Annotated in this window: 42 protein-coding genes and 8 pseudogenes (1 of these 50 cut by a window edge); 25 read left to right on the top strand and 25 right to left on the bottom strand. The window is 35.7% G+C overall.

Features of this window, described 5'->3' with window-relative positions:
- Nucleotides 1–120: 120 nt before the first annotated feature.
- The 10 genes and pseudogenes from BAR153v2_RS07090 to nth form a co-directional block, all read right to left on the bottom strand.
- On the bottom strand, nt 121–504 hold the full coding sequence (locus BAR153v2_RS07090; RefSeq protein ID WP_078680882.1) for a YbaN family protein: 384 nt from the start codon (nt 502–504) through the stop codon (nt 121–123).
- Between the two features lie 393 nt (nt 505–897).
- Nucleotides 898–1,803, bottom strand: a complete 906-nt coding sequence (locus tag BAR153v2_RS07085; RefSeq protein WP_078680881.1) for a metal ABC transporter permease — start codon at nt 1,801–1,803, stop codon at nt 898–900.
- Complete coding sequence (locus BAR153v2_RS07080) at nt 1,796–2,662, bottom strand: metal ABC transporter permease (RefSeq protein ID WP_078680880.1); 867 nt, start codon at nt 2,660–2,662, stop codon at nt 1,796–1,798. The genes BAR153v2_RS07085 and BAR153v2_RS07080 overlap by 8 nt, the downstream gene beginning before the upstream one ends.
- A pseudogene (locus tag BAR153v2_RS07075) lies at nt 2,659–3,490 on the bottom strand (manganese/iron ABC transporter ATP-binding protein). The gene BAR153v2_RS07080 and the pseudogene BAR153v2_RS07075 overlap by 4 nt, the downstream one beginning before the upstream one ends.
- Nucleotides 3,487–4,395, bottom strand: a complete 909-nt coding sequence (locus BAR153v2_RS07070) for a metal ABC transporter substrate-binding protein (RefSeq protein ID WP_078680879.1) — start codon at nt 4,393–4,395, stop codon at nt 3,487–3,489. The pseudogene BAR153v2_RS07075 and the gene BAR153v2_RS07070 overlap by 4 nt, the downstream one beginning before the upstream one ends.
- A 165-nt stretch (nt 4,396–4,560) precedes the next feature.
- On the bottom strand, nt 4,561–6,975 hold the full coding sequence (gene pheT, locus BAR153v2_RS07065; RefSeq protein WP_078680878.1) for a phenylalanine--tRNA ligase subunit beta: 2,415 nt from the start codon (nt 6,973–6,975) through the stop codon (nt 4,561–4,563).
- Between the two features lie 31 nt (nt 6,976–7,006).
- On the bottom strand, nt 7,007–8,098 hold the full coding sequence (gene pheS, locus BAR153v2_RS07060) for a phenylalanine--tRNA ligase subunit alpha (RefSeq protein WP_078680877.1): 1,092 nt from the start codon (nt 8,096–8,098) through the stop codon (nt 7,007–7,009).
- Between the two features lie 91 nt (nt 8,099–8,189).
- Nucleotides 8,190–8,591, bottom strand: a complete 402-nt coding sequence (gene rplT, locus BAR153v2_RS07055; protein ID WP_078680876.1) for a 50S ribosomal protein L20 — start codon at nt 8,589–8,591, stop codon at nt 8,190–8,192.
- A gap of 30 nt (nt 8,592–8,621) precedes the next feature.
- On the bottom strand, nt 8,622–8,825 hold the full coding sequence (rpmI, locus tag BAR153v2_RS07050; protein WP_078680875.1) for a 50S ribosomal protein L35: 204 nt from the start codon (nt 8,823–8,825) through the stop codon (nt 8,622–8,624).
- A 142-nt stretch (nt 8,826–8,967) separates the two neighbouring features.
- Nucleotides 8,968–9,648 carry an endonuclease III gene (nth, locus tag BAR153v2_RS07045; RefSeq protein ID WP_078680874.1) on the bottom strand — a complete coding sequence of 227 codons (681 nt, stop codon included), beginning with the start codon at nt 9,646–9,648 and terminating at the stop codon, nt 8,968–8,970.
- Nucleotides 9,649–10,186: 538 nt separating this feature from the next.
- Here nth and BAR153v2_RS07040 point away from each other — a divergent pair.
- Nucleotides 10,187–10,437, top strand: a pseudogene (locus tag BAR153v2_RS07040) (DUF1150 family protein).
- A gap of 186 nt (nt 10,438–10,623) precedes the next feature.
- Here the strand turns inward: BAR153v2_RS07040 and BAR153v2_RS07035 are convergent.
- Nucleotides 10,624–11,211 carry a hypothetical protein gene (locus tag BAR153v2_RS07035; RefSeq protein ID WP_078680985.1) on the bottom strand — a complete coding sequence of 196 codons (588 nt, stop codon included), beginning with the start codon at nt 11,209–11,211 and terminating at the stop codon, nt 10,624–10,626.
- A 156-nt stretch (nt 11,212–11,367) separates the two neighbouring features.
- A pseudogene (locus BAR153v2_RS07030) lies at nt 11,368–12,396 on the bottom strand (DNA recombination protein RmuC).
- 193 nt (nt 12,397–12,589) lie between these two features.
- Between BAR153v2_RS07030 and def the strand changes: the two are divergent.
- The 4 genes and pseudogenes from def (at nt 12,590) to lepA (ending at nt 16,838) form a co-directional block, all read left to right on the top strand.
- A pseudogene (gene def, locus BAR153v2_RS07025) lies at nt 12,590–13,104 on the top strand (peptide deformylase).
- Nucleotides 13,105–13,118: 14 nt separating this feature from the next.
- The gene (gene fmt / locus BAR153v2_RS07020) at nt 13,119–14,048 is read left to right on the top strand and encodes a methionyl-tRNA formyltransferase (protein ID WP_078680873.1); all 930 of its coding nucleotides are present in this window, start codon (nt 13,119–13,121) and stop codon (nt 14,046–14,048) included.
- Between the two features lies 1 nt (nt 14,049).
- Entirely contained in the window at nt 14,050–14,793 is a 744-nt protein-coding gene (gene truA / locus BAR153v2_RS07015) for a tRNA pseudouridine(38-40) synthase TruA (RefSeq protein ID WP_078680872.1), read from the top strand.
- A gap of 239 nt (nt 14,794–15,032) precedes the next feature.
- Nucleotides 15,033–16,838 (top strand): translation elongation factor 4, encoded by a 1,806-nt coding sequence (lepA, locus tag BAR153v2_RS07010; protein WP_078680871.1) that lies wholly within the window; start codon nt 15,033–15,035, stop codon nt 16,836–16,838.
- Between the two features lie 58 nt (nt 16,839–16,896).
- Here the strand turns inward: lepA and dapD are convergent, their stop codons facing one another.
- Nucleotides 16,897–17,745 (bottom strand): 2,3,4,5-tetrahydropyridine-2,6-dicarboxylate N-succinyltransferase, encoded by an 849-nt coding sequence (gene dapD / locus BAR153v2_RS07005; protein ID WP_078680870.1) that lies wholly within the window; start codon nt 17,743–17,745, stop codon nt 16,897–16,899.
- Between the two features lie 895 nt (nt 17,746–18,640).
- Here dapD and BAR153v2_RS07000 point away from each other — a divergent pair.
- The 11 genes and pseudogenes from BAR153v2_RS07000 (at nt 18,641) to BAR153v2_RS06950 (ending at nt 28,597) form a co-directional block, all read left to right on the top strand.
- On the top strand, nt 18,641–18,958 hold the full coding sequence (locus BAR153v2_RS07000; protein ID WP_078680346.1) for a TrbC/VirB2 family protein: 318 nt from the start codon (nt 18,641–18,643) through the stop codon (nt 18,956–18,958).
- Nucleotides 18,959–19,267, top strand: a complete 309-nt coding sequence (locus tag BAR153v2_RS06995; RefSeq protein WP_078680347.1) for a type IV secretion system protein VirB3 — start codon at nt 18,959–18,961, stop codon at nt 19,265–19,267.
- A 17-nt stretch (nt 19,268–19,284) separates the two neighbouring features.
- The gene (locus BAR153v2_RS06990; RefSeq protein ID WP_078680348.1) at nt 19,285–21,642 is read left to right on the top strand and encodes a VirB4 family type IV secretion/conjugal transfer ATPase; all 2,358 of its coding nucleotides are present in this window, start codon (nt 19,285–19,287) and stop codon (nt 21,640–21,642) included.
- Nucleotides 21,639–22,097, top strand: a complete 459-nt coding sequence (locus BAR153v2_RS06985; RefSeq protein ID WP_198934317.1) for a type IV secretion system protein VirB5 — start codon at nt 21,639–21,641, stop codon at nt 22,095–22,097. The genes BAR153v2_RS06990 and BAR153v2_RS06985 overlap by 4 nt, the downstream gene beginning before the upstream one ends.
- A gap of 228 nt (nt 22,098–22,325) precedes the next feature.
- Complete coding sequence (locus BAR153v2_RS06980) at nt 22,326–23,321, top strand: type IV secretion system protein (protein WP_078680943.1); 996 nt, start codon at nt 22,326–22,328, stop codon at nt 23,319–23,321.
- Between the two features lie 192 nt (nt 23,322–23,513).
- Nucleotides 23,514–23,825: a conjugal transfer protein TraJ gene (locus BAR153v2_RS06975; RefSeq protein ID WP_078680350.1), complete on the top strand. Its 312-nt coding sequence runs from the start codon at nt 23,514–23,516 to the stop codon at nt 23,823–23,825.
- Entirely contained in the window at nt 23,815–24,483 is a 669-nt protein-coding gene (locus tag BAR153v2_RS06970) for a virB8 family protein (RefSeq protein WP_078680351.1), read from the top strand. The genes BAR153v2_RS06975 and BAR153v2_RS06970 overlap by 11 nt, the downstream gene beginning before the upstream one ends.
- Nucleotides 24,480–25,343 (top strand): P-type conjugative transfer protein VirB9, encoded by an 864-nt coding sequence (virB9, locus tag BAR153v2_RS06965; protein WP_078680352.1) that lies wholly within the window; start codon nt 24,480–24,482, stop codon nt 25,341–25,343. The genes BAR153v2_RS06970 and virB9 overlap by 4 nt, the downstream gene beginning before the upstream one ends.
- Complete coding sequence (virB10, locus tag BAR153v2_RS06960; protein WP_078680353.1) at nt 25,340–26,563, top strand: type IV secretion system protein VirB10; 1,224 nt, start codon at nt 25,340–25,342, stop codon at nt 26,561–26,563. The genes virB9 and virB10 overlap by 4 nt, the downstream gene beginning before the upstream one ends.
- A pseudogene (locus BAR153v2_RS06955) lies at nt 26,560–26,874 on the top strand (ATPase, T2SS/T4P/T4SS family); the annotation flags it as partial. The gene virB10 and the pseudogene BAR153v2_RS06955, both read left to right, overlap by 4 nt.
- Before the next feature lie 49 nt (nt 26,875–26,923).
- Nucleotides 26,924–28,597, top strand: coding sequence for a BID domain-containing T4SS effector (locus BAR153v2_RS06950; protein ID WP_078680354.1), 1,674 nt, complete (start codon nt 26,924–26,926; stop codon nt 28,595–28,597).
- 178 nt (nt 28,598–28,775) lie between these two features.
- Here BAR153v2_RS06950 and BAR153v2_RS06945 read toward each other — a convergent pair whose 3' ends face one another.
- The 4 genes from BAR153v2_RS06945 to dnaK form a co-directional block, all read right to left on the bottom strand.
- The gene (locus BAR153v2_RS06945; RefSeq protein WP_371325864.1) at nt 28,776–29,678 is read right to left on the bottom strand and encodes a DMT family transporter; all 903 of its coding nucleotides are present in this window, start codon (nt 29,676–29,678) and stop codon (nt 28,776–28,778) included.
- 43 nt (nt 29,679–29,721) lie between these two features.
- The gene (gene argB / locus BAR153v2_RS06940) at nt 29,722–30,627 is read right to left on the bottom strand and encodes an acetylglutamate kinase (RefSeq protein WP_078680867.1); all 906 of its coding nucleotides are present in this window, start codon (nt 30,625–30,627) and stop codon (nt 29,722–29,724) included.
- A 228-nt stretch (nt 30,628–30,855) separates the two neighbouring features.
- The gene (gene dnaJ, locus BAR153v2_RS06935) at nt 30,856–31,983 is read right to left on the bottom strand and encodes a molecular chaperone DnaJ (RefSeq protein WP_078680866.1); all 1,128 of its coding nucleotides are present in this window, start codon (nt 31,981–31,983) and stop codon (nt 30,856–30,858) included.
- 155 nt (nt 31,984–32,138) lie between these two features.
- Nucleotides 32,139–34,028: a molecular chaperone DnaK gene (gene dnaK, locus BAR153v2_RS06930; protein ID WP_078680865.1), complete on the bottom strand. Its 1,890-nt coding sequence runs from the start codon at nt 34,026–34,028 to the stop codon at nt 32,139–32,141.
- An 874-nt stretch (nt 34,029–34,902) separates the two neighbouring features.
- On the opposite strand from dnaK, the gene BAR153v2_RS06925 reads away from it, so the two are divergent.
- The 3 genes from BAR153v2_RS06925 (at nt 34,903) to BAR153v2_RS06915 (ending at nt 38,503) form a co-directional block, all read left to right on the top strand.
- Nucleotides 34,903–35,439, top strand: a complete 537-nt coding sequence (locus tag BAR153v2_RS06925; protein ID WP_244548664.1) for a copper chaperone PCu(A)C — start codon at nt 34,903–34,905, stop codon at nt 35,437–35,439.
- 529 nt (nt 35,440–35,968) lie between these two features.
- Nucleotides 35,969–36,691 carry a response regulator transcription factor gene (locus tag BAR153v2_RS06920; RefSeq protein WP_078680863.1) on the top strand — a complete coding sequence of 241 codons (723 nt, stop codon included), beginning with the start codon at nt 35,969–35,971 and terminating at the stop codon, nt 36,689–36,691.
- Nucleotides 36,692–36,730: 39 nt separating this feature from the next.
- Entirely contained in the window at nt 36,731–38,503 is a 1,773-nt protein-coding gene (locus tag BAR153v2_RS06915; RefSeq protein ID WP_078680862.1) for a sensor histidine kinase, read from the top strand.
- Between the two features lie 392 nt (nt 38,504–38,895).
- On the opposite strand, the gene grpE is transcribed toward BAR153v2_RS06915, so the two are convergent.
- Nucleotides 38,896–39,555: a nucleotide exchange factor GrpE gene (grpE, locus tag BAR153v2_RS06910; RefSeq protein WP_078680861.1), complete on the bottom strand. Its 660-nt coding sequence runs from the start codon at nt 39,553–39,555 to the stop codon at nt 38,896–38,898.
- Nucleotides 39,556–39,675: 120 nt separating this feature from the next.
- Nucleotides 39,676–40,746, bottom strand: coding sequence for a heat-inducible transcriptional repressor HrcA (gene hrcA / locus BAR153v2_RS06905; RefSeq protein WP_078680860.1), 1,071 nt, complete (start codon nt 40,744–40,746; stop codon nt 39,676–39,678).
- Nucleotides 40,747–41,265: 519 nt separating this feature from the next.
- Here hrcA and BAR153v2_RS06900 point away from each other — a divergent pair.
- Nucleotides 41,266–41,913: a non-canonical purine NTP pyrophosphatase gene (locus BAR153v2_RS06900; protein WP_078680859.1), complete on the top strand. Its 648-nt coding sequence runs from the start codon at nt 41,266–41,268 to the stop codon at nt 41,911–41,913.
- Entirely contained in the window at nt 41,910–43,109 is a 1,200-nt protein-coding gene (gene hemW, locus BAR153v2_RS06895) for a radical SAM family heme chaperone HemW (protein ID WP_078680858.1), read from the top strand. Before BAR153v2_RS06900 ends, hemW begins: the two co-directional genes overlap by 4 nt.
- Nucleotides 43,110–43,160: 51 nt before the next feature.
- Here hemW and dapE (BAR153v2_RS06890) read toward each other — a convergent pair whose 3' ends face one another.
- The 3 genes from dapE (BAR153v2_RS06890) to BAR153v2_RS06880 form a co-directional block, all read right to left on the bottom strand.
- Nucleotides 43,161–44,327: a succinyl-diaminopimelate desuccinylase gene (dapE, locus tag BAR153v2_RS06890; RefSeq protein ID WP_078680857.1), complete on the bottom strand. Its 1,167-nt coding sequence runs from the start codon at nt 44,325–44,327 to the stop codon at nt 43,161–43,163.
- A 198-nt stretch (nt 44,328–44,525) separates the two neighbouring features.
- Complete coding sequence (locus BAR153v2_RS06885; RefSeq protein ID WP_078680854.1) at nt 44,526–45,254, bottom strand: M48 family metallopeptidase; 729 nt, start codon at nt 45,252–45,254, stop codon at nt 44,526–44,528.
- Nucleotides 45,255–45,288: 34 nt separating this feature from the next.
- A complete protein-coding gene (locus tag BAR153v2_RS06880) occupies nt 45,289–46,068 on the bottom strand; it encodes a carboxylesterase (RefSeq protein WP_078680856.1) in 780 nt (259 codons plus the stop codon).
- 195 nt (nt 46,069–46,263) lie between these two features.
- On the opposite strand from BAR153v2_RS06880, the gene infC reads away from it, so the two are divergent.
- On the top strand, nt 46,264–46,782 hold the full coding sequence (gene infC, locus BAR153v2_RS06875) for a translation initiation factor IF-3 (RefSeq protein WP_078680853.1): 519 nt from the start codon (nt 46,264–46,266) through the stop codon (nt 46,780–46,782).
- Between the two features lie 199 nt (nt 46,783–46,981).
- The gene (locus BAR153v2_RS06870) at nt 46,982–48,748 is read left to right on the top strand and encodes an ABC transporter ATP-binding protein (protein WP_078680852.1); all 1,767 of its coding nucleotides are present in this window, start codon (nt 46,982–46,984) and stop codon (nt 48,746–48,748) included.
- A gap of 34 nt (nt 48,749–48,782) precedes the next feature.
- Here BAR153v2_RS06870 and BAR153v2_RS06865 read toward each other — a convergent pair whose 3' ends face one another.
- Both BAR153v2_RS06865 and BAR153v2_RS06860 read right to left on the bottom strand, forming a co-directional pair.
- Complete coding sequence (locus BAR153v2_RS06865) at nt 48,783–53,438, bottom strand: translocation/assembly module TamB domain-containing protein (RefSeq protein ID WP_078680851.1); 4,656 nt, start codon at nt 53,436–53,438, stop codon at nt 48,783–48,785.
- Nucleotides 53,438–55,405 (bottom strand): autotransporter assembly complex family protein, encoded by a 1,968-nt coding sequence (locus BAR153v2_RS06860; RefSeq protein ID WP_078680850.1) that lies wholly within the window; start codon nt 55,403–55,405, stop codon nt 53,438–53,440. The genes BAR153v2_RS06865 and BAR153v2_RS06860 overlap by 1 nt, the downstream gene beginning before the upstream one ends.
- A gap of 400 nt (nt 55,406–55,805) precedes the next feature.
- Here BAR153v2_RS06860 and BAR153v2_RS07725 point away from each other — a divergent pair.
- Nucleotides 55,806–56,546 (top strand): annotated as a pseudogene (locus tag BAR153v2_RS07725) (magnesium chelatase domain-containing protein); the annotation flags it as partial.
- 75 nt (nt 56,547–56,621) lie between these two features.
- Nucleotides 56,622–56,948, top strand: a pseudogene (locus tag BAR153v2_RS07300) (coproporphyrinogen III oxidase); the annotation flags it as partial.
- Nucleotides 56,949–56,999: 51 nt separating this feature from the next.
- On the opposite strand, the pseudogene dapE (BAR153v2_RS06845) reads toward BAR153v2_RS07300, so the two are convergent.
- Nucleotides 57,000–57,671 (bottom strand): annotated as a pseudogene (gene dapE, locus BAR153v2_RS06845) (succinyl-diaminopimelate desuccinylase); it runs 494 nt beyond the window's last position.

Raw genomic sequence — 57,671 nt, 5'->3', positions numbered from 1 at the left:
GAAAAATCTTATAAAGTGAAGTACCTCTTTGATATTCATAAATACTGAACTTTTATAAAATAAGTCAAAGAAAAACACTTCTTATTAGTAAAATTTTTCATTTCAGTCATATTTAAGAATTTAAGAAGATGGACGCGTTATAATATAAAGAGCAATCAACAATAAAATAACCGCAACTAATAAAATAAGCCATAAATCTGGGTGGATGATCACCAAAAACGATAAAAAACCACCCAGCATACTTATCACTGCAAAAATCTTGATAGATAGTGGAATAGCCTTTTTTTCCTCCCATTGTTTAATAGGAGAACCAAAAATTTTGTGATTACACAACCAGTGGTGAAAACGTGGTGATGAACGAGAAAAACACCATGAAGCAACTAATAAAAAGGGCACTGTAGGCATAATAGGTAGAATGATACCGATAAAACCTAATACAATCATTACCCATCCTAATATAGAATAGCAAATACGGAGAGGACGAGATATCTTAAAATCTTTCATTCATTATTTGTCGCTGTTTTTTCTTGCTTAGATACTATTGTGCAAAATATTTTTACTATGAAAATTTAATACATCATCATCTTTCTACACAATAAATCAATCAATACATTCTCAGTAGTAATTGTTTTCAAAAACCAAGAATAATCTATACAATATGATGACAATTTTAAAGTTTTCAAACAATAAAAATTAATTCTTTTAGAGAATTCCAAAATGAAAAGGCTGCATGATAAATCAATGCAGCCTTATAATTACGAATGCAGTGTTGGGAGGAGGAATACTGCACTCATTCACTAGACATTAGGAGGAAAATGATCTAGCTTCCCCTTATTTAATGAAAACACACACTAGAAACAATATACAAAAATGCATAGCTGCTATGCGTGAGCTCCATTACATTTCTTGAACTGTATTCTCACGAAAGGAAGTTGATATAAAAATAACAATAAAAATGAGTGTTAAAATTAATACAATTGTAGCCGCAGAATCAGAACCAATAAATAAGCTAAGATAAATTCCAAAAAAACTCGAACATACTGCAATAAATACAGCAATTAACAGCATAGAAAAAAAATGCTTAGTGATAAGATAAGCAATAGCACCTGGTGCGATTAACAGAGAAATAACTAAGATAATTCCAACTGCCTGCAAAGCAGAAACAATTGTCAGAGAAATCATTGTTAAAAAAGTATAATGGAGCACCGATATTTGTAATCCTATTGCACGTCCTTGAATTGAATCAAAAATGTACAACATAAAATCACGCCATTTTATACCCAAAATTGTTGTAACAATAACAGAAATTATTGTTGTTTGCGTAATATCAAGCCAATTAACGCCTAAAAGATTACCAAATAAAATATGATTTAAATCCAAATCGCTATATATTGCTGTTGCTAAAACAAGCCCTAAACCAAACATAGATGAAAAAACAACACCCATAACAGTATCCTGTTTAATACGACTGTTATTCCCTAAGAAACCCGTTACAATGGCACAAATCATACCTGCTAAAAAAGCACCACAAGCAATCAAAGTCATTGTGACATTAGCAGGACGTACATCATGAAACCAAAGAAACGGCATAGAAGACAAAAATGTCATCACCCATGGGGTCGCCATATAGCCAACAACTACCCCAGGAAAAACTGCGTGAGAAATTGCATCTCCTAAAAGGCCCCATCCCTTTAAAATAAGAAAACAAGAAAGCAAAGCCATTGGAACAGTCAAAATAATGGTAATGATCATACCTTTAATCATAAAAGAGAACTGAAAAGGAAGCAGCAATTGATCAATCATATCCACCCCACCTTTTTGCCGCTCTCACACGTAAGCGTGTAGCAATGTAACCATATTTAGGAGCAAAAATAAAGGCGACTATAAATAAAAACGTTTGAAAAAGCACAACAACACCACCGGTTTGTGCATTCAAAAAATAACTCATATAGACACCCAAGATACTTGTAAGGGTTCCAATCATAACTGCAATAATTAAAAGATTTACAAAACGATCACTTAAAAGATAAGCCGTTGCTCCCGGTGTAATCACAAGACAAATCACTAAAAAAGCTCCTACTGTCTGCATAGCTGCAACAGTACAAGCAGCAAGAAGTGTAAAAAAGAGAATTTTTAATAGCGTAACATTTAATCCAATAGCATGCGCATAACTCTCATCAAATAAAAAAACCAATAAATCTTTCCATTTCATACACAATATAAAAAGGGTAACAAAACCAATACAAGCTAACTGCATAATATCTGATGAACTAACTGCTAAAATATTTCCCAGAACAATCGTATCAATATTAACAGACATTGGCCTCAGCGATTTCAGAAATAATCCAAAGGCAAAAAAGAAAGAAAAAATTAAACCAATGATTGTATCTTCTTTTAGTTTTGTTTTATAATTTAAAAACAACATTGCCGCAGCAGCAAGCCCGCCAGAGAAAAATGCTCCAAATGAAAAAGGTAATCCCAAAAGATAAGCCCCAGCAACTCCAGGCACAATCGAATGGGAAAGAGCATCACCAATCAATGACCAACCTTTTAACATTAAAAAAGCAGAGAGAAAGGCACAAACACAGCCAATCAACCCCGAAACCCACATTGCATTAATCATATATTGGTAGGTAAAAGGCTCAAGCAACCAACCAATCATAAAATATGCTCCAGTTTTTGATTGCAATCATGAAATACAACCTCATCATCATGTGTACAAACATCATTTTTTTTTTGCACATTGAGAATCAACATAATGATAACGTAGAGAACCACCAAAAATTTGTTCAAGATTTTTTTGTTTAAACACCACTTCTGTTAATCCAGAAGCGACAACCGTTCCCTTGATTAAAATCGTACGATCACAAAATTCAGCAACGGAATTTAAATTGTGAGTAGAAACTAATATGACAGCGCCTTCTTGACGCAGATCTTGCAACAAAGCGATAATTTTATCCTCTGTCTTGACATCAATTCCTGTAAAGGGCTCATCTAGTAAAATAACTTTTGCTTTCTGTGCAAGAGCACGTGCTAAAAAAACGCGTTTTTTTTGGCCACCAGACAGTTCACCAATCTGGCGTTTAGCAAACGGCAACATATCGACGCGCTCTAATGCAGCACGAACAGCTTCATGATCTTGTGCTCGAGCATAACGAAAAAAATTCATATGGCCATACCGTCCCATCAAAACAACATCTTCAACGAGAACAGGAAAATTCCAATCAATATCCTCATTTTGAGGAACATATGCAATAAGGTTTTGTTTTAAAGCCTTTTTAACTGATAAACCCAAAATGCAAATTTTACCCTTTGAAATTTTTACAAATCCCATAATAGCTTTAAATAATGTAGACTTTCCTGATCCGTTAATCCCAATCAATGCAGAAATAGAACCTACAGGACTTTCAAAACTCGCTTCTCGCAAAGCTGTATGACCATTACAATAAGTCACAGTTACATCTTGGGCAGATATTCCACATTCAATCATTGCCCCTTTACCTCATCTGACAAAGCTTTAGTAATACGGGCACTTGTAATACGTAATAAATCAATATAAGTAGGAACCTCACCATCTTTATCACTTAGTGAATCTACATAAAGAACACCCCCATATTTAGCACCTGTTTCCTTTGCCACCTGCTTAGCAGGTGCAGCAGAAACAGTGCTTTCAGAAAAAACAACTGGAATATTATATTTCCGAACCATATCGATGATATGCTTAATCTGCTGTGGTGTCCCTTGCTGGTCAGCATTAATAGGCCACAAATAAAGCTCTTTCAAACCGAAATCACGAGCTAAATAACTAAATGCACCTTCACTTGTTACAAGCCAGCGTTTATCTTCTGGTATTGCTTGCAACTCAGCTTTAATTGGATCAATGCTCAAACGAATCTTTTGTTTATAAACTTCAGCATTTTTATTATAAATAGCTGCATTTTCAGGATCATATTTTACAAAAGCATCACGAATATTATCAACATAAATCAAGGCCGCGATTGGCGACATCCACGCATGAGGATTCGGTTTACCACTAAAAGGCCCCTCTCCAATTTTAATAGTCACAATACCTTCTGAAACGATTGCACTTGGAACATCTTTGAGATTTTGAAAAAATTTTTCAAACCAAAGCTCTAACCCCAAACCATTCCATAAGATAAGATTAGCTCCTTGAGCACGCATAAGATCGCGTGGTGTAGGCTGATATTCATGAATTTCAGCACCTGGTTTGGTAATTGATTCAACATCGGCAACATCACCAGCAACGTTACGAGCCATATCAGCAATGATAGTGAAAGTTGTGACAGCTTTAAATTTACCAGCACTCAAAACTGTACCGGGAATGAAAAGAATTATACCCAAAAAACACGTGATAAAAAACGCTCTCAGTTGCATTGACTTTCTCTCTATTGCGAATGATTTGCATTATCATATACACATAACAGTTAATTCCTAACTTTGCAATAATTTTAAAATAACGACTTTTCTAGTTATCTTTAAGAAAGGATATATTGAAATATTTCCATATCCAAGAAAACAAAAACTAGCTTTATATAATAATTAATAACGCAAATACGCACCGGTTTTTTTAGTGACATTCTCAATTATTTTTAAAGATAGTTTTTTAAGATCCTCGTCAGTCAAAGTCCGTTCAATAGGCTGGATAGTAACTTCAATTGCAACAGATTTCTTATCTTGACCAAGACTTGGATCTTCAAAAAGATCAAAAACCTGTACTGAATAAATAAATTTTTTATCCACTCCACTCGCAGCACGAATAATAAGAGAAGATGTAACTTCTTTATCAACAACAAATGCGAAATCACGTCGCACCATTTGAAAAGATGATAAATTTAAAGGAGGGCGGATCTTAGTGGCTTTTTTTTTGGTTTCTGGAATGCGATCAAGGAAAATTTCAAAACCGCATATAGGACCACTTACACCTAACTTTTCCAGAGTACTAGGATGAAAAATACCAAAAAAGCCAAGAATAACCTTCGGTCCAAGTTTAATAACACCTGAACAACCAGGATGATACCAATTAGCTGCTCCAACTTCAATTTGCACTTTACTACTATCCATACCACATGCTTCTAAAACAGCAAATGCATCCGCTTTAGCATCAAAAACATCCACTGCCTTTGCATTTCCAGTCCAAAAGCGCCCAGCTCCTTCAAATTTTTCCGTACCACAACGAATACCACTAGCAACATTCTGTTGCTTATCAGGTATGTCACCTCGATAAACATTGGAGACTTCAAACAAAGCCAAATCTAAAAAACCACGCTCAATATTTCGCTGTGCAGCAACAAGCAAACCAGGCAAAAGAGAAGGACGCATTACCGACATATCATAAGCAATAGGATTCACTAATTTAAGCTGTTCCTGACCATCCCCAAAAGCTAGTGCTTGCTTTTCAGAAATAAATGACCAAGTTACAGCTTCCATCATACCTCGATACGCTAAAATCCTACGAGCAGCGTATGAACAAATCTGCAAAAATGTAAACGTTTTTTGCTTAATCTCAGCAAAATTTTCCAACGGTATAGGCTGGATCTTATCTAATCCATAAATCCGCATAATTTCTTCTACTAAATCAGCCTTACCAACAATATCAGGACGCCAGGTTGGTACTTTAACCGTAACCACATTCCCTTTTCCTTCAATGACAAACCCAAGCTGTATCAAAAGAGTAAAAGCTTGCTCTGGTTCTATCTCCAAATTGGTTAAACGTTTAATTTCCGAAAATGGAAAAACGATCTCTTTGATTTCTGGCTTTTTATATCCTATGACTTGTGTCGTTGATGCTTCCCCACCACAAAGACGCAAAACTAATTCTATGGCAATCTCAAGACCCGATTCCATAAAAGCCGGATCAACACCTCGCTCAAACCTGTAACGTGCATCACTAATAAGTCCCAATGAACGCCCAGTTTGCGCAATATTCTTTGAATCCCAAAGCGCTGATTCAATAATAACACGACGTGTCTTTTCATCACAGCTGGTTCTTTCTCCACCCATAATACCAGCAATAGCAATAACACCTTCTTCATCTGCAATAACACAATTTTCAAAACTTAAACTGTAAACTTTACCATTTAATGCTTGAAATTGTTCACCCTCACGACCACGACGTACGACCAATGCCCCTTTCAGCTTATCCGCATCAAAAGCATGAAGGGGACGACCAAGATCAAAACTAATATAATTTGTTACATCAACCAGCACATTCATTGATCGCAAACCAATAGCATTTAAACGCTGTTGCATCCATTGTGGCGACATACCATTTTGTATATTGCGAACTTCACACCAAGAAAAACCTAGGCATAATGATAAGTCTTGCGGATAACCCAAAGAAACTTGAACTAACGTTTCAAAAGAAGAAGATAATTGTGGCAAAGATAATTTTTTTAATTTTCCAATTCCAGTTGCAGCTAAATCACGCGCAATTCCTCTAACACCTGTACAATCAGAACGATTAGGCGTTAAACCAATATCAATCACTGGATCATCTAATCCTGCATAAGTTATAAATGACATTCCAATGGGTGCATCTTTTGAAAGTTCAATAATCCCACAATCCTCATTGGATAAGCCAAGCTCTGTTTGTGAGCACATCATACCAAAACTTTCAATACCACGAATTTTTCCTACAGATAAAGTCACATCAAGCCCAGGAACATAAGTACCCGGCAACGCAAGAACACCAACAAGTCCAGGACGTGCATTCGATGCACCACATACAACTTGAATATGCGGACCAGATCCTATATCTACTGACAAAACCTGTAATTTATCCGCATCAGGATGTTTAATAGCGGTTAAAATTTTTGCAATTACAAAACCAGTTAAACAAGAACGATCTTCAACACGATCAACTTCAAGGCCAATAGCTGTCAGTTTATCACAAATTTCATCCAAAGACGCATTTGTTTCTAAGTGATCCTTTAACCAAGACAACGTAAATTTCATTTTCAAACCTCATACGACAACTGTTATAAGATCACACATTGTTCAAACCAGAAAATAAAAGAGAGATGTCAAAACAGCGAAAACCGTAATGATTTAACCAACGAACATCAGCATCAAAAAAAGCTCGCAAATCAGGCATGCCATATTTTAACATAGCAATACGATCAATGCCCATTCCCCATGCAAAGCCTTGATATTCATCAGGGTCAAAACCAACATTCTTTAAAACATGAGGATGTACCATTCCACATCCTAAAATTTCTAACCAATCACGACCTTCACCAAATTTTACTTCCAAACCAGAACGATCACACTGAATATCCACTTCCATAGAAGGCTCAGTAAAAGGAAAGAAAGAAGGACGAAAACGCATCTTTACCGAAGGTACTTCAAAAAAAGATTTACAAAAAGTTTCATGAAGCCACATCATATGTGCAATATTAGAAACTTTATCAATTACTAATCCTTCCACCTGATGAAACATTGGTGAATGAGTTGCATCAGAATCCATACGATAAGTTTTTCCAGGAATAATGATACGTATTGGAGCTTGTTTCTTTTCCATCACACGAATTTGCACCGGTGATGTATGTGTGCGTAACAGTTTTCGATTTCCTATTTCATCAACATCAAAAAAGAAAGTATCATGCATTTCACGCGCTGGATGACCTTCAGGAAAATTTAACGCAGTAAAATTATAATAATCCGTTTCAATATCTGGCCCTTCTGCAATAGAAAAACCCATATCCATATAAATAGCTACGATTTCATCAATCACCTGCGAGATAGGATGAATACGACCCCGCTCTATGGGTGATGAACGAACAGGTAAAGTTACATCAACGGTTTCGCTAGACAGGCGTATGGTCATTTCTTGATGCTTGAGAGCATCACGCCTCTGCATCCATAACTCTAAAACGCGTTTTTTTAACGCGTTAAGTACTGGACCTACTTCACGCCGCTCATCAGCATTCATCTTGCCTAATGCTTTTAATTTTTCAGAAATGCTTCCCTTCTTCCCCAATGCCCCAATACGCACCGCCTCAAGTGCTTGTTCATCATTCGCTGTTTTCAAAGCAAAACAAATTTCTTGTTCCAAATGCTCAATATCGTTATTATTCATAATTTCTGCCTATTTCTTCAATAAAAAAACCGCACCGGTAATAACCAGCGCGGAATCCCGAATAATGAATGCCTAAAGAGAACGTAGCTGGCTACTTGACAGCGCTTTCAAAAGCATTGGGTGTTGTATCTTTCAAATATTCTAAAGCTTTCTTTGCAGAAGCCACCAAAGCAGTGAATACTGCCGGATCATAAATAGCTATATCAGAGAGAATCTTACGATCTATCTTAATACCAGCCTTTGATAGACCATCAATAAAACGCCCATAAGTCAAACCCTCTATACGAACAGCAGCATTAATTCTTTGAATCCATAAAGCACGAAAAGTACGCTTTCTGTTTTTACGATCACGATAAGCATATTGCTTCGAACGATCAACCGCTGCTTTAGCTGCACGAATAGTATTTTTACGACGACCATAAAAACCTTCAGCCTGTTTGAGAACTTTCTTGTGCTTAGCATGAGCTATAACACCTCTTTTTACACGTGCCATGAATAATCTCCTACAAAATCAAAGCAAAGCTCAAAGGCCATTTGGTAAATAACACTGAATAACTTTTTTAGCATCTGATTCAGCCAACACCATCATTCCACGTGCATCACGAATAAACTTATTAGAACGTTTAATCATACCATGCCGTTTACCTGCAGCAGCGGCTTTAATTTTACCTGTTGCAGTGACTTTGAAACGCTTTTTAGCAGATGATTTTGTCTTCATTTTGGGCATTTCTTTACTCCATACGTTATACGTTTAAATTCGATCAAGCTGACCAAAGCTCGAGTAAACATTTGAACAGCCACGGCATGCCCTGCCGGGCAGTTCTCATTACATTTTCATAAGCCAGTATACATAAAATAGCAAGTCCGTGTTAAAAAAAAATTGGAGCCCCATTGCCTTTAACTTCAACTAAAGGTGCTGGAATTGCATTCGTTTTGATTGTTGCTTTGCAAAGATCTGCAATGATACACTGTACGCATTCTACTTTACGCGCTTTACAAATATAACGTCCATGTAAAATAAGCCAATGATGTGCACACTGTAGATAACAATCTGGAATAATTTTTACTAATTTTTCTTCGACTTCTTCCGGTGTTTTTCCTGATGCGAAACCAAGACGATTTCCAAGACGAAAAATATGTGTATCCACTGCCATAGTAGGCTGTCCAAAAGCAATATTCAAAATAACATTAGCAGTTTTACGTCCTACACCAGGGAGCGTCATAAGTTCTTCACGACTATCAGGAACTTGTCCACCATATTGATCAATCAAACGACAACAAAGTGCATAAATATTATGCGCTTTTGCACGCCAAAGACCAATCGCACGGATATGATGTGCAATTCCTTCTTTTCCTAATATAATCATTTTTTCTGGTCGATCAGCAAGGCTAAACAATTTTTTTGTAACTTTGTTAACGCTAGCATCCGTAGTTTGGGCAGAAAGAACAACCGCAACCAAAAGAGTGAAAACATTGGTATAACTAAGATCACTCTTAGGTGTAGGACGCTGAATGGAAAAACGACGAAATATTTCTGCAATTTCATCCATTCCATAAATTACCTTGGTATCCTTGGTATCTTTGTACACCTTTAATGATTTAATCACTTTATACTCTGTTAGCTTTATACTCTGTTAGATCTTCTTTTTCGAAGTTTTCGTTTAATTTCGCTAAATGGTTGCTTTGTAAAATTACCAAAATGATATATATTATATTTCTTTCTTTTTAAATTTGAGATAATCAAAAAACATTACAATATATTCATAAAGTTGATTGTTTTCATTAAAGCAGTTAAAAATTGTATACATGTCTTTTGCCTGTGATTAAATTTAAGATCAGTAACCTCAATGAAAGACAATCAACTGATCATTCAGTGAAACACGAAAAGAATTAAAAATATCAGTATTTATGTTATACTATGGTCTTTAGTTCAATTTCAATATATCTTCTTTTCGCTAAGAGTAATCCATATAACAAATGCTGAGTTGAAAAATTGTCTTTTATCTATTAATCTTTAACAATCGCAATTAAAACCAACACCAATAGTAATCAAAGTAATAGAAGGTAATGCTATAAAGGATCAATATCATGAAAGAGCGTAAACAAATCTTACCGTTACAAAATACGGTCTTTTCTGATGCGCGACAAATTGCTTATCTAAAAGAAGTTTGTACAGATGATCTAGCCAAAAATTTTCCGGATCTTCCCCCATGATCCCAGGCATTACAATATGGGCTCTCTTCGGAGAAACAGGTCACCCAATTATTTTATCTGATGAACGTTCTATAGCCCTTGCAGGTGCTAATGAGCATGAACTACAAATCGTGACACTTCAATAGACTGGTTAAAAAGCCTAAATAATTCCTAAAAAACAGGCTTAAATTTGGTAAAATTGTGCTATATATTTATATCAGCAAACACCGCAAAAAATATTATTCTAAAACTTAGAAATAGGGATTAGAAGCAATTCATATCCACACTCTCAACAATCAAATAGGCTTGATAAAAAGAATCTCATAAAGCTTTTAGCGCCGTCCGCATGCTTTTAATTGCTGATTATAAAGTCTAGACAGCGCTTCTACGTGTTGTGCTTTTTTTGCAGTATCAGCAGACGAAGGGCCCTGATGACGTGCATAAGCACCATGTCCCATATGGTAATTTAAATAGAGATTATATGCATCATTTGGACTAATGTTATTACGTCGAACACTTTGGCGATGATACCAAGCAATAAAATCTGCTGTATCCGCAAAATTGGTACGCCACGCAAAAATTTTTCCTGTAGAACGAACATAATTATACCATGTGCTATCAATCGCTTGAGAATAACCATAAGCCGTCGAACGACGCTTCCATGGAATAAAACCGAAAAGTTTTGTACGTGGAGGACGTGCATTATGACGAAAACCTGATTCTACATGAATAGTTGCAAGAATAATAGGCATAGGAATTCCGTGAAGTAATTCCGCACTTTTAGCTGCCTTTCTCCAATTATTAAAAAAACTATTTTTTTGAGCTAGAATAGCACAAGCATTATTAATATGTACAGGAGGTTTTGTAGAACAACTTCCTAATAAAAATATACACCCACCTAACAAAAAAAAGCGCCATATCACTTGTTCTTCCTAATTTTAAAAATTAAATGGAACGTTATTAAAAACTTTAAATTAATTTATAAATAAAAAAAATCAATATGGTATTTTGATATCTTTCTTTTACTCCTTATCATCTAAGTGCGGGGTTTGTGACTGAGTATGTATTACTGCTGGCTACGATATAGAATCATTTTCTTTTAATTCAAAAGCTTCAATGCGATTAGCTCGCTCCATAATTTTAGAAGATGATGTCAAAATTGCTTCGATATCTCCACTCGTTTTACAAAAATGTTTCTGTAAAACGCGAACACGTATATCCATTCGTTCAAAATCTTCCATTAATCTTACCCACTTCTGATTGGATTAAATGTGCTTGTTCACGCATCCTTGGGTCTTTCATAACAGTTTGCACAACTTGAACAGATAACATTAATAAAGAAGGTGAGACAATAATCACATGCGTTAGATTAGCTTTTTGCACTAATGACTCAAACTCCTCATAGATTGCGGGAAAATCGATTCTGATGGCACAAAAAGAAAAGCTGTATCATGTGTTTCTCCAGGAATTAAATATTTTTTCGTAATATCGCGAATATGAACATCCATATCATGATGAAATTGGCGTTCAGCTTCCTGACGTTCTCTAGATGATGATGCCTCACGCATTGCATTTTAAGCCTCTAAAGGAAATTTAGCATCAATAACAAGAGATGGTGCCTTATTAGGCACATAAATAAGACAATCTGATAGTTTTCCATTTGAAAGAATAGATTGAAAAACGTAAGCATTAAATGGTAAAGCATCAGAAATGATTGCTTCCATCCGTCCGTGCCCCAAAATACCTCATGTTTACTTATTGTTTAAAATAGCTTATAATTGGACAATCTGTCCAGTAAGCAATTGAATATTATTTTGTGCTGCATCTATCACTGCCAAACGTTCTTGTAAACGAGTCAAGTTTTCATAAGTAGACTTAGTCTGCACCTAAAGAGTTTGTCCTAAATTGGTTCTCATCTCATTAAGTTGTTCACAAATAGATTGATTCAACTCAAACCGCCTTTGATCAAAAATTTCTGCCATTGTTTGCATACGTCCTTGCATTTCAACTTGTGTTTGCAACAATGTAGCCATCTGCATTTGTGCTTCGCGAGCACGCTCAACTACTTCACGTTCCAAAATGGTTCTTTTCCGATTATTATGCATAATGATTAAAAGCACTACACAAACTAGAACAAGAAAACCACTAGTTGACTATGGTGCCTACCAAAAGGCATTATTTAAAAAAGCGAATCGAATATAAGAATAATATAATGTTTTTATCGCAAAAATACATACACTTATTCAATTTCAATACTTGCCTTTATAAATTAAGCATTGATTTACAAAACTATTTATTATGTCAATAAAGCCTTTAGTTATTTTACCTGACCCTATTTTACGTGAAGTTTCAAAACCAGTTGAGCATATTGATCCAATTATTCAAAAATTAGCTGATGATATGCTAGAAACTATGTATAATGCTCAAGGTGTTGGACTTGCAGCTGTTCAAGTTGGTATACCATTGCGAATGTTAGTTGTAGATATCTCCCCAAAGATGCTCCTAAAAATTCGCTTGTTGTTATTAATCCAGAAATTTTATGGATATCAGATGAGCGTAGCGTTTATCGAGAAGGTTGCCTTTCTATTCCCGAATATTTTGCAGAAGTTGAACGTCCCAAATGCCTCCGTATTAGCTATAAAAATCGTGAAGGAAAACAAGAAGAAATTGAAGCAAATGATCTTTTAGCTACTTGTTTGCAACATGAAATTGATCACTTGAATGGTTATCTTTTTATTGATCACATTTCAAAAACCAAACGTGATATGGTAATACGAAAATTCAAAAAACGTGCAAAAAAGCAAAGTACATAGAAAGCAGCTTCATAATGGCATTACGATTAAGTTTTATGGGAACACCGAGTTTTTCTGTACCCATCTTGCATGCTTTATTAGAAGCTGGTCATGATATTGTAGCAGTTTATACTCAACCTCCTCGTCCAGCAGGACGGCGTGGTCTCAAATTGTCTCCTTCTCCTGTTCAAATTGCAGCAAAAGATAAATCGATTCCTGTTTTTACTCCTCAAACTCTCAAAACAGCTGAAGAGCAAATCCAATTTGCAGAACTTTCTGTTGATGTTGCTGTTGTTGTTGCTTATGGATTATTATTGCCTAAATCCATTCTTGAATCACCACGCTTTGGTTGTTTTAATGTTCATGCTTCACTGCTACCACGCTGGCGTGGTGCTGCACCTATTCAACGTGCAATTATGGCTGATGACCAAGAAACAGGAATAGTGATTATGAAAATGGACGAAGGGTTAGACACAGGACCTATTGCCTTATCACATTCAGTTGCTATCACTGATAACATGACAGCTTATGAACTTTCAGAAAAACTATCACATATAGGAGCAAAACTTATCGTAGAAACTTTATCAGCTCTCGAAAAAGATCAACTGAAACTTATTCCACAATCGTCAAAAGGAGTAACCTATGCTGTTAAAATCAGAAAAGAAGAAACTCAAATTGATTGGACGAAGTCTGCCAAATCCATTCATAAACATATCTGCGCTCTTTCCCCTACTCCTGGTTGTTGGTGCAACATGAATATCAATGGCAAGCAAGAACGAGTGAAAATTCTTGGAAGTCGCTTAATAGAAAAGAGTTCCCTTGAAATTGGGCGCATCGAACCAGAACAATTAATTGTTCATTGTGGACAAGGATGTATAGAAATAACTCATCTCCAAAGATCCGGTGGAAAACTTCTTGATCGCTCAAAATTTTTGCGAGGAGCTAATATTTCTGCAGTTTTCTAATATGGCACGTTTTAAACTTACTCTTGAATATGATGGCTCTAATTATGCTGGCTGGCAACGTCAGAAGAGTCTTCGTACAATACAAGGTTCCATTGAAAAAGCTGTTTTTCATTTTAGCGGACAAAAACTAACTATCACTACAGCTGGGAGAACGGATGCTGGAGTCCATGCTATGGGACAAGTTGCTCATATTGATTTTGAGAAACATTGGAATACGCATATTGTACGTGATGCACTCAATGCTCATTTGCAGAAACAAGGCGAAGATATTGTTGTTCTAAATGTTCAGAGTGTTCCTGATAACTTTGATGCACGATTTTGTGCCACTAAACGCCACTATCTTTTTAAAATTCTCAATCGCCGTTCACCACCAGCTCTCAATGCTAAGCGTGTTTGGTGGTTGCCAAAACCACTAGATGCTGACGCTATGCATAAAGCAGCTCAAAGACTTGTAGGACAGCATGATTTTACAACTTTCCGATCAGCTCATTGCCAAGCCAAAAGTCCTGTCCGTACCCTTGAGCGCTTAGATATCCAAAGAGAAGGAGAAGAAATTGTCCTTTATGCACAAGCTCGTTCTTTTCTTCATCATCAAATCCGTTCATTTGCAGGAAGCCTGATGGAAGTCGGTATTGGACGCTGGACAGCTGAAGATCTAGAAGCAGCTCTTCATGCAAAAAATCGCGCCCGTTGTGGTGTAGTAGCACCCCCCTCAGGCCTTTATCTGATAAAAGTTGACTATTAGTTGCTCTGTTAAAATTGTTTTCACAAAATATTATTAACAGTCAAAAACTTCATAAAAAAATCTAGAAATTGTTATCAATGAAGATCAGATAATAAGCCGAGAAACCATCACATTATAATAAAAAGAAAATTCACAATTTTAAAAACTAACATTTTTCTTCAGGAGTATTTTTATTTAGGTTTTTGAAAGTCTGTAATTGGTCTTTGCGTTTTGTATTATTCTTTGCTAAATCGCTTTGTATGACAATAGATCGCAATTATATTCGTAATTTCTCCATTGTAGCTCATATAGACCACGGAAAATCGACTTTGGCTGATCGTTTAATCCAAATGACAGGTGGTCTTGAAACAAGGGAAATGAAAGAACAAGTACTTGATTCTATGGATATTGAACGCGAACGTGGAATCACTATTAAGGCTCAAACGGTACGTCTATGCTATAAAGCACAAAATGGTGAAACTTATATCTTAAATCTTATTGATACGCCTGGCCATGTTGATTTTGCTTACGAAGTATCGCGTTCATTGGCAGCTTGTGAAGGATCGCTCTTAGTGGTGGATGCCAGTCAAGGAGTAGAAGCACAAACATTAGCAAATGTTTACCAAGCTATTGATAATTCTCATGAATTGGTTGTAGTGCTTAATAAAGTAGATCTTCCAGCTGCAGAGCCTGAGCGTGTGAAAGAGCAAATTGAAGATGTGATTGGTATTGATACATCTAGGGCAGTGGAAATATCAGCGAAAACAGGTTTAGGAATTTCTGACGTTTTGGAAGAAATTATTACGCAATTACCACCTCCACATACTGGTAATGTTATAGATCCTTTAAAAGTAATGCTGGTTGACAGTTGGTACGATGCTTACCTTGGTGTTATCGTTCTGGTGAGAGTGATTGATGGTGTTTTAAAAAAAGGTCAGACCATTCGTATGATGGGGACAGGAGCAAAATATCCCGTTGAACGAGTTGGAGTGTTTACTCCCAAAATGGTCTCAGTTGATGAATTAGGTCCAGGAGAAATTGGATTTATAACAGCTTCTATAAAAGAGGTTGCTGATACACGAGTAGGGGATACTATTACTGAAGATCGCCGGCCTTGTGAAGAAGTACTGCCTGGTTTTAAGCCTGCTCAACCAGTTGTTTTTTGCGGTATTTTTCCAGTTGATGCAGCCGATTTTGAAAATTTACGCACAGCTATGGGTAAATTACGTTTAAATGACGCAAGTTTTTCTTTTGAGATGGAAACATCAGCTGCTTTAGGTTTTGGCTTTCGTTGTGGCTTCTTAGGACTTCTGCATCTTGAAATTATTCAAGAAAGGCTAGAACGCGAATTTAATTTAGATTTAATTGCAACTGCACCCTCTGTTATTTATCGCATGAATATGACTGACGGTTCTGTTAAGGAATTACATAATCCAGCGGATATGCCTGATATTATTAAAGTTATTTCTATTGAAGAACCATGGATTCGCGCAACGATTATGACCCCTGATAATTATCTCGGAGCTATTTTAGAACTTTGTCAAGAACGGCGTGGGGTGCAAACGGGTTTATCTTATGTTGGTACACGGTCTATGGTAACTTATGATTTACCTTTGAATGAGGTAATTTTTGATTTTTATGATCGTTTGAAATCCATCTCAAAAGGATATGCTTCTTTTGATTATCAAGTAACTGATTATTCTGAAGGTGATTTGGTTAAAATGTCCATTTTGGTCAATGGAGAATCTATTGACGCATTATCGATGCTTGTGCACCGTAGCATAGCTGAAAAACGTGGGCGTTCTATGTGTGAAAAACTTAAAGATCTGATTCCTCAACATATGTTTCAGATCCCAATTCAAGCAGCAATTGGTGGGAAAATTATTGCTCGTGAAACAATTCGCGCTTTACGAAAAGACGTCACAGCGAAGTGTTATGGTGGTGATATTACTCGTAAACGTAAACTGCTTGAAAAGCAAAAAGCAGGTAAAAAGCGGATGCGTCAATTTGGAAAAGTAGAAATTCCCCAATCAGCCTTTATTCAAGCACTTAAGATGAGTAAATAGCTCTATTTCTTTCTTTTTATTGATTTCATTATCAATGAATAATTTTTGAGGAATGCTTTTAATTACGCAATAAATTATTAATTGATGTTTTTTCTCGTGTTTTTTTATCAACGCGTTTAATGATAACGGCACAGTAAAGATTGGGACCCATTTCACCATTTGGCAGTGGTTTCCCGCAGTATGAACCCGGAACAACAACTGAGTAAGCAGGCACTTCACCAATAAAAACTTCACCTGTTGTACGATCAATAATTTTAGTGGACTTCCCAATAAAAACTCCCATGCCTAAAACAGCACCTTCACGTATAATACAACCTTCAACAATTTCAGAGCGTGCACCAATAAAACAATGATCTTCAATAATTGTCGGACCTTCTTGTAATGGTTCTAAAACGCCTCCAATACCTACACCACCAGACAGATGGACATATTGACCAATTTGTGCGCATGAACCAACAGATGCCCATGTATCAACCATCGTGCCTTCTCCCACATAGGCACCAATATTAACAAAAGAAGGCATTAATATCACATGAGGAGCAATATAAGCGGAATGACGTACAATTGCTCCTGGAACTGAGCGAAAATTTGCTTCTTTAAAATCAACTTCTCGCCAACCAAAAAATTTTGAAGGTATTTTATCCCACCAATGTGATTCATTTGCACCACCAGAAATGATACACATAGAATGAAGTTGAAAAGACAAAAGAACAGCCTTTTTTAACCATTGATGAACATACCATTGACCATTATCTTGACGTTGAGCTACACGAAGCTCACCTTTATCGAGAAGATTCAATACGTACTCAACACTCTCACGAATTTCACCCTTTGTAGTAGAATTGATGGAATCTCGATTATTAAAAGCTTTTTCAATAATTTCTTCAAGCTGTATGAGATTAGTCATTCCCAAAGACCCGTTTAAAAAATCAAAAGCACCAAGATTTATCCTTGATAATTTACATTACGTGAAGAAATATATGCAGTCAATAAAATGACTAAAAAAGATCAAAAGATAGCTCTCTAAGAGAAAATTATAAAAAATAAAAAACACTAAAAATTTCTATGTTTATGCTTACATTATTTTTCTAAGCCTCAATATCTTGAATTTTTTGCTACTTTAATCTGGAACAGTGAATACCCACAACAGCAACATATATAGTTTCAACAAGCTGCACTGTCATATCCGTCATCATGGTAACAATAGTATTTAAAACAATATCTAGTTCATGACATAAGCCAATGCTTATAATTAATTTAAATGATCTGTATGCTAATTATGTTCCAACTTCATACAATTATATCTTGGCTCTTTTACATTTTAAATATCTCGAAAATACCTAAAGAGATTTTATCTTCATTGTGGCCCTATATTTCATAATATAGAACAGACAATATAGAGAACAATAATCGGTTTAAATCGCATTTGCTCAATCCTTATTGTTTTTATGCCCTATAAATTTTTTTATGCATCTCTGCTTTTCTCCTAATTTTCAAGAGAGAGTTTCAATAGTGTTTGTTGTAAATTAAATACATTTTGCTAATAAAAACATTATTTTTGTATTTTTCATATTATCATTTTGACAGAATGAGACAACTTAAAATTGTCTATATTAAATGATAGTAAAAATGTTTCGTTTTTTAGATAGAAAATTTTGAGAATGCACAAAGTTTAATATTAAAATTTTTTAAGAGAACGAAGACAACAATCCATAGGAGTTAAGCTATGAATCTAAGACGGCAAAAATTCCTAACCTTTAGAGGAAACTATGTAATCAATCTTCTTTTTGAAGAGAGAGCAAATGATAAACAATATATCTAAGAATATTTACTATATCGCCTTTACACTACTTTTAACCGTGTTCGTTGTATTAAGTCCTGCTTATGCTGATGCTACTGCTGGCGGTATGGGGAATCTTGATACGGTTTTGCGAAATATTGTTACTATGATGACAGGTACAACAGCGAAGCTCATTGCAACCATATGTGTTGCAGCTGTGGGTATTGGTTGGATGTATGGTGTTATTGATTTACGCAAAGCAGCATATTGTGTTCTTGGTATTGGTATTGTTTTTGGTGCTTCGGCTCTTGTTAATTTATTAATGGGGACTACATCATAAATGAACGAAGATACTCTTTTTCTTGCCTGTACACGACCAGCCATGTTTGCGGGTGTTACAGTAGAAGCGATGGCGTTAAATGTCATAGCAACGTCTACTCTTTTTATCATTACAAGTAGCTTTTCAATGATCGGTCTTGGTGTTGGTTTGCACTTTATCTTACGCGAAATCACGAAACGCGACCATAACCAATTTCGTGTTCTATTTGCTTGGCTCAATACTCGAGGCAAACAAAAGAACCTGACGAGATGGGGGGGAGGATCTACATCTCCCTTACGTCTTATCCGTACTTACAAGGAGCTACAATAAAGGAGATAAATGCAGTGATGAAACGGGAATCGAAACGGGAATCTCTGCCCGAAGAATATATTCCCTATGTCCGTCATGTCAATCAACACGTGATTGCATTGGCTTCACGTTGCTTAATGACAGTAATTACTATTGAAGGTGTAAATTTTGATACTGCAGATATCAGCCAATTAAATTCTTTACATACCCAATTAAACACGCTTTTGAAGAATATAGCAGATGAACGTGTCGCTTTATATTCTCACATTATCCGTCGACGTGAAAAGATTTATCCAGAGAGCCAATTTTCTTCATCTTTTGCAACAGTCTTAGATCAACAATATAAACAAAAAATGGTTTCGCAAGATCTTTATCAAAATGATCTATTTCTTTCGGTTCTCTGGAATCCTGCAGCAGATAAAACTGAACAGCTAGCTTCTTTTTTTCACCGTTTAACACAAGCAAAGAAGATGCAATCGGAACCAGACTTTGAATCTATTCGAAAAATCGAAGAGTTAAGTCAAGATCTTATACAAGGTCTGGAATGCTATGGTGCACGACTTTTATCCACTTACGAATACAATGATATTTTATTTTCTGAGCAAAGTGAATTTCTTCATCAATTGGTGGGAGGAAGGCGTGAACGCGTACCCCTTACCTTTGGGACTATTGCCTCAACGATTTATTCAGATCGTATTATCTTCGGCAAAGAAATTATCGAAATACGTCACGAAAGCAATGAACGCTTTGTTGGTATGTTTGGCTGGAAAGAATATCCTTCTAAAACACGTCCTGGCATGACAGATGGCTTGTTGACAGCGCCCTTTGAATTTATTTTAACGCAATCCTTTGTTTTTAAAAGTAAAGCAGTCGCAAATGCTATTATGAGCCGTAAACAAAATCAAATGATTAATGTAGCGGATCGTGCCAGTTCGCAAATTGGAGCTCTTGATGAGGCCCTTGATGATTTAGAGTCCAATCGTTTTGTTTTGGGAGAACATCATCTCTCTTTAGCCGTTTTTTCTGATCGTCCACAAGAATTGGCAGAACATCTCTCCAAAGCGCGTTCATATCTTACTAATGGTGGTGCAGTTATAGCCAGAGAAGATCTAGGATTAGAAGCAGCATGGTGGGCACAACTTCCTGGAAACTTTAGCTATCGAGCACGCTCTGGAGCTATTAGCAGCAGAAATTTTGCAGCATTATCCCCCTTCCATTCATTCCCCGTTGGCAAACTAAAAGATAATGTTTGGGGCTCTGCTGTCGCTTTATTACAAACGCAAGCTGGCTCTCCTTATTATTTTAATTTTCATTGTGGTGATGTCGGGAATACTTTTATTTGCGGTCCGTCAGGATCTGGCAAAACAGTCATTGTTAATTTTCTTCTTGCACAATCGCAAAAACACAACCCAACAATAGTCTTTTTTGATAAAGACCAAGGAGCAGAGATTTTTGTTCGCGCTGGAGGTGGCAAATATAAGCCTTTGAAAAATGGTAAACCTACCGGTATTGCACCATTAAAAGGTATCGAATATACAGAAAAAAACAAACTCTTTCTTCAGCACTGGATCTTAAAGTTGGTTACCACGGACGGCCAAACAGTGACAGAACAAGAGCGACAAGATGTCGCGAGAGCGATCAATGCCTTAGAAACTCTTCCTTTAGCACAACGCTCCCTCGGTGCACTCCAACTGTTTTTTGATAATACCTCTACAGAAGGTATTGCTATACGTTTAAAACGTTGGATCAAAGGCAATCCTTTAGGGTGGGTCTTTGATAATGATCACGATGATCTCAATTTAGATGCTCAATTCATAGGTTATGACATGACCGATTTCTTAGATAATGAAGAAATTCGTCGCCCTTTGATGATGTATCTGTTTAACCGTATTCTCGATCTTATCGATGGTCGGCGTATCATTATTGTTATTGATGAATTCTGGAAGGCCCTTGAAGATGATTCATTTAAAGCTTTTACTCAAGATCGTCTTAAAACAATTCGTAAACAAAATGGCATGATGCTCTTTGCAACACAAAGCCCCAGAGATGCTTTGAATTCAACAATCGCTCATACAATCATTGAACAATGCCCCACCCAAATATTTTTTCCAAATCAAAAAGCTAATTACAATGATTATGTTGAAAACTTTAAATTAACTGAACGTGAATTTGAACTAATCCAATCAGAATTAAGCAGAGAATCTCGCCGCTTTCTTATTAAACAAGGTCAAAATTCTGTTGTTGCAGAACTCAACTTACGTGGAATGGATAATGAAATTGCTGTCTTAAGTGGAACAACCAGAAATATCGAACTCGTGAATCAAATTATAAGTGAACACGGAACAAATCCCAATGTATGGCTACCTATATTTTATCGAAGGAGACACACTCAATGAACCCATTGTATCTGATTAAACTTTTATCATTATGCTCTACCTCTCTTTTATCATTATGTTCTATCTCTTATGCAGCATCGTCAACAGATCCTGAGGCATATTATCAAAATGTCATACAAGATTCATCAGGATCAGAAATCTCAGATTTAGAAACAGCTAAATCTGCTTATGCTTCGGCAATTGCAAATCAAGAAAAGATTAAAGAAATAAATGAGAAATTATCCTCACAGACGCTTAAGGCAGAAGAGAAAGAAGCTCTTCAAACGCAGTTGGCTATTCTTCAAGCTAATCTTCAAGCGGATATTCTAAGACTTCAAGCTTCTGTCATTATAAAATCCGAAAGTGCTCAATCAAAAGAACAAGAACGTGAAAAAGAACAACAGAAAAATCATGAAGCTGTTCAAAAAACACTTCAAGAGCAGTTGGATCAAGCTAAAACTAAGCTCAAGTTATAAATTGACTCCAATTAGTACAAAAGAAAAAAGGAAAGCTCTTCAAATGTAGTTTGCTAGTTTTCAAATGAAAACTCTAATACAGGCTGACTTTATTATTCAATGGGAATACTCAATCACAAGAAGAGCCTGAAGAGATGCAAGAAAGATGATAAACTCATATTTATCAAACATTAAAGGCAAAATTAGAACAAGATAAAACTAATGTCAGATTTTACCAAGATAAAAGTAATGTCAGATTTTTCATTTACTCCGTTTGAAAATGTTTCTTCGTATATTTTAACACCACTCAACAATGTAGTGGATACAACAGTCAGTAGCTTGTCTTCTGCTATTGCAGCGCCATTAAATCTTGCTGCAATCATTTTTATATTTTTATATGGCTATAATGTTATGACTGGCCACGTCGCCCTTTCAATGCATAGTCTCCTTAATAATGTCATTAAAATCGTTGTTGTGACAACAATGGCAACAAATGCAGATGTATTTAATATTTACATCAAAGATATATTTTTCGGTAATTTAGCCAATGCTATTGGGAATGCGTTCAATAGCAGTCCCGTCGACGCTAATGTTTTCGATTATCTCTTGTTAATTACGAATACGCGCTATCAAGAATTTCTAGGTAGAGTTGGTCTTTTTGAAAAGGTTTCGGTGGGATTGGTCGGGGGTTTAATGCTTTTGGCGGTTGTCTTTTTTTGTACAGTTGGTTTTATTATCCAAATGTTTGCAAAAATTACATTAATCATGGTGATAGGTCTTGGTCCTCTTTTCATTAGTTTATATTTATTCAATGTAACTCGCAGATACGCCGATTCATGGATTTCAACATTAGTTAATTTTACAGTTTTACAAGTTCTTGTGATGATGCTTGGAACAATGATGTGCAAAATTATGCTGTATGTTTTCGATGGCTCATATACTTCAATCTATCTCTTGCTTCCTCCTGTCCTTGTAGTCTCAATAGTAGGAGTTATTCTCTTCCAATCACTTCCTACCATTGCTTCTGCACTCTCTAGTGGAGGGCCATATTATCATGCTGGAGTATCAGCAGGATCAGAAATGATCTCAATGGCTTCTGGTGCCTTGAACGTTGTTAGAGGAGGCTTTTCACTCGGTAGCAGTGCGGCAAGAGGAGCAACTGCAGGAGCTTCTCAAGCTGCACAAGCTGCACAAGCCGCACAAGCTGCTCGAATGATGGGTGGAGGTGGTCGTGGCGCATTTTAATATCAAATGTTTCTCCAACACAGCTATAGTCAGTGCCTTCACACAAAAGGTATTAGCCATACGCATAGCCGCTGAAAAGCTCTCTTCGCTTTTTCAAAAAATCAGTTCTCATGTTTTGCTCCCTGTTTCGGTAAAATTATGCACTGAAAAACCCCAATATTTTATTTTTCAAAATATTTGCGAGTTCAGATAATGAAACTAAAAATAACTATCATTTTAATTCTTTTGATAGCCCTTACGGGTTGCGCTTCTTTTAAAAATGGCCCCAAAAAACTTCCACGCTGTAATGGACAAAATACCCGTATGCTCAATCAAGGGAAATGGAATAATAATAACACCTTCCTTCACAATATGGCGATCAAGCCAATCACAACTCCTGTTATCCTCAACACACAAGAAAATGAAGCACCAGAAGCTCATGTCGCACTCCCTACACTTCCTGGAAATACAATAAACCCTCAAACGCCCTCTTATAAGAATGCGGAGATCACACATGAAAAGTGATGAATTTAAAGAATATATAAGAGAAGCGCGGTCATTCGATATTGATCGTATGCGTAGTACGCGACTGCAAATGAAAATGGCCATAGCTTTGGCCGTGCTTTTGGGGTTGATGACAATAGCTTTGGCTTTAGCCGTGGTAACTTTAACACCCTTAAAAACCGTAGAGCCTTTCGTTATCCGCGTAGATAATTCTACAGGTATTGTCGATGTTGTTAGTGTTCTAAAAGATGAACCTCAAAATTATGATGAAGCAATAACACGTTACTTCGCGAGCAAATATATTCGTGCACGCGAAAGTTTCCAATTATCAGAAACAGAAAATAACTTTCGTATCACTTCTCTTTTATCTTCCGTAGAAGAACAAAATCGCTTTGCCAAATGGTATTCGGGAAATAATCCAAATAGTCCGCAAAATATCTATAAAAATATGTCCGTGACAGTTACAATAAAATCCATTTCTTTTTTAAGTAAAGATCTCATTCAAGTGCGTTACTATAAAACGATTAGAGACTCTAATGGAAAAGAAGATATTTTCCATTGGGTTTCGGTCTTAAATTTTTCCTACGTTAATACACGCATTTCAGTAGAAAATCGCTTAATTAACCCGCTTGGTTTCCAAGTGTCAGAGTATAGATCTGATCCAGAGGTAGTTCAATGATTAGAGTAGTAAAAATATTCTTTTTAACTCTCATCGTTGCAATAAGCTATGATGCATCTTTATCATGGGCAGAAATTTCTCCCGTGAGTGCACAAAAAGATAATCGGATCAGATTTATTAATTATGACCCGTATAATATCACAAAAATCATTGGATCTATTCGCTCTTCAGTGCAGATTGAATTCGCTAGCGATGAAAATATTGCTTATATTGGAATTGGCAATTCCGTTGCTTGGCAAGTCGCACCAGCCGGTCACTTTGTCTTTCTCAAACCTCGTGAAGTTCAGCCTAACACCAATCTACAAATTGTCACAACTCGCCAAGATGGGACAAAACGATCTTATCAATTTGAACTTCAAGTGCGTGAAGGCGATGTTTCTGTCGGTAATGACACATATTTCCTTGTAAAGTTTCGTTATCCAGAAGATGAAGCCTTGCGTGAACAATTAGCTCAAGAAGCTAAAGCACAAAAAAATGCAGAAGAATTTGTCGATGATATCCTCAATATGCATGAAGATTTTGGACCGCGCAATTGGGCTTATACTGCTCAAGGTTCCCCCCTCATTGAACCAAGCTCCGTCTATGATAACGGAAAAACAACAACATTTACCTTTTTAGGAAATAATGAAATCCCTGCCATTTATCTTGTCTTACTTGATGGACAAGAAACTATCGTTCCAAAAACAATTAAAGGAAACCAGGTCATTGTCCATGCCATAGCCATGCAATTCACTCTGCGACGTGGTAACGAAGTTCTGTGTATCTTTAATAAAGGTTTCATCCCAAGAGGGATTAATCCCGGAACTGGAACAACATCACCTTCTGTCCAACGTGAAATAAACGTAGAGAAACAGCCATGAATAATGATGAAGTGGATGAAATAGATCTTGATAAGTATGATATGATAAAGGATCGTGATACAATAGAGGATGGTCAAGAAAAAAAAGAGGGCTTTAATTTAGGAAAAGCCCTTGCTCTTCTTATTCTCTTTGGTGTCTGTATTTATTTAATATATACAATCCTTTCATCTTCAAAAGATACAAAAAAACAGCTCATAGAATTACCTAAAGAAGCAAGCAGTAAACAAACAGAACTGTTCCAATCGATAAAACCCACGATGGCTCCTCTAGAGTTAGCTGATAAAAATAACCCCTTATTGCCTAAGGTCGAATTACCAACACCAACAATCAATCAACCAAAATTTGATCATAAATTATTAGAAGCAGCACAACGTGCTCCCGTTTTAGCCTATATTAATCCAAATCAGCAACAAGTTACTCCAGAAAATAATAATAATGCCGTTTCTCTGGATCAAAATAACAATCGCTCAAATAAAACAGCACAATCCTTTAATCACCTCCTCGAAGCAACAAAGTTAGACGGTGTTCATGCATCAACACTCGGGAACCGAAATTACATCATTGCAATGGGAGCTTCTATTCCATGTATCTTAGAAACAGCAATCAGCAGTGAACAACAAGGTTTTGTTAGCTGTATCGTTTCCAGAGATATCTTGTCAGACAATGGTCGCATCGTCCTGCTCGATAAAGGAACACAAATCATCGGTGAATATCGTAGCGGTTTAAAAAAAGGCCAATCGCGTCTTTTCATATTATGGAATAGAGCTAAAACACCAGAGGGTATCATTATAACATTGTCCTCACCAGCAACAGATTCCTTAGGCCGATCAGGTGTTGATGGTGATATTGATAATCACTGGTTTGAACGACTTGGTTCTGCATTTCTTGTTTCAATCGTCAGAGATGCAACAAGTTACGCAAATAACCGGCTAAATTTACTAAAAACACCAACACAAGAAGAACAAACAACAGAGACCTTGTCTTCAGGAACACATAGCCTTTATGCAGGAATAGATATGGCAAAAATTATCGCGGAAAATTACGCCCATATCCCTCCAACCTTGACCAAAAATCAAGGTGAAATAGTTAATGTTTTTGTTGCCCGCGACCTAGATTTCTCAACTGTATATAAATTGAAAATTGTCGAAAATAACAAGCAGGTTATTCGTCGTGCTTTTTCGGGAGACTTTCATAAAAATTCTACGGTGACATTGAAATGAAACAAAACTGCCAAAATGTAAATGATGAAACTACTGCCATCGTTTTAACAAAGCTCAAACCAATTCATAACTTTCTCAAAGATGAAAATCTTTTCGAAATCGTTATTAACCGTCCTTATCAGGTCATGATTGAAGGAATTACAGGATGGAAAACAATAGAAGTACCAGAGCTCTCTTTTAATGAACTTATGGGGATGGCTAAAGTGATCGCTGCTTATTCTAAGCAAAGTATTTCCGATAAAAATCCAATACTATCAGCTACCTTGCCAAATAATGAGCGTATTCAAATCGTCATTCCTCCAGTTGTAGAAACACTGATTGAACACTATATATAAAAAACTACATTATGAGAAAATCATTATGAAACAAACACTCTCAAACGAAGCAATAATGACAGAATCAGCATCTAGTTTGCCTTCACCTAATAATTATAACTATCCCAATAGTCTTACATTAAAGAATAAATATGGAATCATAAATCATCAAGAATTTATGGATAAATGTGCACATGATTCAGCAAAAGCAGCCATTAATTTGCGTCAAGAAGCACTGCCAAAGAAGTTTGACTCTTCCTATTTAAAATATCTTCATAAACGCTTATTTGAAAGCTCGTTTGAATGGGCTGGTTGTACTCGTGATATCCCTTTTCCATTTAAAGATGGTACACTTGCTGTTATGCCAGAAATGATGAGATCAAATTGGAAAACAGACAAACCTATTGTTTTTGCAACCGGTAATAAAGTGCAAGATGGTTTGAAAAATATAGATAGAATGCTCATCGAAAAGGATAATTTACAAAACTTACCACGCCAAGAGTTTATTCATCATATAGCCGAAATATTTTCTTCTCTCAACTACACGCATCCTTTTAGAGAAGGCAATGGACGTACACAACGGCTATTTTGCGAAAAACTTGCTCAAGCTGCAAATTATAATCTTGACTTTTCAGTTGTAACAAAAGAGCGTATGTCTGAGGTCAGTATTGCAGCAGCACAAGATGGCAATCTAGAACCGATGAAAAAGCTTTTTGATGATATCTCCGACCCTCACAAAACAGCTATTTTAAAGGAATTCATAAGCAATATACAAAATATTGATCAAGAAGATATTAATGATTGTATTATTGTAGCAGCGGATAAAGGTGTAACCTATACAGGAATTTATAAAGGTGCAAGCCCAAATAGTATTATAATCAAAACAGAAAATACTTATACGATCTGTAGCAAAGATCATCTCACACCAGAACAATTAAAAACATTAAATCTTAATAATGAATGTACCCTGAAAATTCCAACCACTCAAAATAAAGAAAATGTTTTAATTCCAAAAGAAATATTAGCTCCTTTGACATCAAAACAAATATTAAAAAAAATTCAAAACAATACTGACATTCAAAACAAAAAAAAAGAAATCAAACATTTATCAAAACTTGTATATGCTAGCGCTAAAACATTAAATCAACAGATAAAGGTAATTAATAATAATCAAAGGCTAAGCAAACAGCTTTCCTCACAAATTATATCTTCTCCCAACTCTGTTGCTAATCTTGCAGGCTTTGAAATATTGGGTATGAAAAGCCCAGCGCGTAAAAAAGCTGAAGATCATGCTATCAAACTCGCTAACTCGATTGACACTTATGCATCTATTATAAAAAATGTTAAGGCAACAATAATCCAACAGTACAAATCAGAACAAAAACGCCTTCAAACAACGGTAAAACTACCCAGCCCAACATTGCAAAATATTCTTAACTTATCAGAAGAAAAGCGAAAGGAATTGTTATCAGAGGAAAAGTTATCTTCTTCTATTGCCAGAGAACTGGATGAATTTATGCATGCACTCAATACTCGTCTTTCACCAAGCGAGCGTAAAAACATTCATGAAAGTGATCATCAACAATTAGCTAAAAGTGTTGGCATATCAGAAAATAAAGCAGCAACAATCATCAAAGTTGCTCAAGAAGCTAAAGAGGTATCCCAACAAATACAAAAACTAGCCTTTAGTGTTGAAAAACAGTTTATTGTAGCAAACTAAAATATAAAAATTCTTCCTTCATGTGAGCCTATATGGATAGAAATATTTTGATGTTATCTTAACCCATAGAGAAGGTTGTTTAACACTACGCTCATGTGCGAACGGCACAGAACCTAAGCGTGATGTTTTCTACTAAAAATAATCACAGCAAAATTAAATATCACAAAAAAAAACAGATTTAATTACTTTTTTCAGTCTTTTTATTTTTTTTACGCCATTGTGGAGGTCGTAATTCAGCCACTACAATCCCTATTATAATAAACACACCACCCAACAAAGCGGAAGGAGATAAATACTCCCCAGCTAAACGCCCAATAATACCAGCCCATACAGGCTCACCAGCATAAATAACTGTTGCCCGAGTAGGTGAAACGGATTTTTGCGCCCAATTCATAGTCAATTGGATCACCGCACTCATTAGTGCCAACCCCAAGCCTACATTAAACCAAACCCACGAAAACTCAGGAATACTTTCACCCATTAAAGGCATAAAGCAAAATGCAAAGAGGCTACAAAAAAATAACTGTATAATTGTTATACGTCGGCTATCAACCTTATTTGCAAAAAATCCGATCAGTATAATTTCTCCAGCAATCGCCAAAGCTCCCAGCAAAGTCAAAATTTCACCTTTTGAAAAATGAATACCTTTAAAATCTTGTCCAGAAATTAGTATAAGCCCAATAAAAGCGAACACAATACCAATCCAACTACCTAGATGAGGTAACTTTCTTAAAAAAACCCATTGTAAAATCGGAACTATCGGAATATATATTGCTGTAATAAAAGCTGATTGACTGCTAATAATAGTTTGAAGTCCTGCTGTTTGAAAAGCATAGCCAAGAAATATTCCAAAACCTATAGCCATTCCAGCAAAAATTTCATAAACAGTTATATCTTTCATAGATCGCCAAAAAATCACCATAGTTATAAGTGTTGCAACAATAAAACGGAATCCTACAAAAAAAAGAGGCCCACTATAACGTACTGCAATATGAATAATAAGAAACGTAATGCCCCACAGCGCTGTCGCAAAAAACAATGCCAATTCCTGCTTACTGAATAGATGTCTCGATTGTTTCATTCTAGTTATAAAAGGCTCCATCCTTCAAATTCATCCCATATACTTATGAAGCAATGAGCGTTCCCGCTCCATATTCAGTAAAAAGTTCAAGCAAAATAGAATGAGGCGTTTTGCCATTCAAAATAACTACACCCTCAACACCCTTTTGAATAGCTTTAATACAAGTTTCCACTTTTGGAATCATACCACCTGAAATTGTTCCATCTTTGATAAGTTTTTTAGCTTTAGGAATGGTTAATTCCTTTAAGAGCTTTTTTTCTTTATCCAAAACACCCGAAACATCAGTTAAAAATAAAAGACGTTTTGCTTTTACAGCGCCAGCAATTGCTCCAGCAAAAATATCAGCATTGATATTATAAGTTTTACCATCTCGCCCTGGAGCAACAGGAGCAATAACCGGAATCATTTCAGAACACGCTAAAAGATCAAGCAATGTTCGATCGACTTCAACAGGTTCACCAACAAATCCCAAATCTACAATACGTTCAATCTTTGAAACAGGATCAATTATAGTCTTATAAGACTTTTCAGCAAAAACCATATTACCATCTTTGCCACAAAGCCCAATCGCCCATTCACCCTCAGCATTGATAAGAGCTACAATTTTCTTATTTATTGAGCCTGCCAAAACCATTTCAACGACTTCAATAATCTTTTCATCGGTTACACGTAAACCATCTTCAAATCGTGATTCAACCCCCATTTTAGTTAAGATTTCAGCAATTTGAGGACCCCCACCATGAATAACAATAGGATTAATGCCGGACTGTTTCAACAAAGCAATATCACAAGCAAAAGCTTGTCCTAAAGCAGGGTCACCCATAGCATGCCCACCATACTTCACAACAATTGTTTCATTTTCATACTTTTGCATATAAGGTAAAGCAGATGATAAAAATGCTGCCTGTTTTTCAAGAATTTTTTCATTATTGTTTTCGATATTATCCATTCAAGAGTCTCCACATCATTTTTAACTTTTCTTAATGGAATTTAGGAAAAATAAAAACAATTTTTAGCTATTCAATCCATTGAAAATCATCAATTTTTATCAAATCCTCCCGAAATAATAATGAAAAACAAACAAGCATAACTTGTTTCAAATAATTTAAATATACAATTAATAATTTTGAATTGTTATTATAGATTAGCTTTTTAAGTTTCTCTTACACTCAATTTATTAACTTTGATTAGCAATATTATCAAAAAACTCCTTCATACGTGCAAAAAAACCATGTGATTGCGGTGAATTTTCATGATTTGAAAGCTTATCAAATTCTTGTAATAATGTGCGTTGTTCTTGAGTCAATTTTTGTGGTGTTTCAATAGTGATGTGAATATAAAGATCACCTTTCGCTTGTTGACGCAACATGGGCATTCCCTTACCTTTTAAGCGGAATTGACGCCCGTTTTGTGTACCCTCAGGCACTTTAACTCGTGCTTTAATACCATCGAGGCCGGAAACCTCAAATTCACCTCCTAAAGCAGCTGTAACCATTGAAATAGGCACACGACAATGAAGATCGGCACCGTCTCTCTGAAAAAATTCATGCGCTTTAATGGAAAGAAAAATATAAAGATCACCTGCAGAACCACCGCCAATACCTGCATCTCCTTCACCAGAAAGACGAATACGCGTACCATCTTCAATACCTGCTGGAATATTGACACGCAATGAACGATTTTCTTCAACTTTCCTTGTCCCATGACACTTTAAACACGGATCCGTAATAATTTCGCCACGACCATGACAAACTGGACATGTCCGTTCAATAGAAAAAAAGCCTTGTGCAGCACGTACGCGCCCAGCTCCATGACAAGTCCCACAAGTTGTTGGTTTAGAACCTTTTTTTGTACCTAATCCTTCACAAGCATCACAAACAACCGAACTTGGAATATTAATTTGCGTAGTTTTTCCCGTGAAAGCCTCTTCCAACGTCACTTCCATATTATAACTTAAATCAGCTCCACGCTCACGGCCATCGCTACGTTTACGATGCCCACCTCCCATAATTTCACCAAAAAAATCCTCAAAAATATCAGCAAAACCGCCACTAAATGGATTAGACCCTTCACGACTATTATTTTCAAAAGCTGCATGACCAAATCGATCATAAGCAGCTCGTTTTTGAGGATCTTTAAGAATCTCGTATGCTTCGCCAATTTCTTTAAATTTCCGTTCCGCCTCTTTATCTCCTGCATTACGATCCGGATGATATTGCATCGCTAGTTTACGAAAAGCAGATTTCAACTTTTTATCATCACATCCACGGGTTACGCCAAGAATTTCATAATAATCAACCTTCATCATGTATTCCCGATAAATTTTTTGTCATCCATTCCAGATAACACTTGTTTTAATTTAGTTTTTCGAAAAACGTAGAAAGAACTGCAACTAAACAATAAAGCCCAGCCTTATATCTCACAGGCCAGGTTATTAATTTACGAATGCACTTGCTTTAACTATTTCTTCTTATCATTAATTTCTTCAAAATCAGCATCAACAACATCATCATTTTTCGTACCTGCTTCAGTATTAGCCTTAGCTGACGAATCTTCATACATAGCCTGCCCAAGCTTCATACTAGCTTCTGCTAATTTTTGCATTTTTGTCGTGACTTCTTCAGCGTCATTACTCTCAAGAGCTGTCTTCAAATCAGCTATCGCTGTTTCAATCTGACTTTTATCTTCAGCTGATAACTTATCACCATACTCATTTAATGATTTCTCAGTTGAATGGATAAGAGACTCCGCTTGATTTTTAGCTTCAACATTTTCACGACGTTTTTTATCTTCAGCAGCATGTGCTTCTGCATCCTGAACCATCTTTTCTATATCAGCATCACTTAAACCACCCGATGCTTGAATACGAATCTGATGCTCCTTACCAGTTCCCTTATCTTTAGCAGAAACATTTACAATACCATTCGCATCAATATCAAAAGTAACCTCAATCTGAGGAACACCACGTGGTGCTGGTGGAATACCAACGAGATCAAATTGAGCTAATAACTTATTATCATTAGCCATTTCACGTTCACCTTGAAAAACACGAATAGTCACAGCATTTTGATTATCATCAGCCGTCGAAAAAGTTTGCGACTTTTTAGTAGGAATAGTGGTATTACGTTCAATTAAACGTGTAAATACTCCACCCAACGTTTCAATACCTAAAGACAAAGGTGTTACATCCAGAAGCAATACATCTTTTACATCACCTTGTAACACTCCCCCTTGAATGGCAGCACCCATAGCGACAACTTCATCAGGATTAACACCTTTATGTGGATCTTTGCCAAAGAAGTTTTGTACAACTTCCTGTATCTTAGGCATACGAGTCATACCACCCACTAAAACAACTTCATCAATCTCGTTGGCACGCAATCCTGCATCTTTTAACGCTGCTTTACATGGCTCAATAGTTCGCTGTACTAAATCTTCAACTAAAGATTCAAACTTGGCTCGTGTCAATTTCATTGTCAAATGCTTAGGACCAGACTGATCAGCTGTAATAAATGGTAAATTGACCTCAGTTTGCTGTGAAGAAGAAAGTTCAATCTTTGCTTTTTCTGCAGCTTCCTTCAAACGCTGCAACGCTAGTTTATCATTTTTTAGATCAATCCCTTGCTCTTTCTTGAATTCCTCTGCAAAGTAGCTAACTAGACGCATATCAAAGTCTTCACCACCTAAGAACGTATCTCCGTTGGTCGATTTAACTTCAAAAACACCATCTCCAATTTCAAGAACAGAAATATCAAATGTACCACCACCAAGATCATAAACAGCTATCGTTTTTCCATCTTTCTTATCTAAACCATAAGCCAAAGCTGCTGCTGTAGGCTCATTGATAATCCGTAAAACCTCAAGCCCAGCAATTTTGCCAGCATCTTTAGTAGCTTGACGCTGTGCATCATTAAAGTAAGCCGGAACAGTAATGACAGCTTGCTCGACCTTTTCACCCAAATAAGACTCTGCAGTTTCTTTCATTTTTTGCAAAATCATTGCTGAAATTTGTGATGGAGAATATTTTTTACCTCCTTCCTCAACCCACGCGTCACCATTGTCACCTTTAACAATTTTATAAGGTACAAGCGCTTTATCTTTTTCAACCATAGGATCATCAAAGCGACGCCCAATCAAACGCTTAACTGCAAAAACTGTCCCTTCAGGATTTGTAACCGCTTGCCGTTTAGCAGGTTGCCCAACAAGCCGTTCTCCACTATCAGTGAAAGCAACAACTGAAGGTGTTGTCCGCGCTCCTTCTGAGTTTTCAATGACCTTTGAATTTGTGCCATCCATAACAGAAACACAGGAGTTAGTCGTCCCCAAATCAATACCAATTACTTTTGCCATATTTTAATCTCCACTCAGCAAGCTGTCTAAATCTTTATCAAGCAATCTTTATCAAGCATTTTTCTTTGACAGCTCCTCATTACATTCTATACCTTACATTAATTTTAAATTAAACAAATAATAAATTGAGAATCATAACAAGCTTGTTTCTTGGTATATAAGAACATCTTTTTATCCCTACAAGAGAATAAAGAGAGAAACATCACTAAAATAAAAATTTACCCTTAATATCTTCATCTCAAAATCATCATTTACAGCATAAAGTAAGTAGAATAATATACTCTTCTTCCAATTCTTATAAAAATCATGAATTGCATAATAAAATTATAAAGAATAGAATCAGTTTTTAGCTTTCGTTGTTCTGTTTTACATCTCATAGCCATACGAAAAATATCAAGTAAATATTTTTTATGAAAATAGCTCATCACAAAATATTATATATAAGCATATTTGACTACAAAATAATCTATATTTAGATAAAGTGTTTTTTACTTCGATTATATTGTTAAAGGCATTTTTTAAAATACCTAATCACGACATTATCTGTGAATTTAGCCTCAATAACTTTTCCTTCATTACATAATTACTAAAAAATTTAAAATTCCTATGAGTATTGTATCCTAAAAATATAATGATCCCTTAATTCGTATATTTTTAAAATTTGCAAAAACATAAAAGTAAATCGTTTATTTCCATGATTTCTTGTGATTATTTTAAATTTTTTTCTTGTCCAACCAATACGCATATACTTTGCGTTCTCTTATAAATCAAATCAATATAATGTGAACAATACTCCCCTGTATTTTGAACAAAGTTCTTGCTTGAAATAAAGTAAAGCATTTATATAAAATGAAGATAAAAAAGAGGATCAACTATCATGACGCTTATTACCAAAAAAATAAAAGATTTCTTTGTATATAAGACCGCTGTAAAATACTCAATTAAAAACAATATTATCACTCTTTTATGTGTTTTTATTTTTATAGCTTTACCCTCAACTATAAATGCCCACCAATACAAACTCGGTGATTTAGAAATCATTGATCCTTGGGCACGTACAAAACCTAAAAATACAAAAGTGGGTAGTGGTTATCTTTACATTATCAATCACAGCGATACTCCTGACCGATTGATTGCTATTTCAACAAATGAAGCAAAAGAAACAGAAATTCATTCTATGTCAGTAACTAATAATATCATGGAAATGAAAAAGATACCAAATGGCATTGAAATTCCAGGGAATGGTGAAATCACCCTTAAACCTGGTGGTAATCACATTATGTTTATAGGACTTTCACAACCATTTCAACAAAATGAAAAAATTAATGCAAAATTAATTTTTGAGAAAGCAGGAATAATCGAAGTTGACTTTTTGGTCAAAACAATAGGAGCAAAATTTCCTTCTAAATAAGTTTTTTCGTAATCTTAATTCTATCAATAAAAAGCGTTAAAATTTCCAATATTTGACTTTTTTATAAGGATACACTTTTGTAAAAGAATTCTTATTATTATCTTTCATTTATCACCGTAAATAAAAATAACACTCTACAAATAATCAACGATCATCTATCTTTTAATCTGAATACTACTTTTTCTATCTCAAGCTGAAACTTATCAAATGTGCTTTCAAAAACGTTTCTTTTTTTGACCTTATTATAAACTATTATTTTTACAAAATTGAATAAACTTTATCTGCTTTTTTTAGGCACAAACAGAGTAAAATTTGATAAAAAACATCCTAATAAAATTTTATATCGAGAAAAGGGATCTTAATACGTAAACAAGCGTTACAAAATTGTAAAGAAAATAATCTTTACTACAAAAACAAAAGGTTCTTGTCTTTGCTACAATTTGTTCCATATTTGTTTTGCAAATAAAACGTGAACTCCTATATATATTATGAAGGGTTTGCTTCTACAGCGAGAGAGGTTTAAGAAACCATGAAGGATACTCCAACCGTCACCCAAACGATTGTACTGGTTGACGATGATTGTAATATTTTAACATCTTTATCTTTTGCCCTTGAAACAGAAGGGTATCGGGTTGAAAGTTATACAGATGGATCAGCTGCACTTAAAAATTTAACAATTCACCCTCCACACTTAGCTATTTTTGATATTAAAATGCCACGAATGGATGGTATGGAGCTTTTGCGTCGTTTACGTCAAAAATCTGACATTCCAGTTATTTTTCTAACCTCTAAAGACGATGAAATTGATGAACTGTTTGGTCTCAAAATGGGAGCTGATGATTTTATCACAAAACCTTTTTCTCAACGTCTTCTTATTGAGCGAGTAAAAGCTGTTTTACGTCGTTCCCATGCCCGCAACCAGCCACTTCCAATAGGAACAACATCAACTTCTTCTCTCAAACGTGGTGATCTTATTATGGATCAAGAGCGCCATATCTGTACATGGAAAAACAAACCTGTTATATTAACAGTTACAGAGTTTTTGATTCTGCAAACTTTAGCGCAGCGACCAGGAGTTGTTAAAAGTCGTGATGCTTTAATGGATGCTGTCTATAACGATCAAATTTATGTAGATGATCGTACTATTGATAGTCACATTAAGCGTTTGCGTAAAAAATTTAAACAAGTAGATAATGATTTTGCAATGATTGAAACGCTTTATGGTGTAGGTTATCGTTTTCATGAAGTATGAAATCGCTTTGCCGCAACAGGTTAAACAACCAAAAACTCGATGAGAAAAAATACTCTACTAAATAAATCATTAAATAATACTTCTCCGATACAACTTTCTATGTTTTTTCATTTGTATTTTCAGATACAGCGGCTTTTGAGACAATTATTCTTTTCTAGTCTCACACGCCGTATTGTTATCTTAAATCTTGCTGCTCTTGGTATTTTAATTACAAGTATTTTATATCTTAATCAATTCCGCAATGGTTTGATTGAAATAAAAATTGAAAGTTTGCGCACCCAAGGAAAAATTATTGCTGGTGCCATTGCTGCCTCTGCGACAATAGAAACAAATTCTATTTTAATTAACCCTCAAAAACTTTTGGAATTACACGCTGGGGAAAGTACTACACCAATGCTTCAATCAACTGATACTTGGGATTTTCCCATTAATTCCGAACAAATTGCTCCACTTTTACGACGTCTTATTGCACCAAAAACGACAAGAGCACGGATATATGATCGTGACGCAACTTTGCTTCTTGATTCACGTGTTATTTATTCGAGTGGTGAAGTTTTTACCTATGATTTACCTCCTATCCAAACAAAACAAAATTTGTGGGAGTATTTAAAATCTTTGTTTTTCAATACACTATACAGCAACGGTATTGCTGTCGATAGAAGACAAGCAAAAGATAATGAAGCCCTTCACCCTGAAGTTTACCTAGCATTAAATGGCTCTTCTGCCACTGCTAAACGACGTAACAGACAAGGTCAATTAATTGTTTCGGTTGCTGTACCTGTTCAACGTTATCGTGCAGTAGTTGGTGCTCTTTTGCTTTCAACTACTGGTTCAGACATTGATGATATTGTAGAAAGTGAAAGATTAGGAATTTTAAAAATCTTTGCCGTTGTTGGAAGCGTTTTTTTAGTCCTTTCTCTATTTTTAGCTCATACTATTGCGCATCCACTAAGTAAATTATCTTCCTCCGCTAATCGTGTGCGTCATGGTCGCAGTAAGCGAATAAAAATTCCTGATTTTTCAAAACGCGAAGATGAAATTGGTCATCTTTCTACCTCTATTCGTGATATGACCAACGCTCTTTATACACGTATTGAAGCTATTGAACGTTTTGCAGCCGACGTAAGTCATGAATTAAAGAACCCTCTCACCTCGCTGCGAAGTGCTGTTGAGACATTACCACTAGCTAAAAATCAAGCACAACAGACACAATTACTTGAAATTATCCAACATGATGTGCATCGTCTTGATCGTTTAATTACCGATATTTCTGATGCATCGCGGTTAGATGCAGAACTTGTTCGCGAAACTGCTAAAATAGTTGATATGAGTTCATTGTTAAAAAGCCTTATTCAAGCTATTCGTGAAGTCCATTGCAACAAACAAGATATTGATATTAATTTTAATATTATCCCACGGACTAATGGTAAACCTTATTTAATTGTAGGACATGAATTACGTTTAGGTCAGGTAGTTTCCAATCTCATTGAAAATGCACGTTCTTTTGTTCCTCGTAAAAATGGTAAAATTTGTATTACGATGAAAAATAACACTTCAACTCTCATTTTAACTGTCGAAGACAATGGCCCTGGTATTCGTTCAGAGAATATTGAACGCATTTTTGAACGTTTCTATACTGATCGATCAAGCAAAAATGCTTTTGGACAACACTCAGGACTTGGCCTTGCAATTAGTCGGCAAATCATTGAAGCTCATAATGGAACTCTCATGGCTGAAAATATTGTTGATCCCACATCTAAAAAAGAAAAAATTGGTGCTCGATTTATTATCACTCTTCCACTTGCCAAATAACTCCCCTTCTAAATGAAAAAGAAAATAATCACTTTCTATAATCATCTAGGTACAAAATGTGAATAATTAATTATAATTCTTACAAAATCAAATAAAATGCAAAATCACTTCTAAACTGGAAATCAAAAAAATTGAAATAGTTTAAATTCTCCATAGTACAATTAATAATTGTAGGTCCCAATTAACTAGATACCTAAAAATTTTCTCAAATAATTTTATTGTTTTTATATCCTTAATTTCAAGCATAATTTTTTCATAAAAAACCATACTAAAACAATTGAGTTGTTTTTTATCTTAAAAAGCAAAATAGTTTTAAAACTATTCAATGCAATACTTTATACGAATGTAGATTAAAAATTAGCGCTTCATGATAAAAAATTTTTTCAATACATTTACACCGTTTCAGATTCAACAGAAACTTCTTTTACTTTTCCCTTAGTTACACCAACTATCGCCGGACGTAAAACACGTTCACCAATAATATAACCTGCTTGAACAACTTGCTGAACAGTATTTTCTGGCACATCAGCATTGGGGATTTCAAACATTGCTTGATGAAAATGAGGATCAAATTTTTGTCCTTCTGGATCAATTTTTTTTACCCCGTGACGCTCTAAAGCTGTCATCATTGCACGCTCGGTCATTTCAACACCTTCTATTAATGTTTTCAAACCAGGATCATTCTCACCTGCATCTTTTGGAATTGCTTCCAATGCACGTTGCAAATCATCAGAAACAGATAACATATCACGAGCAAAATTGGCAATTGAATATGTTTTGGCATCAGCTATATCACGTGCTGTTCGACGTCGAAGATTTTCCATATCTGCTGCGAGACGTAAAATTTGATCTCTTAGCTCCTTATTTTCATCCTGCAAAATAACTAAAGGATCAGTAGGCTTAATTTCTTCTGCCTCAGCATTTGGGCAATCTTCTTCGTGCATGTTTAAAAACTCATCCGAAGCTTGTTTAAGTACCTCACGATCAACTGAATTCTTCAAATCGCAATTTTCAAATGAAGCATCAACAAATTTGTTTTTTTCATCAGACATAAAAACTCTATTCCTTCATAAAATTTATACTCTTGATATCGAAATTTTTCAAACAAAAATCAAGAGCTCTTTACTTATTCGTTAGCACAATGATCACTCCTAATACAACATTCAACCATGCTAACGTAACAATTGTGATACAAGTTGAGCCGTATAATCAACCATAGGTACAATCCTTGCATAATTAAGACGTGTTGGCCCAATAACACCTACAGCACCAATGACTCTTTTTTGTGTATCACAATAAGGAGCTACTACTAAAGAAGAGCCAGAAAGTGAAAATAATTTATTCTCTGAACCAATAAAAATACGCACCCCTGATCCTTCATCTGCTAAGTCAAGCAATTGTGCCATGCTTTCGCGTGTTTCAAGGTCATCAAACAAATATCTCAACCGTTCTAAATCTTCTCCTACCTTCACATCTCCAAGTAAGTTGCTTCGCCCCCGAACAATAAGATGTATTTTATGATCTGAATCTTCTCCTCCCCAGAGAGCTAAACCAGTTTCAACAAGATGTTGAGACAATTGATGAAGAGCAGCTCGTGTTTCTGAACATAAACGTGCAACTTCTATTTTTGCTTCATTAAGTGTACGTCCCTGTATATGAACATTGAGAAAATTTGTTGCTTCTGTCAATTGTGCATGTGTCACACCTTCCGGTAACTTAATAATACGATTCTCAACATCACCTTTTTGTGTGACTAAAACTGCAAGAGCATGCTCTCCATCAAGACGTACGAATTCAATATGCTTCAGTGTACCTTCCTGTTTCGTTGCGAGAACTAATCCTGCTCCTCGTGAAAGACCTGAAAGAATTTGGCTCGCTTGAATTAAAAAATGTTCAACCGATTGTGCATTACCAGCTTCTTTAACTTGGTTTTCAATATTTTCACGTTCCTCGGTTGGTAAATCGCCTACTTCCATAAATGCATCAACAAAAAATCGCAAACCTGATTGTGTTGGCATTCTCCCTGCAGATACATGGGGCGCATAAATTAAACCAAGATGCTCAAGATCACTCATCACATTGCGAATTGTTGCAGGGGATAACGTTTGTTGTAAAAGACGCGAAAGATTACGTGAACCCACCGGTTCACCATCATTAAGATAAGCTTCAACAATATGACAAAAAATATCACGTGAACGCTTATCAAGAATTTTTAAGGAGTCATCAAGAGGTATTTGCTTCATAACGATCGTTTCACTATTTTAAAAATACTTCTTTATTATATAAGTTCTTCAAAAAGATGGTCAAATAATCTAAATACAGCATAAAAGATATATCGCATATCTATTACAATAATACCATTATAAAATACGAATAATCGCCTTAGGATAAATATAAAAAATGTAGAATTATGTCTCATAAAACTAAAAATAATTATTTTACAATTGTCTAAACTGATTACAAATACAATCAATTGTATTCTGCAATAAATTTTTAAAAATCATTTGAAGTCTATTCCTTACAATATATAAAATATTAATTCATGCTATAAAAATTCACAAATTAAAATTGATACCAAATTTTGCTACTTAATGAATCAATACACTGTATATAAAAAATTTAAGCAACTACCAAAAAAATTTTAATAATGTCACATTTTTTGTTGTATTGGAATTGCCAAAATCATTGTTACCAATTTTTATTTTATACAAATAAACCCTTAGTCAAACCGAGAATATTGCTTCATTTTAGGAAACATATATATGAGAAGTATAGCAATCAAAAAACTTATTATTGCTACGCATAACGCCGGTAAATTGAATGAAATTACCACATTGATTGCTCCTTTTGATATAACAACACAATCAGTAAAAGAACTTGGCTTGCCCGAACCAAAAGAAATAGGAAGAACATTCGAAGAAAATGCTTATATCAAAGCTTTTGCAGCTGCAAAAGCCACAAGCTTCCCTGCTTTATCTGATGATTCTGGCATAGAAATAGACGCCCTAAATGGTGCACCAGGTGTTTATACAGCTGATTGGGCTCTCCAACCCGATGGTACACGTGATTTTCTAAAAGCTATGCAAACAGTAGAAAATGAATTACAAAAAGTTGGCTCTCTTAAAAAAAATCAACGTAAAGGCCGATTTATATCCGTTATTTGCCTTGCATATCCCGATGGACATGCAGATTATTTTTGCGGCAGTGTTGAAGGTACATTCATTTGGCCACCACGAGGAAACAAAGGTTTTGGTTTTGATCCTATTTTTGTACCTGATGGATACGAAAACACCTTTGGTGAAATGTCAACAGAACAAAAACATAACTGGAAACTTAATGGTCAAACACCTCTTTCGCACCGCGCACGCGCCTTTAAACTCTTTGCGGAAAATTTTTTAGTTCTCTCATGATGAAGCCCTTTGGTATTTACATTCATTGGCCGTTTTGTATGAGCAAATGTCCTTATTGTGACTTTAATTCGTATGTTCGTATAAATGGAGTAGATCAATCGCGTTTTGCAAACGCTTTTGAACGTGAAATAACAACACAAGCTCATGAAATAGGCCCTCGTCGTATTACAAGCATTTTTATCGGCGGTGGAACACCTTCCCTTATGACACCTCAAACTGTTGATCGTTTATTACAAGCTGTCGCAAAAAACTGGACAATCGATGACAAAGTTGAAATTACACTTGAAGCTAATCCTTCTAGTGTAGAAGCAAATCGCTTCCGTGGTTATCACTTAGCAGGTGTTAACCGTTTATCTCTAGGTGTACAAGCACTCAATGATAAAGCATTACAACAACTTGGTCGTCTCCATAACGCTAAGCAAGCCCTTCATGCTATTAATTTAGCACGTAAAATTTTCCCACGTTTATCTTTTGACTTAATTTATGCGCGCCCCAAACAAACACTTAAACAATGGAAATCTGAACTTTTGCAAGCCATTAATTTGGCTACAGATCATCTCTCTTTATACCAACTCACCATAGAAGACGGAACAACGTTTAAAAAGCTTCATGCAGCAGGAAAACTAATCCTACCAGCATCAGAGCAAGCAGCAAATCTTTATACCCTTACCCAAGAAATAACCACTATGCATGGTCTGCCAGCCTATGAAATATCAAATCATGCGATTCCTGGTGCTGAGTCATGCCATAATCTCCTTTATTGGCGGTACCATGAATATGCAGGTTTTGGTCCAGGTGCGCATGGGCGCTTTATCAAGCAGTCACTGAAAAATTCTTCTCTTTTCTCAGAAAAATTACCATCCAAAACTGAAAATCATAACCGTTATGTTACCATAAATGAAAAACATCCCGAAAATTGGCTTGAATTAGTAGAAACTACAGGGCATGGTTGTATTAATACAGAACACTTGTCTCGAGAACAACAAGCTAACGAAATGCTGCTCATGGGCTTGCGTCTTACAGAAGGACTTGATCTAATACGCTATGAAACTTTAAATCGCCAAAGTTTATCGTCAAAAAAACTGATCCATTTACAACAACAAGGATTAGTGGAAATAACGGACAATAAACATTTAAAAGCCACAATAAAAGGACGCATTTTTCTTGATCACATTATTTATCAATTAGCAAACTAAAATCTCTGAAGCCTCATCCTATCTATGTCACTAAAATAATTATTACTTCATTTACGCAAAAAAATCGGTGATAAAACGTTCATAAATAGAAGTTAGATTTTCTATAGCATCAAGAGTCACACATTCATCAACCATATGCATAGTGAGCCCTGGCAAACCAAATTCAACCACCGGACAATAGTCTTTAATAAAACGCGCATCCGAGGTGCCACCAGAAGTTGAACATTCCGGAATATTCCCTGTTACACTTTTAATAGCATTTGACAAAATTCCAACCAATTTATCATTCTTGGTCAAGAAGACACCCCCTAAACCATATATCCATTCAAGCTGATAATATGGTAGTTGATCATTTTTAGAATGTACAGAAGCAAGGCGCTTCTCAATTTCAGCAACGAGTGCTTCTTTTGTCCAAAGATCATTATAACGTATATTAAAACGAATAACTGTTTGTGCTGGAATAATATTGACAGAAAAATTTCCTGTATCAATGCTTGTTAATTCTAAATGACTTGCTTGAAAATCCTTTGTTCCTTGATCCAAAGCATTTTGTGTCAACGCTTGAATAAGCTTATTTGCCAAAGGCAATGGATTCACTGCTCGCTCAGGGAAAGCAACATGACCTTGGCAACCTTTAATCGTAATAATACCAGAAATCGATCCTCGCCGTCCAATTTTGATCACATCACCAACAATATTAACGCTTGTTGGCTCACCCACAATGGCTGCATTCCATTTTTCACCTTTTTGTACTGCCCATTCTAAAAGCTTGACTGTACCGTTTATCGCAGGACCTTCTTCATCACCGGTTATTAAAAAGCTTACCTTTCCCTTGAGTGTTTTTTTCTCCAGAAACCGAGCCAGCGCCGCTATAAAACAAGCGATCCCACCCTTCATATCAACAGCGCCTCGCCCATATAATTTTCCCTGATTTATTACTCCCTCAAAAGGAGGATAAGTCCAATTTTCTAGTTTACCGGGTGGTACTACATCACTATGGCCAGCAAACATAAGATGCGGACCTTCACTGCCTATCTTTGCATAAAGATTTTCAACATCTTCTGTATTTTTATCAACAAAAACAGGACGCTCAACACAAAATCCCATTTTTCTTAAAAAGTGCTCCAAAGTGGATAAAGCTCCTGCTTCATGGGGCGTAATAGAAGGGCAACGAATAAGTATCTGTAAAAGCTGAACAGGATCTGTAAGAACAAGCATAAATGCTATTCCAATCTAAAAAGAGCAATTTTAAAATGCTAAACTTAATCACACAAAAGATAAAGTAAAAATATTGAGTCTATCACCAAATAAAGCAAAGCTTCGTTATTTCATCCCCCTATAGCCCAGATTATATCACGTAACACTATCCAGCATACAAAAACAATACATACATAAAAAAAGAATCATATTTTTACATTAGTGAAAATTAATCCTTTGAAGTGTATAGCCATTTTTCTTTAACCAAGCTTGATAGGTTTTTCTCTCAGGACACAGCTTTTCACAAAGAGACCAAAATCGTTCTCCATGATTCATTTCAACAAGGTGAGCTACTTCATGTGCAACAACATACTCAACAATTTCTTTTGGCGCCATAATAAGACGCCATGAAAAAGAAAGACGACCACCTGTTGAGCATGATCCCCAACGTGTTCTAGTATCTTTATAACTAATTGATTTAACCTTTCTCCCCACCTTGTTTGCATAATGAACCACTAACGGTGCTATAATAATTTTAGCTTGTTTTTTTAAAACATCAGCAACACGTCTTGGAAGATGTTCTGATCGACTGTAAATAATGATCTGTGATTCTTGTCCAGCATCACCTGTAATAATTTCAGCTACTCCACGTTTCTCTTTACGCAATATAACATGTGAAGCCCCCAATACAGGAATTCGTGACCCCTCTTTGAGATGAGAATCTTCGTTGATAATTCCTCCACGAGCAAAATGCTTTTCAATCCAAGATCGATGTTTTGCAATGAACCACTGAATCACACTTAGCGCTACTGCAGGCGGAGTTATCAAATAAATCTCTTGTCTGGCTACATCAATACGCAAGGTAAGACGGCGTGCATTTTTGTGTTCTTTTACCCGCAAAGGTACACGACAACTAGAGAGAATAAAGTCCTCTTCATACACAACCATATATTATATCTCTCATAATAAATGAACATAACCTTTATTCAGCATTGAATCGATCAATCAAAGACATCAACACCTTTTCAAGACAATCCAAATCTTGGGGACGTGAAAATCGGTGATCTGCATCACGCACAAGAGTTAATGTTACATCATGCAAAGGCAAATAATCAAGTAAAGTCAATGTATGCTGATAAGGTATCTTATCATCTTCCATCCCTTGCAGAATATGAATTGGACATCCAACATCTATGCATTCTTTCATAACACTGTTGTTTCGCCCATCTTCAATTAATGCCTTTGTAAAAAGTAATGATTCTAAACCATCCACCGAAGGTCGTTCACAATAGCCTTTTTCCTCGAGCATCCTCCATTCCTCTACGCTTAAAGCAGGTTCCACCAAAGTCTGCGTAAAATCAGGAGCAGGTGCAATTAAGATCATCCCAACAGGCGCCTTGTTTTTTTGCGCGAGTATCATAGCAAGCCTTATAGCAATCCACCCCCCCATAGAAGAACCAATCAAAATTTGCGGACCTTCACAATAAGCCTCAATAACAGCTAAACTCTCTTTAACCCAGCGCGAAATTGTTCCTTGAAAAAAATCTCCTTTCGACTCTCCATGACCAGAATAATCAAAACGCAAACAAGAAAAATCATTTTTTTGCGCAAAACTATTAACTACCGTCGCTTTACTCCCTAACATATCAGATCTATAACCAGATAACCAAATTAAACCAGGAGAGCGACTGCCTTTGTGGTGACGAACAGCAAGAATCGTATTTTCAAATGAAAAAAATTGGCAAGGAATATTCTGATCCATTATCACCCTTTCTTCAGAGAATATTCTTTTTACAAAAAGGGAATCACTGTATTTCAAAGTAATATAACAAATAATCTTTATAATGATAATGAAAAAAGCGCGAATTTCTGTTGTTTTTCTCTCTATATATTGTATACTGCTCCGTTAGGAATTAATTGATATTAAGGAGCATAAACCATTCGTCGACCATTTAAAATAACCCCTAGCCCCAAAGATGGGTTGCGTTCAAATCGCGATATTCGAGTGCCTCATGTCCAATTAATTAATGATGAAGGACAACATCAGGGGATTGTTACAACACAAGAAGCGCTCTCTATGGCAGCAGATGCTGGGCTTGATTTAGTTGAGATTGTGCCAAATGCAGAGCCACCTGTATGTAAAATTATTGATTTAGGCAAACTAAAATATCAAAATCAAAAAAAAGCAGCTGAAACGCGTAAAAAACAAAAAACTATCGAAATTAAAGAAATTAAAATGCGACCTAATGTTGATATTCATGATTATGAGGTCAAGCTAAAAGCGATCCGTCGTTTTATTGACAATGGTGACAAAGTGAAGATTACTTTGCGTTTTCGTGGTCGTGAAATGGCGCACCAAGATCTTGGAATAAAGCTTCTTCAGCGGGTTAAAGAAAATACAAGCGAAATTGCCAAAATCGAATCTGAACCAAAGTTTGAAGGTCGTCAAATTATGATGGTAATAGCGCCTAAATAATTTTAATGACAATTTCAACCTTATAAAGCTTATTGAAAATGTATAAATGTAGTTTTGTACATTGCAGGGTTGTCGCGTTATACTTTTTTAATAAGAAATTAATGATTAATCCGTAGAAAAAAGGTTATTTATCAGAAGCCCTCAAACTCTCCTATAAAGGATGATTTGATATTGCATAAAAAAGTGATAGAAGTGCTGCATGGCCAAAACACAAATATCCTCTTCTGATAAACATCTCATCATTCGGCTTTTAAAAGAAAATTTTCATAAACATATATGCTGCTATAGTGTAGCCATTGTTTCAATGATCATTATTTCCTTTACCACTGTCATCAGCGCATGGATTATGCGCGATGTGGTCAATCATATTATTGATGGACAAAATTTTCATATGATTGTTTTTATTTCCAGTGTTATTGCTTTTATTTTCATTCTTAAGGGGATTGCAACTTTTACTCAAACTTATTTTCTAAGCAAAGCAGGCAATAGTATTGTTGCTGAACAACAACGTAAAATTTATAGACATCTCATCAAACAAGGCGTCTCTTTTTATCAAAATAATACTTCATCTGATCTTCTTGTCCGTGTAACCCACAGTGCAACAGCAGCGCGCAATATTATTGATATTATTATCACAACATTTGTGCGTGATTTACTTTCTGTTACTGGTCTTTTGTTTGTTATGTTTATTCAAAATTTCACATTAATTGCCATTACCTTAATAGTGGGTCCATTAGCATTTTTAGGAATTCGAATAGCCTTAAAGCATGTTCGTAACCTTATGGAAAAAGAACTTCTTTCACTCGGAGAAATTATCAAAATCGTACAAGAAACAACGATTGGTATTCATGTCATAAAAGCTTTTTCACTCGAAAAATTGATGCAAAAACGCATGAATAAAGCTATTTATGATGTTGAACAACAAGCAAATAGTATCGCAATGCTTGAAGCTGCTACAAATCCAATTATGGAAACACTGACTGGCATTGTGATTGCAGGTATTATTTGTTTTACCGGCTATCTTGCAAACCAGCGTACAGGCGTTCAAGGTGAATTAATGTCCTTTATTGTTGCTTTACTTTTAGCCTATGAACCAGCCAAAAGACTGGCAAATGTGCGTGTTAAAATTGAATCTGGTCTGGTTAGCATCCATACAATGTTCGAAATACTCGATCATCCTCTTACAGTTATGGAACATAAAGAAGCTAAAGATCTTAATAAAATAAAAAATTCTATACGCTTTGAGCATGTTTCCTTTGCTTATACTGATAATCATATGGTGCTAAACGATATTAATCTAGAAATTGAAGCAGGAAAAATGACAGCATTAGTGGGGCCATCGGGTTCAGGAAAATCAACCTTTATTAACCTTCTTATGCGTCTTTATGATCCCACTCAAGGCCGTATATTGATTAATGATCAAGATATCCGCTACGTCACATTTCGTTCCCTTAGAAACCTTATGGCCTACGTAGGACAAGATACTTTTCTATTTCAAGGAAGTGTTAAATACAATATCAGACTTGGAAAAGAAGGAGCAAGTGATAACGATATTATTAAAGCTGCAAAAGCAGCCAATGCTCATGACTTTATTATGGCGTTACCCAATGGGTATGATACACAAGTTGGAGATAATGGTAATAATCTGTCAGGTGGACAAAAACAACGTATTGCCATCGCTCGCGCCATGCTTCATGATAGTGAAATCTTGCTTCTTGATGAAGCAACAAGTGCATTAGATTCACAAACTGAGATACAAATCAATGAAGCTCTTGATCAGCTTACACAAGGGCGTACAACTATTGTTATTGCTCATCGTCTTTCAACGATTGCACGTGCTCATAAAATTATTGTGATACAAAATGGGCGTCTCATTGAACAAGGAACCCAACAAGAATTACTAGCAAAGAAAGAAGGCGTCTATAAAAAACTTCATCACATCCAATTTAAAGAACAGAACTTTTAAATAATAAACTTTATCACTATCACTAATTCTTAAGTTAATAATCTTTTTCATAAAACAAGCCAAAACTCCTATTTTCTTCACTGCCTATAGCCCCTTTAGCTTTAAGATGGCGTGAAATATCCAAATTAATTGTTCCTTTCGTTGTTCCATTGGATCCTGCTTCAAAACCCAAGTAAATATTATCATGGATATAGCGTCCAACACGTAAACCTGTGTTGCCTTTTTTATCGACAACAACATCAAGATCATCGAGACCAATATGGGTGCGTAAAGTATTCAATAAAGATGTATTAGAAGCACCAGCAAACTCAGCTGCCGCTGCTGTAAGCTGAACAATTTGAAATGGCGATAATTCGTTAAGGGAGCGATTGAAAATCAAACGTGCTAATACTTCATCCTGTGGCAAAATAGGCTGTGAAGAAAACTGAATATCAAGATTATCAATTGTCCCTCTTACTATCACATTAACACGAATATCGCCATTATTATTATTGGTAATAAAATAAACAGTAGGATTAAGATTACCGTTAAAGCTTGCCTGTCCTTTTTCGAAATTGAGACGTTGTGAAAGAATATCAAACCTTCCGCGAATCATTTGTAATTCACCAACCGGACGCATAGCTTGTAAAGGACCTTTTAAATTAATACTCCCTCCTAATTCAGCATCTACCCCTCGACCACGTACAAAAAACTTGTTGTGTGCATTAATTTTTACATCCAACCGCACAACAGAAGAAGACTTTTCAGAAACATTTTGATTATGACCATAAGTTTTAACATTAGCTCGTTCAAGTGTTTTTTGAATCGGTGCAATTAAATTCTTATGTTTAAGATCTAAAAAAGCCGAATTTTTAAAATTATCAGGGATAAGAAACTCTGCTTTTTCAACTGTGATATCTCCACCAATAACAAGATCACGCAAAAAATAACCAGTTACTGTCATTTCGCCTGTTAATGTTGCAAAAACCATAGATCCATCATTATAATGGGCATGATCAAGATAAATCACTAAATTGGTCTGTAAATCATTAGAAATGCGGCCTGAAGCAGAAAGAGACCCTCCATAAGATGAAGAAGCATAAGCATTCTCTAAAATTATATGATCGCCATTCAGTTTGGCTTCAAACCTTATATTATTCAATTCTAAATTTGTTTGTGTATCCAAAAAATGACCATTAGATACAGAAAAGTGTCCTTCTAATTGTGGCTGAGACAATGCACCACTGATGGTGCTATCTATTTTTACTATTCCCGCTACATGCGCACCACGTTCAGCTACAAATTGATTCATAAAGCCAAGAGGCATCATGCCTTTAATACGCAATGCAACTTTCGAATTATTCAAAGAAATTTGTCCATTAACAGAAAGATCCAAATCCTTAGCACCTGATGCTATTATATGCTCAATATGAAATATCGATTGTTTATAAAAACCACGGATATTCATATTAATTGACTCTTGTCCTTTATGAGTCATAACTGTCAAATTTTGACTAGAGAAATCAAAATGGGTAGACAAACTCTTCCAATCTCCACCAATATCAACCTTACCAACCACTTCTCCTCCAAGAAGCTGTCTCTTAATAAAACCATTGATCAAATGTGCAGGAAAATTTTTTAAATTAACATGTAAATCAAAACTGCTCTTATCTAGAGGGACTTTTCCTTGTGCTTGCGCTTGCAATCCATCTCCACTCAGCTCAGCATATAAAAGAAGGTCCTGATTAACCGTTTTACCCTTAGCAGAAAAAGCAAAAGGCTTTACTTTCTTTTCTTGAAAAGAAGCAATCGTCAACTCTTGACCCCTTATATCATAAATTATCTCAGGCTTTGTAAAACTCCCATGAACCATAATATATCCTGTTAAAGTCCCGGCAGCATCAAGATCTGGTTTCCAAAGATTCGCTAATGTGGCAGGAACGGCACTCATTGTAAGATGCAAACTAAGAGTATCTTGAATATTGCCTGAAAGCGCGATCTCACCTTCATTGATAGAAATTCCTAACTTACTCATCGTTATTCCATTTTTATCGAAGAGGATGCTCACTGGTTTAAGTAACGCTGCGTGCAAACTGGCTTGTTTCAAATCTATAGTTTCAAGCTGCACTTTTTGTTTCACATCTGCAGGTAGCCCTTCTGTTATAACGCGTCCAGAAAGCTTTGCATTCGTATCATTATGCAATACTGCCTGAACATTAAAAACTGTTTGTCCATTGTTATTCACAGCTTGAGCATTCAAATGATTTACCATCACGAATGGTGTCCGAATATGTTCTGCATTAACGGAACCTTTAAATTGTATCGCACCAAAAGGATTAAATATATCAGCTTGTATAGCCAATTTTTTTATTTCATTTTTTGCAAGTATAAAATGGTTAACATCAGCTTTTAAATTTGCTATTTGTTGGTTATTTACTTTATCAAAGATAAAATCTCCTTTCACTTTCCCACTCCCTTTTTGCAAAAATAATGCAGAAAGAATTGAAATATCGTCCGCATCAATATGCAAATTTCCTTTTAAAAAACGTTCAAACGTTTGAGCAATATCACCGGTTATACGCGCACTACCCCCTTTAATATTTATATCCTGAAGTTTCCAGATATGGGCGGTATTGTTAAAAGCAGCGGATAGCTCTAATGGTTTCTCAGCAAAAGTCCCCTTTCCCTCTATAAAGCCCGTTAAATAGGAGTCAACTGGTGATGTATTATCCATAAGCGCATTAACATTGAATATTGTATTTTGAAGCTTTTTCCCAACCAAAAAAGCTTCAACAATTTGAGCCTTTGTACTGATTGTTATAAGACTATTATGTCCTCTAGCTGCACCTTTAATTGTAGCAGAGCCCTCCATTTTTGGATCTAACAGAGTAAGATTAGATATTTGGGCAGAAAAATCCATTTTAGCACTTTCTCTGCCAAAATAGCCATCAGCTTTTATATTGGCAAACTGATTTTTTAAATGGAAATCGTTTACAATTAAACCTATTGCATTCCGCGCAATATCACCTGAAAGAAAAAGCTCTCCCTTTAATAAATGATCAATTGCTCCCCTTCCTATTGTAGCATTGTCAGTTATGCCTAAAAATTTAAGATCAAAAGTACCTTTAATTAAATTAAAATTTCCTTTTGCTTTAATATCCGCACTACCAGAAAATGACTGCCCATTCAACAAACCCAAAGGTGCTAATGTCCGCGCTTTTACGCTAAGATCGCCTTTAAAAATGAAAGAATCCATTTGTCCTTTTAACCAAATAGAAAAATCCTGAGCTGTAATACTAAAATTATGGATTGACATTGGTTTTCCAGAAAAAATATCCGTATCAAGATGCATATAAATCGGTTGATTTAGATCTTCTGAAAAACCATCCTTAATCTTTGTAACTCCCTGAAGAGTACCATTAATCTGAATACCTACATGACGAGAAACTAAATTATCAAGATTTTCACTCACACCCCCCATATCAAAAACGGCATCACGAATATGAACATTGTCATTGCTCAAATGATGTATGGCAAGCCGTCCTTTCCAAGTTTGTTGTCCTTTACGGCCATAATCAACTGTTAAAGCAAGATTATCTAGGCGTGTTCGTGTCTCTAATTGTGGTAAGGGAGCTGATGATTTTTCTTTATCAAAAGCTATTTTGCCATCAATAAAAAGACGTCGTAAAAATCCATCATTCGCTATTTCAGCATTAGCTACAACATCAATTGCATCTCCTTGAATAGTCATATGATTAAGCTGCATTGCACCTTCGTTTGTCACCGTTGCTTTTGCTTTTAAAGCAACATTAGATTCAAAGAAACTACGATATTGAGATTGAGCAGGCATTAAAAAACCGATTATTCCTTCTAAATTCGTTATAAGACTATAACCTTCTAGAACTCCTGCAAGAATAAAATTGCCCTCTACAATAGGTTGCTGATTAGCTTTTAAGTTAATCATAATAACCAAATCATCAAAAGTTCCATTACCTTTAATTGAGAGGTTTAATGCAGGACGCTTTTCAAGATCAAGAATATTAGCCATAATACCATTTTGCGGTTCGTCAGCAATAATATCAATTGTAGCTGTACGATCGTCCTTGGATATTTTTGTCAAGATAGAAAAATAACCTAATTCATCTAAACGTTGAAACTCTATATTGGTATCCAGCTCATTATTATCTAAGGTTAAATGCCCTTTTAATGATACATCAGAAGCAAAGCCAAAAATGTCCTTTTCAAAAGTCAGGCAATCAACCATTAATGTATTAACAAAAATTGCCATAGGCAATTTGGGTATAGAAAACTGATCAGCTTCAAAAAAATAAATTGAGGATGAGTTTTGTGGTTGGCGTAAAAATATAATTTTTTCTGCTGAAAGTTGATTAATTTCAACATGTCCTCGCAACAAAGCTAAACGATTCCAATCGACCTTAGCGTTGTTAATTTTAAGCCAAATACCTTTGTTATCACTTATAGTAATTGTATCAATAGAGGCCTGTGAAGATAATACTCCCTGGACGTTATGCAAACGAATTTGTCGATTAGGTGCTGAAATTTTACGTTCAATAAAAGAGACAAGCCATGAACGATCATTTCTTATTTCTTCTCCAGTGAATGAATTTCCTCTCTGAACAAGTAAAAAAAAGCTTATCATCAAAAGAGAAAATCCAAATAAAAAAAACCTCAAATACCACATTTTTTTCATTAGAACGCTTGTCCTATACCCACATAAAAACCAACACGAGGATCACCTTTCTCTCGCTTAAAAGGAAAAGCTACATCAAACCGAAAAGGGCCAAAACCAGTCATATAACGACCTCCAATACCCATTCCCCATTTCATTTGTTGTGAAAAATTAAAATGCGTTTTTTCCCCTACAAAACCGCCATCAATAAAACTCACAAATCCTATTTTATTGTTAAAGAAAAAGCGTAATTCAGCTGACCCTTCAACAATAGAACGCCCACCAATAATAGTATCATTTTCTGTTTTTATGCCAATATTGCGATAAGCATAACCTCTAACAGATCCACCACCACCAGCAAAAAAAAGAGTACCTGAAGGCAATTCAGCTATATTACCTCCAATAATCGTACCAAACTTTACTCGTGTTGAAAAAATAAAATGATCTTTTACATCAAACGCCCAATAAGACCGACCTTCTATTGTCATTTTTGTCACAAAACTATCAAAACGCATTTCATAAAGCGATTCAAGAACTGCTTCACCATATAGGCCTTTTGTTGCATTAACTGTACTATTACGGCCATCATAAATCATACCACTCAATAATCCAATTGTAGTGAAATGACGGTTCCCAAAATAATCATCACGTGAATAACCATTAAAAGTAGCTAAAGCAACTCGCCCTGATAACTTATCATTAAAGATATGCGTAATCCCTAACTGCGCTTTGAGAGCTGTCGTAGTATAATTATCTAAAACATCTTGTTCTCCTTTCAGTTCTGCCGCAAAATCCGTATCAGGAGTAATGATGCCAGGCTTAATGAATGTCGCTCCCAAAAGATAATCAAAATTTTTCGGATGATAAGATTCTTCTTTTCTACTACCAATATCACTTATTTTAGTCTCAATTTTAAGGTGTTCTGCCTGCCCAAAAAGGTTATTGTGCATCCAATAGGCTTCAAGCCCTGCACCATCTAATGTTGAATAGCTACCACCAATGCCAAAACGTCGTGGTTTACGTTCTTCTAAAGTAAGTGTCAGTGGTAAATGACCATCGGAACTAATTGTTTCAGCCTCACGCAAAGTCACTGCACGAAAAACATCAAGTCGTGCAAGCCGTTTATTTGCTTTGATCAACGCATCAGGATTATATTGTTGACCTAATTTTAATCCTGTCATCCATGCAATATAGGCTGAATCCATACGTGGTTGTTCACTCACATTACGCACATTTAAAGAGCCGTAATAAGCCTTTTTTCCAGGATTAACTGTAATCTGCGCATCAACAAAGCGCGCTGCATGATCAGCAACCATATCACGATTCACAATATTTGCCTTAGCATAACCTTGTTGGCGCCATCTTTCTATTAACCACCGTTCTGCTTTAAGAACAGTCTCAGATTTTGCAACAGCACCAACCTTATAACCTAAATTTTCCACTGAAAGAATTTCACCTATTTTATACTTTTCAAGAGAAAAATCTTTATTGAAATTCGCAACATTAAAAACATATTGTGGACCAGCATCAATTGTAATGATAATACTCGACTGGGCAGGTAATTGAGCCAAAGGGCTTAAGTCAGAAACTTCTAAACCATTAATTTTAATACTAATGATACCACCATAACGTCCATCAGCATAGAGAGCTGCAAGTATCGTCCGATAATCTGAACGGGCTTTAGCTAACAAACCAGATGAATTTGCTACTGTTTTACCTTGATCAGAAACAAGAGAAGACGCAGCTTTAGCTATTTTAATCCCTTCTGATGAAGCCTCCGGTGGAGCAACTACCTTAATTGTATAAGATTTTTCTGCACTATTTATTCCATATGGAAAAGAAGCTGAATTTTTTTTTCCAAATAAATGAAAACCAAAAAGCTCAAATGCTACAACTGACCGTGTAAAAGTAAAAATTAGGCATAAGGCTACCACTACGCTATATGCGGTTATTAATTTCAGCGAAATTCTTGTCTGACATATTACCAAATTAGGTACCCTTAACAAACATTTTAACGTTTTTTCTTATAAATAAAATCGACTAAAGAATGATAAACATTGTTTTTTATTTAAATTCTTCACCCTTTAATTACATTAAGTAATATACTTTTCTTAAATATGTTATTTCATAGCTCTTTTCCCTTTTTTCTTCGTATTCACAAGATTTTCAAGAACTGTGAAACAAGGCTTTGTGTAGTGTTATATTTTTATGTTTTTAATACATTCATTTAATTGATTTTAAATACTTTATTGAAGCATATATATTATAGTTAAATTTATACAAATGGTCCTCCATTACAGTGCTATCAAATCTTTCTATATAACTTCATTAAAAAGCGTGTAGAAGCACTTCTTGATTTTTATACATAGATATGATTGTGTCTTTCAAATAAAAGAAGGGGGAAAAAATAATGGTGCGCATATTACAACGGTTGCTTTTCGTGGTTTAGAAGCAATTCCTGTTGATGTACGGTTATGATTCCTCTGGTAAATAGGAATGGCTATTGTTGGATTAGCCGACAAAGCAGTCGCAGAAAGCCGTGAACGGATACAAGCAGCTCTTCATGCTTGCGGACTTTCTATGCCAAACAAACGAGTTACTGTTAATCTTGCACCAGCTGATTTACCCAAAGAAGGTTCACATTATGACCTTCCATTGCCATAGGCTTAATGCTTGCTATGAATCTTCTCCCTTCCGAGATAGGTCAAAAATACATCATTTTAGGTGATATCACTTGATGATCTATTAACTCTGTTAATGGTGTTTACCTACTGCATGACGGCATTATCGCTTGATAAAGGGTTAATTTGCCTCACAAATGTGGTCCCGAAGCAGCATGGGCAATGCAGAAGGATATCCTTGCTCCTGAAACTCTTCTACTATATACAACCATTTAAAGGAACACAGATTCAAAAAAGACCACAACCACGTCAATATACCACATTAACCGAATTACCAGATCTATGTGAGATTAAAGGACAACAATCTGCAAAACGGGCATTGGAAGTTTGTGCAGCTGGACGGCATAATCTTCTATTCGTAGGTCCTCCTGGTGCAGGTAAATCCATGTTAGCCCAATGCTTACCCTCCATTTTACCACCTCTTGATAGCCGTGAGCTTTTAGATGTCGGTGCGCATGGCGCTTTATCAAGCAGTCACTGAAAAATTCTTCTCTTTTCTCAGAAAAAATTACCATCCAAAACTGAAAATCATAACCGTTATGTTACCATAAATGAAAAACATCCCGAAAATTGGCTTGAATTAGTAGAAACTACAGGGCATGGTTGTATTAATACAGAACACTTGTCTCGAGAACAACAAGCTAACGAAATGCTGCTCATGGGCTTGCGTCTTACAGAAGGACTTGATCTAATACGCTATGAAACTTTAAATCGCCAAAGTTTATCGTCAAAAAAACTGATCCATTTACAACAACAAGGATTAGTGGAAATAACGGACAATAAACATTTAAAAGCCACAATAAAAGGACGCATTTTTCTTGATCACATTATTTATCAATTAGCAAACTAAAATCTCTGAAGCCTCATCCTATCTATGTCACTAAAATAATTATTACTTCATTTACGCAAAAAAATCGGTGATAAAACGTTCATAAATAGAAGTTAGATTTTCTATAGCATCAAGAGTCACACATTCATCAACCATATGCATAGTGAGCCCTGGCAAACCAAATTCAACCACCGGACAATAGTCTTTAATAAAACGCGCATCCGAGGTGCCACCAGAAGTTGAACATTCCGGAATATTCCCTGTTACACTTTTAATAGCATTTGACAAAATTCCAACCAATTTATCATTCTTGGTCAAGAAGACACCCCCTAAACCATATATCCATTCAAGCTGATAATATGGTAGTTGATCATTTTTAGAATGTACAGAAGCAAGGCGCTTCTCAATTTCAGCAACGAGTGCTTCTTTTGTCCAAAGATCATTATAACGTATATTAAAACGAATAACTGTTTGTGCTGGAATAATATTGACAGAAAAATTTCCTGTATCAATGCTTGTTAATTCTAAATGACTTGCTTGAAAATCCTTTGTTCCTTGATCCAAAGCATTTTGTGTCAACGCTTGAATAAGCTTATTTGCCAAAGGCAATGGATTCACTGCTCGCTCAGGGAAAGCAACATGACCTTGGCAACCTTTAATCGTAATAATACCAGAAATCGATCCTCGCCGTCCAATTTTGATCACATCACCAACAATATTAACGCTTGTTGGCTCACCCACAAT

It is taken from the genome of Bartonella sp. AR 15-3, from assembly GCF_002022445.1.
Taxonomy (GTDB): Bacteria; Pseudomonadota; Alphaproteobacteria; order Rhizobiales; family Rhizobiaceae; genus Bartonella.
Note: the sequence above shows the minus strand (reverse complement) of the source record. Positions and strands in the feature narration are given on the sequence as shown.

Coding starts and splice junctions, on each gene's coding strand:
- BAR153v2_RS07090 (WP_078680882.1), bottom strand. CDS start 504: ATGAAAGATTTTAAGATATCTCGTCCTCTCCGTATTTGCTATTCTATA.
- BAR153v2_RS07085 (WP_078680881.1), bottom strand. CDS start 1,803: ATGATTGATCAATTGCTGCTTCCTTTTCAGTTCTCTTTTATGATTAAA.
- BAR153v2_RS07080 (WP_078680880.1), bottom strand. CDS start 2,662: ATGATTGGTTGGTTGCTTGAGCCTTTTACCTACCAATATATGATTAAT.
- BAR153v2_RS07070 (WP_078680879.1), bottom strand. CDS start 4,395: ATGCAACTGAGAGCGTTTTTTATCACGTGTTTTTTGGGTATAATTCTT.
- pheT (WP_078680878.1), bottom strand. CDS start 6,975: ATGAAATTTACGTTGTCTTGGTTAAAGGATCACTTAGAAACAAATGCG.
- pheS (WP_078680877.1), bottom strand. CDS start 8,098: ATGAATAATAACGATATTGAGCATTTGGAACAAGAAATTTGTTTTGCT.
- rplT (WP_078680876.1), bottom strand. CDS start 8,591: ATGGCACGTGTAAAAAGAGGTGTTATAGCTCATGCTAAGCACAAGAAA.
- rpmI (WP_078680875.1), bottom strand. CDS start 8,825: ATGCCCAAAATGAAGACAAAATCATCTGCTAAAAAGCGTTTCAAAGTC.
- nth (WP_078680874.1), bottom strand. CDS start 9,648: ATGGATGAAATTGCAGAAATATTTCGTCGTTTTTCCATTCAGCGTCCT.
- fmt (WP_078680873.1), top strand. CDS start 13,119: ATGGCATTACGATTAAGTTTTATGGGAACACCGAGTTTTTCTGTACCC.
- truA (WP_078680872.1), top strand. CDS start 14,050: ATGGCACGTTTTAAACTTACTCTTGAATATGATGGCTCTAATTATGCT.
- lepA (WP_078680871.1), top strand. CDS start 15,033: ATGACAATAGATCGCAATTATATTCGTAATTTCTCCATTGTAGCTCAT.
- dapD (WP_078680870.1), bottom strand. CDS start 17,745: ATGACTAATCTCATACAGCTTGAAGAAATTATTGAAAAAGCTTTTAAT.
- BAR153v2_RS07000 (WP_078680346.1), top strand. CDS start 18,641: ATGATAAACAATATATCTAAGAATATTTACTATATCGCCTTTACACTA.
- BAR153v2_RS06995 (WP_078680347.1), top strand. CDS start 18,959: ATGAACGAAGATACTCTTTTTCTTGCCTGTACACGACCAGCCATGTTT.
- BAR153v2_RS06990 (WP_078680348.1), top strand. CDS start 19,285: ATGAAACGGGAATCGAAACGGGAATCTCTGCCCGAAGAATATATTCCC.
- BAR153v2_RS06985 (WP_198934317.1), top strand. CDS start 21,639: ATGAACCCATTGTATCTGATTAAACTTTTATCATTATGCTCTACCTCT.
- BAR153v2_RS06980 (WP_078680943.1), top strand. CDS start 22,326: ATGTCAGATTTTTCATTTACTCCGTTTGAAAATGTTTCTTCGTATATT.
- BAR153v2_RS06975 (WP_078680350.1), top strand. CDS start 23,514: ATGAAACTAAAAATAACTATCATTTTAATTCTTTTGATAGCCCTTACG.
- BAR153v2_RS06970 (WP_078680351.1), top strand. CDS start 23,815: ATGAAAAGTGATGAATTTAAAGAATATATAAGAGAAGCGCGGTCATTC.
- virB9 (WP_078680352.1), top strand. CDS start 24,480: ATGATTAGAGTAGTAAAAATATTCTTTTTAACTCTCATCGTTGCAATA.
- virB10 (WP_078680353.1), top strand. CDS start 25,340: ATGAATAATGATGAAGTGGATGAAATAGATCTTGATAAGTATGATATG.
- BAR153v2_RS06950 (WP_078680354.1), top strand. CDS start 26,924: ATGAAACAAACACTCTCAAACGAAGCAATAATGACAGAATCAGCATCT.
- BAR153v2_RS06945 (WP_371325864.1), bottom strand. CDS start 29,678: ATGAAACAATCGAGACATCTATTCAGTAAGCAGGAATTGGCATTGTTT.
- argB (WP_078680867.1), bottom strand. CDS start 30,627: ATGGATAATATCGAAAACAATAATGAAAAAATTCTTGAAAAACAGGCA.
- dnaJ (WP_078680866.1), bottom strand. CDS start 31,983: ATGAAGGTTGATTATTATGAAATTCTTGGCGTAACCCGTGGATGTGAT.
- dnaK (WP_078680865.1), bottom strand. CDS start 34,028: ATGGCAAAAGTAATTGGTATTGATTTGGGGACGACTAACTCCTGTGTT.
- BAR153v2_RS06920 (WP_078680863.1), top strand. CDS start 35,969: ATGAAGGATACTCCAACCGTCACCCAAACGATTGTACTGGTTGACGAT.
- BAR153v2_RS06915 (WP_078680862.1), top strand. CDS start 36,731: ATGAGAAAAAATACTCTACTAAATAAATCATTAAATAATACTTCTCCG.
- grpE (WP_078680861.1), bottom strand. CDS start 39,555: ATGTCTGATGAAAAAAACAAATTTGTTGATGCTTCATTTGAAAATTGC.
- hrcA (WP_078680860.1), bottom strand. CDS start 40,746: ATGAAGCAAATACCTCTTGATGACTCCTTAAAAATTCTTGATAAGCGT.
- BAR153v2_RS06900 (WP_078680859.1), top strand. CDS start 41,266: ATGAGAAGTATAGCAATCAAAAAACTTATTATTGCTACGCATAACGCC.
- hemW (WP_078680858.1), top strand. CDS start 41,910: ATGATGAAGCCCTTTGGTATTTACATTCATTGGCCGTTTTGTATGAGC.
- dapE (WP_078680857.1), bottom strand. CDS start 44,327: ATGCTTGTTCTTACAGATCCTGTTCAGCTTTTACAGATACTTATTCGT.
- BAR153v2_RS06885 (WP_078680854.1), bottom strand. CDS start 45,254: ATGGTTGTGTATGAAGAGGACTTTATTCTCTCTAGTTGTCGTGTACCT.
- BAR153v2_RS06880 (WP_078680856.1), bottom strand. CDS start 46,068: ATGGATCAGAATATTCCTTGCCAATTTTTTTCATTTGAAAATACGATT.
- BAR153v2_RS06870 (WP_078680852.1), top strand. CDS start 46,982: ATGGCCAAAACACAAATATCCTCTTCTGATAAACATCTCATCATTCGG.
- BAR153v2_RS06865 (WP_078680851.1), bottom strand. CDS start 53,438: ATGAAAAAAATGTGGTATTTGAGGTTTTTTTTATTTGGATTTTCTCTT.